A 57671-nucleotide genomic window follows, 5' to 3' on the forward strand; every position below is an offset into this window, starting at 1 on the left:
GAAAGAAATTCAACGAGGAACCAAACCCCATGGAAGTAGAAGTATTTAAGTATCAGGAGGATTTGGATCATTACGTAGCCATTAATGAAAACAAGGTCGAGCAAGATGAGGATCGTTGAAGCTATTATTGGGCTTGCATCAGGATTTGCTGTTGGTACAGGTTTCGTGGCCTTTTTGACCGTTTTAGGTGTAGTGCCGCGTTTAATGCAGCTTAGCCATTCAAAATCGAAAATCAGATGGTATGAAGGTGCCATTTTTACAGGGGTCTTGTTTGGGATTTACTTATCGTTTGGAGATGTTCCTATCAGCCTCCCTGTTATCGGTTTAATCATCTGGGGACTATTTCACGGGATATTCATTGGGTTGCTTGCAGCAGCATTGACTGAAGTCTTGAATGTCTTCCCTTTATTGTTTAAACGGGTTGGAATTGAAAGTTACTTATTTCCATTACTTATGGCGCTCGCCATAGGAAAAGTTGCAGGTTCACTATTTCAATGGGTGTTGTTCGTACGTTAGAGGAGGATCAATTATGGAATCGTTTGATGCAAAAAATTATAAACAAAAAAGTAAGGATTACCAGCCGAAACCACCTTACTTTATCAATTGCTTAAAAGCTTTCATTGTAGGTGGGTTAATTTGTACATTTGGACAGCTTTTATCGGAAATGTATATATCATGGTTCGGTTTTAGTGAAAAAGATGCCAGCAACCCGACAGTAGCTACTTTAATACTGCTAGCAGCACTTGCAACAGGATTTGGGGTTTACGACCGTTTAGGTCAATTTGCCGGAGCTGGTTCGGCTGTACCTATTACAGGGTTCGCTAATTCAATCACATCTGCAGCTTTAGAACACAAAAGTGAAGGTATTGTTCTTGGGATAGCAACCAACCTATTTAAGCTGGCAGGATCTGTGATTGTGTTCGGAGTAGTCGCAGCCTACGTATTAGGGATTATACGCTATCTGTGGCATTGGTTATTTTAGGAGGAATGAGTTGTGGGACAAACAGGAAAACAAACATGGACATTCACAAAGCCCGTTTATATACAATCAACAGGAACAGTGGTCGGACCACTAGAAGGAGCGGGTCCACTTCACAACCTGTTCGATTATAGTTACGATGACTTGCATTGTGGTGAAGCAAACTGGGAACTCGCTGAACGAAGATTAATGTCTGATGCTGTTCATTATTGTTTGCAAAAAGCTGGTGTTGACCAAACAAGTATTGATCTATTGTTAACAGGAGATTTACTGAACCAAAATGTAACAGGGAATTACGTGGCAAGACAGCTCGGGATTCCGTTACTTGGCATGTTTGGAGCATGCTCTACATCAATGGAAACTCTCGCTACGGGAGCAGCGCTTATCGAAGCGGGTTACGCAAAACAGGCAATTGCAGCTGTCAGTTCACATAATGCCACAGCAGAGAGACAGTATAGATATCCAACCGAATACGGAGGACAAAAGCCGAAAACCGCTACTTTTACTGTAACTGGTAGTGGTGCAGCCTTATTATCCACACAGCCTTCAGCGATACGTATAGAGGCAGCAACAATTGGACGTGTTATGGATTATGGAACGAACGATCCATTTGATTTAGGATCGGCTATGGTACCTGCTGCTTGGAGCACCATTAAAGCCCACTTCGAAGATATGGGTAGAATGCCGTCTGATTATGATGTGATTGCAACGGGGGATTTATCAAGTGTTGGAACACCGATCCTGCGCGATATGCTAAAAAATGATGGGTACGATGTAAGTGAAGTCCACGATGATTGCGGTCTCATGGTCTTCCATAGTGATCAACCAGTATTCAGTGGAGGCAGCGGCTGTGCTTGTTCCGCAGTTGTTACCTATGGAAAATTAATCGATGATCTAAAACAAGGAAAATATAAACGTATCTTAGTCGTAGCAACGGGAGCGCTAATGAATCCTATGATGATACAACAAAAAGAAACGATTCCATGCATTGCCCACGGCGTTGTACTTACGAAGGAGGATAACTAATGGAATTTCTCTGGGCGTTTGTTGTAGGTGGTGGGATTTGTGTGATAGGGCAATTGTTACTTGATGTTGCCAAATTGACTCCTGCCCACGTTATGTCTACTTTTGTGGTAGCAGGGGCCGTGCTTGATGCCTTTGATTTATATGACAATTTAATTAGATTTGCAGGAGCAGGGGCGACCGTACCAATTACAAGCTTTGGACACTCGCTTTTGCATGGAGCAATGGATCAAGCAGAGGAGCACGGCTTTATCGGGGTTGCTATTGGTATTTTTGAGCTAACCTCAACGGGAATTGCTACAGCGATTTTATTTGGATTTATAGTTGCACTGATTTTCAAACCTAAGGGATAGAATCCAGGAAGGAGGTGGGACCGTGTCAACACAGAATGAAACACCAATTGTAATGAAACTTGAACAAAACAGGAAGCTGATGAATGAACGGATGGGAGTAAACACTTCTTTTGATGTGGGATTTCGAAGTGTAACGATTCTCGAGCATGAAATCAATCTGTACTATGTAACTGGGTTATGTGATTCGGCACTAATCGCTCAGCTGCTACGTCAGCTAAATGAACTAGATGATCAAAAAGAAGGAAAAGATGAAGCATCTAAATATATCCATGATGAGTTAGTACATCAACAAGTTGATGTTGTAGAATCGATAGATAAGTGTATCACCCAGGTTCTCTCAGGACTTATCGTTATTTTTGTAGAAGGGGATGCGAAAGCCTACGTTGTCGATGTACGGTCTTATCCAGGGCGTACGCCTAAGGAACCGGATACAGAAAAGGTCATTCGTGGGGCAAGAGATGGATACACAGAAAACATTGTCGAAAACACAGCTCTCACAAGAAGAAGAATTCGTGATGAACGTCTTCGTCTTGAAATTATGCAAATTGGAGAACGTTCAAAAACAGATATCTGTATATCCTATATCCAAGATATTGCCGATCCAGGGCTGATTGAATTGTTAAAAGAAGAAATAAAAAATATAAGTACGGATGGATTATCAATGGCTGATAAATCAGTGGAAGAATTTTTAGTTAAACAAGGCTATAATCCCTTTCCACTTGTACGCTATACCGAGAGGCCTGACGTGGCAGCAGCCCATTTATTTGAAGGACACGTACTTGTTATGGTGGACACCTCGCCAAGTATGATTATTACACCTACAACCTACTTCCACCACCTTCAACATGCAGAGGAATATCGGGAATCCCCAATGGTAGGTTCGTTTGTAAGGTGGGTCCGTTTTTTTGGGGTATTCGCATCGCTATTTTTACTTCCATTATGGATGTTATTTGTGCTCCAACCTGAGCTGTTGCCGGAAGGTTTAGCTTTTATAGGCCCAACGGAAGAATCAACTATCCCCATTGTTATTCAATTGTTACTTGCAGACCTAGGTTTGGAATTGTTAAGGATAGCAGCGATTCATACCCCTACTCCTTTAGCAACAGCCATGGGCTTAATAGCAGCGGTATTAATTGGACAGATAGCTATTGATGTCGGGATGTTTGTTCCTGAGGTCATTCTGTATATTGCTGTAAGTGCGATTGGATCGTACTCAACACCAAGTTATGAGCTTTCAGTAGCTAATAAACTCGTTCGAGTGTTTTTGGTCATTATTACAGCTATATTCGGATTGCCAGGTTTTGTAGTTGGTGTAACAGCCTATATCCTGCTTTTAGCAAGAACAAGGTCGTTAAATACACCTTACTTGTGGCCATTTCTTCCATTTAACGCGAAGGCATTGATGGCAATCCTTGTTCGCTTGTCTGTTCCGCTAGCGAAAATACGCCCAAGTATTGTGCATCCGCAAAATAACAGACGTAAGGGCGGGTAATATAAGAGGTCGTTCAAAAAGTCACCAAATGATAAACGGCGAATTTCTTCGTTGCTCAGCTTTTCCGGTCCTCACGTATTAAAAGCATACGCTGGGGGCCTCAAAACTTTCGCGCCTCGAACTTCTTGTTTCTAATTTGGCAACTTTTTGAACATGCACTATAATTGCCACTGCTCTAAAGTTATGATAAATTAAAAATAATTTGAAATGTTCCTTTTCCTCAAAAAAGGAACATTTTCTTTTTATTAAGGGAGGAAAGGCGGAGCGTAATGAATCGCACGATCAATGATAATGGACAACTATTAATCGGAGGTATCCCGGCTCAAGATATAGCGGAAGCCTATGGAACTCCTTTATACGTATATGATGTAGATCGGATTCGTACAAATGCAAGGGCATTTGTACAGACGTTCAAGCAGCATGAAATCCCCGCACAGGTTGCCTATGCGAGTAAAGCATTTTCTTCCATAGCTATGCTGCAAGTAGCTAAAGAAGAAGGCCTGAGTTTGGACGTTGTTTCGGAGGGCGAGTTGCATACAGCCCTTGAAGCTGAGTTTCCTGTTGAGAAGATTCACATGCACGGGAATAACAAAAGCTTGGATGAGCTCGACATGGCAGTGGATGCTGGAATTGGCTGTATCGTTGTTGATAATTTTTATGAAATCGCCTTGCTGTCTGATCTTGTAGAGAAGAAAAATACAAAAATGGACGTGTTGCTCCGTGTCACACCAGGGATTGAAGCACATACCCATGATTATATTTTAACTGGACAGGAGGATTCGAAATTTGGATTTGACCTTTCCAGTGGACAGGCAGAGCAAGCTTACAAGCTTCTTCATGACAGCGAGCGTATTCATGTAAAAGGGCTGCACTGCCACATTGGCTCACAAATCTTCGAAACAAGCGGCTTCACATTAGCAACACAAAAATTATTTGCAACGATGAATGATTGGCGTGAAAAGTTTCAGTTTACTGCTGAAGTTCTTAATCTTGGTGGAGGTTTTGGGATTCAATATACGGAAGAGGATGATCCTCTAGCACTTGACCAATATGCTTTCGCGTTGATTGAAGAAGTTAAGCGTCAGTCAACGAACATGGGTTATCCTATGCCTGAAATATGGATTGAACCCGGACGAGCGATTGTAGGTGATGCGGGTGTCACTCTATATACATTAGGTGCGATCAAAGACATTCCGGGTATTCGCACATACGTATCTGTTGATGGTGGTATGACTGATAATATTAGACCAGCTCTTTATCAAGCTAAATATGATGCTGTTCTGGCCAACCGCATGAATGAAAGCAGATCAAGGGAGTATGCTATTGCAGGCAAGTGCTGTGAATCTGGAGATATGCTATTATGGGATGTAGAGCTTCCAGAAGTAGAACACAATGATTTACTAGCCGTATTTAGCACAGGGGCATATGGTTACTCCATGGCTAATAATTACAACCGTTTCGGAAAGGCGGCAGTTGTATTCATTGAAAATGGAATGCATCAACTAGTCGTACGACGTGAGAATTTCCAAGAGGTCACGAGACTCGACTTAACTTATAACAAACAGGAGAATTGAAATGAAACAAGCAACAATCAACTTGAAAAACTCGCAGATGGACTAGAATAGCTAACCAACTCTTGGTAAACCTATAGAATCAATTTCATAATTTAGGTCCCATGTGCCCCAGGGGATTCAAAACGTAAAAAGAAAGCACCCCAAGTTTAGTCAAGTTTTTGAAATCATTTATATATAGTAGTATTTTAATTGTGAAATAGTATTAGTAAGGAAATTAGTAAGCTAGAAAAGCAGTTTTAATAAGTATGAAAAGTAGGGGAGGCATGTAGAGCCTTCCTTATTTTTTGTCTAAAAGGCCTGTAAGTGATATTATAAAAATTGAATGGCTGATAATTTTTTTACATATCAATTAAAGGAGATGTAGTTAATGAGTAAAAAAGGATATATTGTAATGGAAAATGGAGAAAAAATTGAGATGGATTTTTTCCCTAATGAAGCTCCTAATACAGTAGCTAATTTTGAAAAATTAGCAAACGAGGGTTTTTATGATGGAGTAATATTCCATAGGGTAATCCCAGGATTTGTAAGCCAGGGCGGTGATCCTACAGGTACTGGTACAGGTGGAAGTGGTACTACAATTAAATGTGAGACAGAGGGCAACCCTCACAAACATGAGGCAGGGAGCTTATCAATGGCACATGCAGGTAAAGACACAGGCTCTAGTCAATTCTTTTTAGTACATGAGCCGCAGCCTCACCTTAATGGGGTACACACAGTTTTTGGGAAAATCACGGAAGGTTTAGAAACTGCTAGAGCTATGGAGAATGGGGATACAATGAAAGAAGTAAGAGTATTTGATGCAGAATAATTAAACAGTAAGTAATGAGGGTAGGTGCTAAAGGCTTTAAAAGTCTAAGGCATCTGCTCTTTTTTCTGACTGTATCATGGATGCCCTATACCTAAAAGCGTCACAGATCATTCCATTGCTCTAACTATAGTCCTGACAGAGCTCAGCAGGTTGTATCATAAAAATTATGTATAGAGGCTGACTTTCATTTAGAGGATGCGAGGGGTAAATATTCGCTTATCTGTAAATAAAAAGAATTGCAAACATAAGAGACTAGAGTTTATTAAAGATCCTGGGGTAGTCTGAAGGCTATAGATGCTTTTGCTAAAACACATTAAGAGGTAGCTGAGGCTATCTCTTTTTATTGTTTATTGTATAATAGGGCTAGATCATAACATAGGAACAGAGTAAAAAACCCACCAAGGGAGAGCAGTAAATGACAGTAAGAGCATGGAATCTATACAGGGTATCAACGGACTGGCAAGGGGGAGAAGGTGCTAGGAATGGTACAGTTAGTCATTCACAACAACAACAATATGGGCCAGTAGGGATTGATAAAGCTGTAGAGGAGGAAGTAATAGAGGCTGTAAAGTCGATAAAATTAGACGCATTTAATCTGGAAAAAGGTGCTTTTGATTTTGATGAGTTGGACAGCAGAAAGGTACAGCTTACTGAATATGAAAAGCAGTATAATGAGGCTAGTATTAAAGCTCTAAGTAATACTAAGAAACTATTTGATGATATAATGTCAGGTAAGTCAGACATGTCTATGGAATTTGTTTCTAAAAAGCTAGAGGAGTATGGAAAAAGAAAACGTGACTTACTTACTAAAATTGAAAACTTGAAAAAAGAAATTGAGGAGGCTGAGGTCACAAGTAAAGATTTAGACAAGCTAAAGTATCAACTTGAAAACTGGGTGGAAACTTACAGCAACTCTACTGACATTGATGAGAAAAGAATGATGTTGTCTAAGGTGCTGAACGAGGTAGTTGTAGTCATAAATAAAGAAGCTAACAGGATCAGGTCTAATGTCACTGTTGAAAAGGCTTTGGATGGTCGTCACACTGTTTTTGGTAAAGTGATTGATGCCGTTGAAATCATTGACCGTGTACGTCCTGGGGATGTTATGCATAGTGTAAGAGTGAAGATGAGTAAACTCCATGTCTATGAAAGGCAGCGCACATGCTTGAACTTTTAAGTTGTTTACTCTTTGTCGTAGCCCCTTTAGGACTTTTCATTCACGAATTAGGCCATGCAGCTGTTGGCTTGTGGAATGGGGCAGAGCGTTCGCATCTGTCACTAGGTGTGGGGCCGCTCCTGTGTAAGTGCAAAATCAAAAGGCTGACGGTTCACCTCCATTATATCTTTATTATAGGCGGGCATTCTTTAAACGAGAAAGAAGCAGACTTTACCTCAAAGCAGCAAGCGATGATAAGTTTAGGAGGACCTCTTAGCAACGCAGTTTGTGCAGCAGTCTTATATATGAGTGATTTGCCACAGCAAAGTCATGTGTTGCAGCTGCTATATTTCTTTAACCTTTATTTGGCACTTGTAAATATGATCCCTTTTCGTTTAAAAGGCCGTGAATCCGATGGCTGTCGTTTCCTGAAAGGGTTGACGAAAACAATGGGTTGAATCTTGCGCTAAATTTATGTATGCTAGGTCCTAGGTCTTAACACAAGTGGTGGAGGAAACCTCATGAGAAAGAAAAACTGGATTCTATTTTCGATATTACTCACCTTCAGCCTGTTATGGGGATTCTATTATTGGTTTGTTATTGTTATGTAATTACAAAGAATCATAAGGCTTTATATTAAAAAAACGTTTTATTTACAATTTGGAAAAATGTGAAACGTTATTTTTATAATCGAGGGGTTATTATGTTCATTCGATATAAAAAATCATTTGAAAAGATTGCTATGGGTCTTCTTTCTTTTATGCCTGAATGCAAAGATGTGAAAAAGCTTCAGGAGATTATTAGTGAATATGAGACCAATTCAAGTTGGTATCTATTCTTGTGGAAGGAAGAAGATATTCTTGGCACCATTGGAGTGCGAATAGAGGAGGGGGAAGCAGTGATCCAGCACGTCTCTGTTAGTCCTTCTCATCGTAATCTTGGCATAGGTAAGAAGATGTACCATCACGTATGTAAACACTTTGAGAAGGAGTACCTAGTATGCTCAGATGAATATACGGAATCATTCCTTGAGAAGTGTGATACGGAAAGCTCATCATCAAGTGTATAAAAAGGGGGTGTCTGTTGACGCCCCCTTTAATTTATGTTCTGCCTGGGCCTTTTAATCCAAACAAATAGCACACCAAGTAAAATACTTACCATGGTTAAAATTACAGAAACCTTAAAAAAGGGAGGGTAATAGACTAATTCAATGCGATTAATCCCTTCTTTTATAGGGAATCCCAAAAACGAATAATTCACCTTTTTTAACGGCTGCCTGTTATTGTTTATTTTTACTTGCCACCCTTTTTCAAAAGGGATAGGCAGCATCATATAACGATTATTACTATGGTTATTATAGATGATCGTTAGTTTATTACCGACCCAGTGTATCCGGTTTGTACGAGAAGACTCTTCTTTTGCCGTTTCTAAGATTTGATAACTCTCCCTAAATAAAGCGAGCTCTTTTAGAATGTAATTTCCCTTAGGAACACGGATCGAAATTTTATCTGCTTTTGCCACACGAATGGTAAGATCATCGACATAGGTTTTATAGATGGATTGATTGTGCTTGCGTGTTGTTCTGTAGTCATTCACTTTTAATGCAAATCCATCACTTTTGGCTAAACTTTCAAGATGAAAGCTGACGTAATAATCTTTCGTATCCTGCTTCGGTTCGTTGATGATAAGGTCAAGGCCACCTGTCTTATCTGTCACTGTCAGCTTGTTGTCTTCAAATGCAGCACCCACCGTTTTGATCGTTGTCTGATTGATGATATTCGCTGCCTTAGGTGCTTCGGTGTTTGTTGGCTGTATATCGGCCACGATTACTCCTTCCAACATGGCTTGCTCTCTTGCTAGAGGCGGAGCGTTCTTCATTTCCTTTTCAGAAAAAACTTGATTAGTCGTACGAACGAATGGCAGTATATTTGTATTTTTATAAACCACATAATGTTCGGATTCTAATACTTTTTTGAAGCCATATGGAATCGTTGCGGTATTGTTCTTTTTTCTCATCATGTATTTCCCTTGAAACAGGCTGTATAAGTTTGACCGATTGCCAAGTGTTGCAAAGCGGCTGACACTTTCCCGGCCCATATCAATTTGTAAATCATATAAGTAGAGATACAGCAGGTTCTGATTGAGGATGCTAGAATAGGCACTCATTCCATTGAAGTTTTGAACAATAGGGGTGTTATTTAAGGAACGAACCTTCCAATCGATTCGATAAAAAGGATCAGATTCTCGCTCTTTCACTTTCTGCAGCAACGTACGCTGCTCATCCCCGTTGTATTGCTCACTTAACAAATAGCTTTTTGACACTTGGTCGACACCAGCTATTTCTGAAATCACAAATTGAGTAACATTAGCGAACGCGACATTGGTCAGTAAAATCCCTGTGTACAAAAGCAGATACCAAACTTTCTTTTGTTTCCAAATAAAACCCACTGTTAACATAATGGTTATAAACGTGAGGAGTAACACCCCGATAATTGCTGCAGAAAGAGGATCCAAGGACTTATCTGAAACAATGACGACAAGATAGGTAGTGATTACCAAAGCACTTGCAACTCCAATTTTTCTAATACTTATTTTATTTATATGTTGTAAACCTACAGAAATGGCTCCTCCCATCGTGAACGACAACAAGTATTCCCATCGGTACTGTGGCGCAGAAAAGCCATTAAAAGCACTGGCCACAAGTGGGCTAAAATGCATTAGAATAAAGATGGCGCTCAACAGAGCAAACAAGCGGAATATAGGGATTTTATATAGGGAAAATGTAAAAAGAAACAGTAAAAAAAACGCAGGTACAAGAACATAAGGACTTGTAAATAAAATATTATATGGGAAGTCAACGATCTTAATGGGTAATGGATAGGGGGGCGGTGATTATGAAAGTAGCCATAAACCGCGGGAATAAATGCGACCGCACTGATCCCAAAGCCGATCAGTCCGCTTCCGGTATATAACTTTAACTGATTCCACCTACTGGTTTCGTTCGTTTGTAAACGGATCATCCATCGGAACCCAATATAAATTCCAATAAAAATCAGATTAATATAGGCGAAATAAAAATTATTAAAAAGTGTGATGGCCACTGCAACAATAAACAATCCAGACCGTGCTTCACGGATGATTTTTTCCACACCAAAAACAAGCAAGGGAACCCAGAGCATCGCGTCTGCAAAAAACTCCCAATATGTCACATGGCGAAAATAAATAACCGATAAGCCATAAACACTAGCCCCCGCAAATGCAGGTAGCCAGTCACTTCTCATGTATCGAAACACGAGTGTTGTCGTCAAAATAATCACCGTTAGTCGACAAACACTTATGAAAACGGCAGCTTGGGCCCAAAAGATAATATCTGGTGTGCCAATTAAATGAAATGATTCAAGTAAGAATACTACAGCTGTAGTGATGATGAAAACGAATGCGGTCGAGAAATAAAAGGCTAATTGGCTGTATGTCCCTCCACCTAACCCATATTGATAGGAGTAAAAAAAATTCCCGGTTGTATATTGCTCATAAAGAAGTTTTTTAAATGTCACCATCTGTTGTAAGCCGTCATTTGGCCCAACCATGTATCTGTCGTGAGTCCACTCTTCCAGGAAGAATAAATGGGCAAGAATAGCAAGAACAAGGCTGCAAACAAATAGGATTAAAAAACTATGCTTTCTTTTCATATAAAATCCCCGTTATTCTTTAAAATTTTCCCCGTTATCATAAAAGTTAGGGGGATGGTAATGAAAATAGATAGAATCGGAGCAATTGTACTATGAATACGGAGGTTCTCGACAAAAAGATACACAAAGGAAGAGGAAACGGCTATATTAAAAAGTTGTGTTAAGGGAAATTGTAAAAACTTTGATAAAGTTGGCCTCACCCTAAACGTATAATAAGAATTCAAGAAAAACGAAATAACTAAACTGATTAGAGAACTCCCGATATGTGCCGTGATATAATTAATTTCTATCACCACATGCAACAATAAGTAGCCCATGTAATAGTTAAGGGTATTAATAATCCCCACTACGATGAATCTTATAAATTCTCGGTTGATTACCCGCATAGCTTTCTCCATTATTTTTTATATTTGTTTCTTGTATTAGATAATGAGGACGTTTTTTTGTTTCGTAGTAAATCCTCCCGATATATTCTCCAATCACACCAAGACCGAGCAGTTGAACGCCTCCAAGTAAAAGCACCGCAGAAATGGTTGTGAAATAACCGTGTTCGGTGATGCCATTATTCATAATCAGAATTAAATGGACAAAAATATAAACGAGGGAAAGGAACAAAATCAAGCCTCCCGTATAGAAACACATTCTGAGCGGCCTGTTATTAAAGGAAATAATACCGTCAATTCCGTAATTAAGTAATTTTGGCAACGACCACTTTGTTTTTCCGTTTTGCCTTAGAACATTGTCATAGTGGATAATCTTCTGATCCAAACCAATCCAAGAAAATAACCCTTTTGAGAAACGGTTTCCTTCATTTAACATTAATAGGGCATCAACAGCTTGACGGCTTAAAAGTCTAAAATCACCGACACCATCTTTTAAATCAACATCTACAACCTTATTGACAAGACGGTAGTAAAGTGAGGAAAGAAATGAACGCAGCGGTCTGTCCCCTTTTCGATTTCGCTTAGCAATGACTTGATGATATCCTTCTTCGTATCCTTTAATAAATTCTTTTACTAAATCACATGGATGTTGTAAGTCTGCATCCATGACAATAACCGCTTCCCCTTTGACATGTTGAAGACCTGCTAAAATCGCCACTTCTTTTCCAAAATTTCTGGTGAATGAGATATACTTGACTTTTGATGTGGTTAACACTAGTTTTTTAATATGAAATAATGTATCATCTGTGCTTCCATCATTAATAAAGATAACTTCATAATCATAATTGATGTCTGTACATTCCCTATCCAATGCTTTATATATAAGTTCAATATTGTTTTCTTCATTATAAGAAGGAATGATAATTGAAATAAGACGGGGTTTCATTATTGCACCTGCTTTTACTGTTTTGCTTTTTTGTAAATAGTGGAAGATGATTTCGGTTGATGCTTTTTGAACAATCTATCTAGGTATAGTCTGCGTTCGAATCACTTCGTTATACAAAAAAAACTCAACGGAAAAGGCTTATTTGCTATAACAGATCCATGTTTCTACTGTGCAATATTCAAAATTTTGACCCTGTGCACAAATGTGCACAGGGTCAAAAAATCATCTTACTATTAAAATAGGCATAGTCTTTAACAACCGCCTCCCCATGGCTTGGGTCTAACGATCATCTTCTGCGCCTTTTATGTTTATCAATAAGGTCAAGATTTGTTAAGTCACTAGAGGCTCCATAACCTACTCCCCAGATCAAGCAAAGCTGTTTCACCTCTTTTAATAATTCTGGATCAGAAAGAGGCAGATCAATACTTATATACCCCTTTTGCTCAACGATTCGGCTTTTTATATGTAAGGCTTCTTGAATGAGTAAATCTGACTGAATGCCGAGAGCAGTTATTTGCTGCTGACTCTCTTTCAGCTTTTCCAGTGTTCTATTAATTAGAGTGTAGGCCCCTGTCGAATTTCCTCTTCTAAAATGATACTGACTCACAGCCAGTTGTATGAGACATACCCAGACAGACCTTCTGTTTCCGGGTTCTGTCTTTTTCCAGTGGTCCTCTAAAACCTCATGACATTCAAAATAATCTCTAGTCCCATGGAAATGAGCTAAATACTTAACAAAAGCTTTTGGATACATGCAATCGCCCCTTGTGGCTTATTTTACTAGTAAAAATAGGGAATGAACAAGCAAAAAGCGAGGACAGCGAAAATCATGTTAACGGGTGTCGAATTTTCTGGTAACATTATGATAGAAAAGTTTAAATGACCGAGTGTCTGGACGATTAAGCTGGCCGTAGACAAGTGGAGAGAGGCGTAGTTGTAATCTATTCAAAAATAGGTGTCCAAACACTATAGCTTGCTCTTACGTATTTATAAAAAAGGACGAATGATATGACTGAAAGCTACCAAGTGAAGTTGGATGGTTTTGAAGGACCTCTTGACCTACTGCTTCACTTAATAAATCGGTACGAAATCGATATTTACGATATACCTGTCTCAAAAATAACAGAGCAGTATATGAATTATGTTCATGCCATGCAGGAGCTGGAATTAAATATGGCAAGCGAATATTTAGTGATGGCAGCAAGTTTGCTTGCTATTAAAAGCCAGATGCTTCTTCCCACCATTCCGGGAGATGAAGAATTAACTGAGAATGAGGAAGAAGACCCTCGTGATGAATTAATGAACCGGCTCATTGAATATAAACGTTATAAAGAGGCAGCAGAGGATCTGAAACAAAAAGAATTGGATGCGAATAGGATTTATACAAGGCCGGAGATGGACCTATTCGAATATGCAGAGAAACAAGGTGTAACGGAAGGGGAGGCCTCTGTGTATGACATGATCGCAGCAATGGGAAACATTCTGAAACGAAAAAAAACAGAAAAACCTAAAGATGCGACTATAAAAAGGGATGAAGTCTCCATTCGTGTGAGGATGGATGATATATTGAAACAAGTCGATATAAAAGAGGGACTGCGCTTTTCCGAATTATTTGCTGAGCACTCTAAACCACAGGTGGTTGTAACATTTATTGCAATCCTTGAGTTAATGAAGAACAAGGAAGTAACGTGTGTTCAAGAAAATCATTTAGAGGATTTAATTGTATTTAAGATGGAGGAAACACCATGAATGTGAACCAACAAAAAGCTCTGATAGAAGGATTGCTCTTTGCCTCGGGGAAGAGGGGATTACGAAAAGGAAATTAGCTGACTTGTTAGAACTAACGAACTCTTCTCTCGAGACATTGCTTGAGGACCTGTCGATGGACTATCAGCAGATAGACCGAGGTGTGACAATGATGGACTCAAATGGAACCCTTCATTTAACAACAAAGCCAGAACACGCAGCCTATTATAAAAAACTCTTAGATACGAATACGTCTACACGTTTATCTCAAGCTGCATTAGAAACGCTTGCCATTATTGCTTATCGTCAGCCTATCACTCGAATAGAGATTGATGATTTGCGCGGAGTGAAAAGTGATCGTGCCGTACAAACGTTAGGAAATAGAGGATTAATTGACGAAAAAGGAAGAAAAGATGCTATCGGTAGACCAGTTTTATTTGGAACAACAAAAGATTTCCTCACCTATTTTGGTTTGTCTTCCATTGAGGAGCTCCCACCGCTTAAGGAAATCGAACAAAACCCTGATGTTGAGGAAGAAGCGGATTTATTTTTTGAAAAATTTAATCAAGAAGGTTCAAATGAAACACTGTAAATGTGGTATGATACAGATTGTAATGAGACCAACTTTAGAAATGGGTACGAAGTAATATAAGTTACTTTTTGAAATCTAAATAGGAGGCGACCATGAGTCAGCAAATGATAAAGGCACGGACTAATGAAGTTCATGAATTTTTGAATAAAGTCGTGTTTGGTGTAGACCAGTATTTAAATACACATTCATTAAACGATCTCATTGAAGAGAACGGCAGCCATGAAGAGGACTATTATAAACAATTGTTAAAATCTTTAAGACGTTTAAACGTGTTTTGTGATGAAGCAAGAGATAAATTATCTGTATTATTACAGGCGCCATCCTTCTCAGAGTCCTCTGCTGAAAAAACATTGTATGGTATTTATCATCGATGTGTAGCTGAATTTTTTTCGCCAAAAGGAGATACTTGGTTTGAAAACAGTCGAGCGTCATATACAGGGAATCGCTCCATTAAATTCCTTTATGATCCGCCCGCTTCCCTAATGGAACTCTTTTCTTTTCTGGAAAATTTATTTCAGAATATCCGAGAGGAACTCGATTTTTATGCGACCTATGGCCATGTCTAGCTGGTAAGAGAATAGAAGAGTTAGTAAGAAACCTGGGGTGTGAAGTGGGCTCGCAGGTTTCTTTTTATCATTTTTGCACGTGAATCAATTTCATAATTTAGATCCAATGTGCCCAGGATTCAAACGTAAAAAAGAAAGCACCTGCCCAAGTTTGGTCAAGTATTTGAAATCATTTTTATTAGGTTAAGGGCAGTAATCTGGGAGACTCAATCTCGAGATATGTTTCCGTTGCCTCGGATGAAGAGGGAGGTCTTGGAAATCACCCGCTCCGTGGGTATGCGCTGAGCCTCGTCGGAAGCAGCGAGGCGAGACCCCGAAAGGCTTCACCTGAGGAGGCTTGCCAGTTTAGAGGATGTTCGGTTCTAAAACCGGGCCAAAGGAAGTTCGACTAAGACCGGCACGTCCTGTGCCAACGTCGAACTATCATCGGCCTTCTTCTAAAATAGGCACCTTACGCTTCTATTTCTTTCTCCATTTTTTCATAAGCTTGTATCTTGTTGCATAAAGTTAAGCAAATGAATAGGTTAGGAGGAAGACCTCTCTTGAGAAGGAATATTCGTTTGATCCTCATTGCTTTGTTTACTGCTTGCTTACTCTTACCACAGGTTGCGAATGCAAGTCCGTCTATATCTGTGTCGGCGGAACATGCCGTTCTTTTAGATGCGAATTCGGGACGAGTTCTTTTTGAAAAAGAAGCCTATGAATCTTCACTAATTGCAAGTACAACAAAGATCATGACAGCTATTATTGCGATTGAATCTGGGAAATTATCTGAAGAGGTGAAGGTAAGTGAGCGAGCTACTAGAACGGAAGGCTCGTCTATATACTTAACAGAAGGGGAGAAGATCCCACTAATTGACCTTGTTTATGGTCTACTGCTTCGCTCTGGAAACGACTCGGCCGTAGCGATCGCTGAACATGTGGGTGGAAGTGTGGAAGGGTTTACCTACTTAATGAACCAGAAGGCTCGATGGCTTGGAATGCAATCTTCCCATTTCGAAAATCCACACGGGCTCGATGGCGAATCCCATTATTCAAGTGCATATGATTTAGCGTTACTTATGGCCTATGCGATGAAAAATGAAACATTTCGTAAAGTAACAGGAAGTGAAAAATTCAAGTCTGACAATCGTTCCTATCCGTGGCAGAATAAGAACAAACTACTCACGAGTCTTTATGATCCCACCACTGGGGGAAAGACTGGTTTTACAAAAAAAGCTGGACGAACCCTCGTCAGCAGTGCTGAAAAGGATGGCATGGAACTGGTCGCGGTCACTCTGAACGCGCCGGATGATTGGAAAGATCATGAGCGAATGTACGAGTATGGGTTTGAAAATTATGAAACTTATCAACTTCAAGAGGAGGGGTTTGCTGTTTCTAACGGAAACGAATACTACCTTCCTACTGACATTTTTTATCCATTAACAGAACAGGAGAAGGAACAAATGGAATCAGTATTCCATCCGACCCCCTCTACGCAGGATCCCCAGTTGGCAGGTGTTCGTTATTTTCAGATCGCTGACCAATCGTTAGTTCAGACAGCTGTATGGAAGGATCGACCGTATCGTTCTTTTATAAGTGAATGGTCCGCTTATTTGAAACGCATTACGGGGGTGGTACCTTGGTCAACCTGATTTGGGTATTCCTAGCGGTAAGTGGGATTTGTTATGCTGCCTTTAACGGAACGATGGATAAAGTCAATGAAGCTATTTTTTTAACAATTGAAGAGAGTGTCATGATTACATTAAGTCTTGCTGGTGTCCTAGTGTTTTGGCTCGGGTTGATGAAAATTGCAGAGGAAGCAGGGTTATTATCGGGTCTGGCTAAATTATTTAAGCCGATAGTAAAGCGGATTTTCCCAGATATTCCTGAAAATGATCCTGCTTTAGGATACATTCTATCGAATATGACCGCAAATATGTTTGGTCTAGGGAATGCCGCTACTCCAATGGGGCTTAAGGCAATGAAGGAGATGAAACGGTTATCAGGTTCAGATAAGGCCAGCCGTTCAATGATCACCTTTTTAGCAATTAATACTTCCTCGCTCACACTCATTCCAACAACTGTGATCGCGATTCGGATGAAGTACGGGTCTGTTGATCCAACAAGTATTGTTGCGGCAACGATTTTCGCCACAACGATTTCAACAATTGCAGCGCTTATTATTGATCGTTATTTCTATTATTTGCGTAAAAAGGCTGGTCGAGCATTATGAGTATATGGCTCATTCCTGCAGTAATCCTTATCGTTCTTGTCACGGCGACGATTAAACGAGTACCTGCCTATGAAGTGTTTGTGGAAGGAAGTAAAGAAGGCATACAAATTGCTGTCTCATTGCTTCCTTTTTTGTTAGGAATGATGGTTTCAATAGCTATCTTCCAGGCGTCAGGCGCAATGGATGCTGTACTTAGCTTAGTTAAGCCATTAACCTCACTTTTTGCAGTCCCTGAGCAAATCTTGCCCCTGGCATTGATCCGGCCAATTTCTGGTACCGCGGCATTAAGTGTAACTACAGAGTTAATCCGCACGTTTGGACCAGATTCCATTATTGGACAACTTGCCTCAGTCATGCAAGGAAGTACCGATACGACACTTTATATAATTACCGTTTATTTCGGCGCCGTAGGAATAAGAAGGATGGGTGATGCATTAAAGGTTGGACTTCTAGCTGATTTAGTTGGTATAATAGCATCAATTATCATCGTAATCATCCTGTTTGGATAAAACAGGATGATTATTTTGTTATATTATGATGAATGCTTGTATAATAAAGCTGACAAGCCACGCTGTTATAAAGCGTGGCTTCAAGTTATGTGGTTAGTAAAATTAAGAAAATGAGGAGGACGGTCCAATGGCCAGTATGGAACGTCTGCAAAAAGTGATCGCACACTCGGGTGTTGCTTCACGAAGAAAAGCAGAGAAAATGATCACCGATGGGAAAGTACGAGTGAATGGAAAAGTTGTCAAAGAGCTTGGGACAAAAGTAAGTTCAAATGATGATGTTGAAGTGGAAGGAGTTCCTTTAACAAAAGAGGTGCCAGTCTACTATTTGCTTTATAAGCCCCGAGGAGTGATTTCAAGTGTGAAGGACGATAAGGGAAGGAAGGTAGTTACCGACTTTTTACCAGAAGTGAAGGAGCGTATCTTTCCGATTGGACGGCTTGATTATGATACCTCAGGAATTTTGTTATTAACGAATGATGGAGAACTTGCCAATCTACTGATGCACCCTAGTCATGAGGTAGATAAAGTATATATTGTCAAAACAAAGGGCATTCCTGATAGTGAGCAGCTTAAAAAGATGAAAAAAGGGATAACCATTGATGGAGAAACATTCAAAGCTGTCCATACAAAATTCCTTTCTTCAGATGTGAAGAAAAATAGTGCCATTATTCAAGTCATTTTACACGAGGGAAAGAACCGTCAAATTAGAAAAATGTTTGAGGGGTTAGGCTATCCTGTAGATAAATTAAAGCGCGAACGTTATGGATCATTAACATTACAAGGATTGAACGCTGGTGATTATCGTCCGCTTAAGCCGCATGAAGTAAAACAGCTTCGTCAAGTAGCTGAAGAAAATGTTAAATAATATTCAAGATTTGCTTTGTCGATCAATGTTATAATGGTCACAGGAGTGAGTGCTATGAAAGAAAAAACTTTGAAGAAGAAGAAAAAACGATTAATATTCAGGACGAGTATGTTGGCTGTGATGGCTGGACTAGTGGTTTTTGCATTGGTTTCCAGTTTTAATAAAGAGAAAGCTGTCGTAGCTGAAGGAGAGCCTGCTCCAGATTTTCAATTAGAAAAGTTTGGTTCAGATGGGGAGACGATTGCGCTTAGCGACTTAGAAGGAAAAGGCGTGATGATTAACTTTTGGGCTACTTATTGCGAACCGTGTAAGGATGAAATGCCGTACATGGAGAAACTTTACCCTGAATATAAGAAAAAGGGCGTAGAAATCCTTGCCGTTAACTTAGATTCTACTAACATTGTTGTTGAGCAATTTCTAGATAAATATGGGATCACTTTTCCTATTCTCCAAGATGAGAATGGACAAGTAATGAACCGGTATAACGTTGGGCCCATTCCATCTACCTTTTTCATCAGTCCAGAAGGAAATGTTGTGAAGCATGTCGTAGGACCGCTTACCCTAGATAAGTTGGAAGGATATTTGCAGCAAATCACTCCTGAGGCATAGAGTCTATTCGAAATTGTGAGGTTTTACTATGAATAACATTACATGCGAATGTGGGCATGTGAACCCAGAGGGAACGGTGCTATGTGAATCATGTGGCAAGCCCATAGAGAACAATCAGCACATTGATGGTAATAATGATAATGGGTTATTAAACATGAGGTACGATGGAAGTGCCAGACGATCGCAAACGTATAATCGTACGTCTATTGATAAAATATGGAACTTCTTTTCTTCCGTTAAGGTCGGCGTCTGGCTCATTGTAATTACAGTAATTGCTTCAGCAGTCGGGACGATATTTCCCCAGGAAATGTACATACCACCAAATATCGATGCTGCCACACACTACGCTGATCAATACGGTTTAGCAGGCCAAATTTATTATCAATTGGGCTTTCACAATTTATTTAGTTCTTGGTGGTACATGCTTTTGCTTGCGATGATTGGAATCTCAATTGTAATAGCAAGTATTGATCGGTTTATACCGCTATATAAAACACTTAAAACCCAAAAGCCAAGACGTCATGATTTATTTATGAAGAAACAGAGAATCTTTGGCGAGACGGAGTCAAGTTCAGTAAACTTGGAGCAAGTGAAAACGAATTTAAAAAAGAGCCGTTTCAAGGTCACAGAACAAGATGGTCATATTTTAGCAGAGAAAAACCGTTTCGCAAGGTGGGGGCCTTACGTCAACCATATCGGATTAATCATCTTTTTACTTGGTACACTATTACGGTTTATTCCTGCTCTTTACGTAGATGATTTTGTTTGGGTGAGAGAGGGAGAAACGGCCGTTATTAACGGAACGGAAGGCCAGTATTATATTAAAAACAAAGAGTTTATTCTGGAAACGTATGATGAGGATGATGAACGATTTCAGGAAGCCCTTCAAAACAATGGCAGTCCAGTGCCGAAAACTTATCAAACCAATGCGGTTATTTATGAGAGAGCGGATCCAATCGTAGTCGGTGGGGATCCAGAGCTTGAAAAAATTAAAGAAGATCAGTTGAAAGTGAACCATCCGCTTAAATTTGGCAGCTTTGCACTTTACCAAGCGAGTTACCAGTTAAATGAATTTAAAGAAATGACATTTAAGATACATGATAAGAACAATGAGGACAGTTCTTATGGTCAGTTCACCATTGATTTGTCTGAACCAAAATCAGAGTATAAACTAGAAAGCGGCTATCGTGTTGTCCTCGATTCCTATTTCCCAGAATATGAACTTAAAGACGGAGCTCCTGTTTCCGTGTCTAGGTATCCCAAGAATCCGGCTTTTGTTTTTAAAGTCTTTCCACCTGGTGAGTCAGAGCCAGAAATAAGCTTTGCCGGAATTGGTGCCAATGTTGATGCTACAGGCGAAAATGATTATAAAGTAGGCTTGGTCGATTTTGATGTTCGTGATGTAACCGGTTTGACTGTTCGTAAAGATTATACACTTCCATTTATTGCATTAGGCGGAGCTATTTTCATGATCGGTGTCATTCAAGGGATGTATTGGAACCATAGAAGAATCTGGATTAAGCCGAAGGAAAATGGAGCATGGATTGCTGGACATACGAATAAGAACTGGTTCGCATTAAGACGGGAGATCGATAAAGTCATTGTTGACACAGGAATTGAACCACCTAAGGATCAACAAGAAATGGAAAGTTAGCCTCATAAGCAGGCGATTAAGGAGGGTGTACAATGGATCTAAGTACAATAAGCAGTAATTTGCTTTATGCCGCTTTTGTTATCTATTTAATTGCTACGTTTTTCTTCGGAGGAACAATACGTGATAAGAAAAGCAAGAGGGCGGGAGTTGCAGGTAAAATTGGTATAACATTGACCATTATAGGGTTCCTTACTCAAATTGGTTATTTCTTTACAAGGTGGGGAGCAAGCGGACATGCCCCTGTTAGTAATTTGTTTGAGTTTACAACATTCTTTGGCATGATGCTTGTACTGGCGTTTATCGTTATGTATTTTATTTATCGCATCAATGTTCTCGGATTATTTGCATTGCCTATAGCCCTGTTGATTATAGCTTTTGCAAGTATGTTTCCCAGCGAAATATCACCACTTGTGCCATCACTCCAGTCACATTGGCTTTACATCCATGTGACAACAGCATCACTTGGCCAAGCAATATTATCTGTTAGTTTTGTTGCTGGATTAATCCTCTTAATCCGACAAATTGATCAAAGTAAAAATTCCAAACAAACCTTTTGGCTGGAGTTTGTGATCTATATGCTTGCTACGGCTTTAGCCTTTATTATCATCTCTTCGACCTTTAATGCGATGAATTATGAGGCAACTTTCGAAGCACCCATAGAAGGACAGCCAACTGAGATCACGTATCAAATGCCGGCTATAGCAGGACCAACAGATGGTGAGCTGCTTACAGATAATATGTCACCGCTATTTAATGTGCCAGAGTGGATGCGCGGACAAGATGCCGCTGTTAAATTTAATACAATGATTTGGTCATTCCTTGGCGGTCTAGCTCTTTATTGGCTTGCACGTTTAATTTTAAGAAAGCGGATTGGTGCAGCTATTCAGCCATTGCTTAAAAAAGCGAATCCAGAGCTTGTTGATGAGGTGTCTTACCGTGCAGTTGCAATCGGCTTCCCTATTTTCACACTGGGAGCACTCATTTTTGCTATGATCTGGGCTCAACAGGCTTGGGATCGCTTCTGGGGATGGGATCCTAAAGAAGTATGGGCATTAATAACTTTCTTCTTCTATGCTGCGTTTTTACACCTTAGACTTTCTAGAGGCTGGCATGGAACGAGGTCAGCCTGGCTTGCAGTAGGTGGGTTTGCCATTATTATGTTCAATTTACTTGCGGTAAACTTAATCATATCTGGGCTGCACTCCTACGCATAAGGCAATCGTGAGGCAGGAAGGGTTTGTACACCCATCCTGCCTTTTACTATAATGGTAGACAGAGAATTCGTAGTTAGGGAAAATGGAGGGAACAAGCAAATGGACCATGAAGCAAAAATATTAGTTGTTGATGATGAGGAGCGTATTCGAAGGCTTATCCGCATGTATCTAGAACGTGAAGACTATGCTATAGAAGAAGCTGAAGATGGAGAGGAAGCTATAAAGAAAGCTTTACAGGAAGATTATGATGTGATTTTACTAGACCTCATGATGCCAGGTAAAGATGGCATTGAAGTATGTAAAGAATTACGTGAGAAAAAGGCGACTCCTGTGATTATGTTGACGGCTAAAGGTGAGGAAGCCAATCGTGTACAAGGCTTTGAAGTAGGGACAGATGACTACATTGTAAAGCCATTTAGTCCGAGGGAAGTAGTTCTGCGTGTGAAAGCGCTTCTAAGGCGAGCTTCAACTACAAAATTTTTAGAAACCAATACGTCAGCGAGAAATGTGCTGGTATTTCCGCATATGACCATTGATAATGATGCCCATCGTATCACAGCTGATGGCAAAGAGGTTGCGTTGACACCTAAAGAGTACGAGTTGCTTAATTATATGGCCCAAACCCCTGATAAAGTGTTTGATCGAGAACAATTGCTGAAAGAGGTATGGCAATATGAGTTCTTTGGTGATTTGCGCACTGTGGATACACATGTGAAGCGCCTACGTGAAAAATTAAGTAAGGTGTCAGCAGATGCGGCTGGTATGATTGTTACAGTATGGGGTGTCGGTTATAAATTTGAGGTTAGTGGCGAGTAATGTTTTGGCGCAGCGTTGTTGGAAAACTATGGTTTACGATTCTTCTGCTCGTTTGTTTTGTTTTAGTCATACTCACCTTTCTCCTTTTAAAATTTTTTGAAAACTACCATGTATTAGAAGCAGAACGGGAGTTGTTGCAAACAGCTTCGAAAGTATCTGAGGTTGTAGAAGAGTACGAGGATCGTGACTTAATATTATCTATGACTAATTTAATTAAAGATCCTGCTAGTCAAATCCTTGTGGCCTATGATTCGACTGACTTTTTAACATCTTCCAGTGACTCAAATACATTGCCGTCTATAGGTTATACGTGGTTTATGAATGACAATGATCTTTCCTCAGTTATAGAAAATGGCGAGGATGTTATGAAAGTTGCAGGATTTGAACAGTCAGAACTTGAGATTATGGTAGTCGGTACACCACTTACCAATGATCAAGGAGCTGTATTTGTATATCAATCCTTAGATACTATTCAAAAAACCTCGAATCAAACTACGAAAATAGTTTTTTTAGGGGCAGGAATCGCTATTATACTAACGACAATCTTTGCCTTCTTCCTATCGACTCGAATAACCGCGCCCTTGATAAAAATGCGGGAAGGGGCATTAGAACTTGCTAAGGGAGAATTCAATACGAAAATCCCGATTTTAACTCATGATGAGATTGGTGAATTAGCAATGGCTTTTAATCGTATGGGACGAGAGCTTAAGTTTCACATTAATGCCGTAAATCAAGAAAAAGAACAACTTTCTGGTATTTTAAGATCTATGGCAGATGGAGTCCTGACGATTAATCGCAAAGGAGAAATCTTAGTATCAAATCCGCCAGCCGATCAGTTTTATCAATCATGGAGTTATGAAAATTATTCTGTTCAGGCATCAGAGGAAAAACGGCAAGTTCCACAGCCCATGCGAAAATTGTTTGATGAGGTGATTGAAAGCGAACAGGAAGTCATAACCGAAATCACAGTTCAAGGTCGTACATGGGTGATGCTTATGACCCCCCTTTATGATCGAACATATATTAGAGGTGCGGTCGCCGTGCTTCGTGACATGACGGAAGAACGGAGATTAGATAAGTTAAGGAAAGATTTTATCGCTAACGTTTCACACGAACTTCGAACACCGATCTCCATGCTGCAAGGATATAGTGAAGCCATTGTAGATGATATCGCAGAATCAAAAGAAGATAAAAATGAACTGGCGAAAATTATACACGATGAATCATTGCGTATTGGCAGGCTAGTGAATGAACTACTTGATCTGGCACGAATGGAAGCAGGTCACATTACTCTTTATATTGATTCGGTAGAGGTGAAGCCGCTTCTAGAAAAGATCATTCGCAAATTTCAAGGGTTGGCAAATGAGCGAGGGATTGAATTACAACTTCACTTTAGCGATAACTCCAGCATGATGAATGTAGATGCTGACCGTATTGAACAAGTCTTAACTAACTTAATTGATAATGCGATCCGCCATTCTGATGACCAAGGGTCAGTTGATGTAAAGATCGAACGAACTTCTACTGAATGGGTGTTTGAAGTCATTGATTCTGGTCCGGGAATTCCAGAAGAAGATCTTCCATTTGTTTTTGAGAGATTTTATAAAGCAGATAAATCAAGGAAAAGAGAGACAAGTAAAAAAGGAACAGGCCTAGGGCTCTCGATAGCCAAAAATATTGTAGAAGCACATAAAGGTTCCATACATGTCCATAGTAAACTGAATGAGGGAACCACCTTTACTTTTAGACTGCCGGTTGATCTCGAGATTAATAACAAATAGCTTGATAATTGGCTGCCCTTCATGTACGATAAACAGGAATAAAATAAATAGAGTTAGGTACCTTTTCGGGTGAAATAGGGAATCTGGTGAAAGGCTAGAACTGTCCTCGCAACTGTATGTGTAGACGAAAAAGGGAGACCACTGCGAGTAAGTCGCGGGAAGGCCCTTGACTAGAACGACACACAAGTCAGTAGACCTGCCTAATCTTACACTGTTTCAAAGCTTCGGGGATTGAGCGTTTGAGGCAACCGGTCTGATTCGTGTAATGTACTTACATAGCCTTACTGGTATGTCTTAAGCCTGTTCTTCTATTGAAGGACAGGCTTTTATAGTTGGTTAGATCTGTGTTGTCCAGTCATCTCCTTCCTTCGACTAGCTTTGAAAGTAAATTCAAATAGGGATAGGAGTTTTTTTATGGGAAAGATGTATACATTATTATCTGCACTTATGCTGACGATGGTCGTGCTGGCAGGTTGTCAAACGGAAAGTGGCAGCGAGGAAGAAACTGCTTCCAATCAAGAGGAGAAACAAGAGGTAACCCTCCAAATTGAGCTTTCTAAGAATAAAGGCGAGGAAGTCATTTCGACTAAAGAAGTGACCGTTGAAGAAGGAACCATGCTTATGGATGTGATGAAGAACAACTTTGAAGTGGAAGAAAGTGAAGGGTTTATCAATAGCATAGAAGGAATCTCTGCTACTGAACAAAAGGCATGGTTGTTTACAATTAATGGTGAATCTTCAATGGTTGGAGCTAATGAATATGAAGTGAAACAGGGAGACGAAATCGTTTTTGACTTTCACGCTTGGGAATGATGAGAAATGAACACCTATAAACTTACGTTGATTGCTATGCTCGCCTCTATAGCAATTGCAGGAAGGCTTGTCATGGCAAACATTCCTAATGTCCAGCCTGTAACAGCGATCATTATCATTACAGGGTTTTGGTTAGGGCCGTTTTCAGCAATAATTATGGCTTTTTTAACCACTTTTCTGTCGAATGTATTTTTAGGGATGGGGTACTGGACAATATGGCAAGTCGTTTCATGGTCTATAATTGGAATGGCTGCAGGACTGATCGGAAAGTATTGGTCCGCGATACCAGTGTGGCTTCTCTCGATATATGGGTTTATAAGTGGAATCTTATATGGTTTTATCATTTCATTAACGATGAGGGCAGCCGGTCAGCCATTTTGGGCTTATTATTTAGCTGGACTGCCACTAGATTTAAACCATGCCGCTAGTAACGTTATCTTTATACTTGTGCTTTCGCCTGTGCTAGGTACATTATTTTCCAGGTATCAAAAAAGGCATGCGATTTCAAATGTATAGTAAGTGGCTATTTCGATGGAAAAACCACTTAGAAAGGAAGCTGCTAAACTGGGCAGTTTCCTTTTTTTATTGTTTGAAAAGTTATAAATTTTTGCGCTCTTCTTAATGCCCTGTTATTGTTTTTCATTTTTAATTATCCGTATTATGATAAGGAAGTGTAACTTTTTTATCTACATAACCGACAATATGAATGAACGGGGAGGTTCAAAGTGTGAAACCGTTCTTTGATGAATTTTATGATAAGTATCATCGAGATCTATTTCAATTTATTTATTATATGGTTAAAAACCGTCAAGCAGCTGAAGATTTAACACAGGAGGTTTATATAAAAGTGCTTCAATCGTACCAATCTTTTGATGGCAGAAGCAGTGAAAAAACGTGGTTGTTCTCCATTGCACGTCATGTGGCAATTGACTATTTTCGCAAGCAAGGAAGAAAACGTAAGAAAATCATGGACTTTTTTAACTGGCAAGAAAAAGGAGAATCATTGAAGGATGACGAGGCTTTACCTGAGGAAATCGTTGAGTTGAATGATCAAATGAGGGAAGTTTATGAAGCACTTGATCAATGTACGTTAGATCAAAAAAGTGTCATCATATTGAGGTATATTCAAGGAATGTCTATACAGGAAACCGCTGCTATCCTCCAGTTCAGTGAAAGTAAGGTGAAGACTACACAACATAGAGGGATGCAGGCTTTGAAAAAACGATTACAGGCAAGGGAGGAGGGCGACGACCATGAAGCATAATGATGAACAGAATGAACGTTTAGAAAAGATGCTGCATGAGTTCCCGGACATTAAAGATAAAAAAAAGAAGGCAGAGTATTACCGTCAGCTTCCTGAGGAGAGTCCTCAACAGAGGAACTCGCGCCCGAGATGGCTTGTGCCTGGTCTCGCCTCTATCATGGTCTTGCTAATTTTAGCGATTGTTGTACCTTTTTCACTTTATTCCATGCAAGATGGAGCTTTGAATACACCTGAGTCTTTTACTGAAAATCAGACTTTGACTCAAGACAATCATGAAAGTTCAAGTAGTCCAGAAAATTTTCCTGCTGATATCAGGCAAGGGGATGTGGGTCAAACGAGTGAACAATTGACTAGCATGCTTGTAGAAGAAATTACAAATGAGATGAAGCCTTTAGCTGTAGCTGATAAAAATGCTCAACATATCGTCCCTCTGACGATGATAGCAACTGAAGAAGGTGAAGAAAATCAAACAATAAATGCGGAACAGCTTGGATTATCGAAAAGCTTTCTAGAAAATATTGATATTTCGATTAACAAAGAAGCGAGGGAAGCAAGAGTCACATTTCCGAATGACTTTACAGTAAGCGGCGGGAATGCGATGACTACAACAATTGTAAATAGCATTAAGTGGGCTGTTGAACCTTACGATATTGATAACATTTTACTACAGACGGAAGAGGGAGCACCAGTTTCGTTAGGCAGTTATGGAAACGTCACGTCATTGTCAACGATAAAAGAAGAAAGCTTTATTTTTAAAGTGCTCGAATCAGCCTCTAAAGATACCTTCTTTTTCGTACCTATCTCTATAACCCAAGGTCTTTCAATAAGCGATGCTTTAGAAGAATTAAAAAAGGACGAGGAAAATCCGCAGGTGAAATCACCTATTCCATCTGAAGTCAAGATTCAGTCCTCACATGAAGAAGGAAGAAGGCTCGTAATTGAACTTAATAATCCTAAGCATTTTGACAAACAAGAGATGCTGACAGGTATAGAATCGATTCTGATTACCGCTCGTCATTTTGGTTATGATCAAGTCGTATTTGAAAATACATCGATCGGAAAGCTTGGTCCTTACCAGCTGAATGAATCCATTGAAACACCTAAAGGACTAAACCCTATACCAGCTGACCAATAATAGGAACCCTTGCCATAAGCAGGGGTTCTTTCGCGTTTTTAAGATGGATACGTTTATTAACCCAGTCCTTCCTCGTTTCTAACGTAGTGCCCCCACGCTTTTGTGCTGTTCTCAAGGTATTTTCGATAGAATAATGGAGGCGCCCATGATAAAATAAGGACATGCTAATGAGGAGACGATGGTATGGACAGAGAGGTTTTGATGGAACAAGTGTCAAAAAAAATCAAATTAATCCGCGTCGAGTATGGATATACCCAGAATCGTATGGCTACTATCCTCGGGGTGTCGAAGAAGACACTTGTTCAAATAGAGAAAGAGAGAACACATGCAAACTGGACAACCATAGTAGCGGCGGTTTGTGCTCTATTTCAAGAAAGTGAAGTTATAGGAAGTATGTTAGGAGACTCCCCTCTTGAAATTATAGAAACAATTGCTCACGAACAAATTGACCTGCCAAAAGGAAAGACAATAGGCGGGAAAATGTGGTGGACAACTGCAGAAGAAATAGGTCAGTATAAATTGCAACAGAATGCATTTTCGAATTATTGATGAGCATGGTTACCGCTGGTACTCAAGTTTTAATAAGGAAGAGGCACTGTTTCGGTATCGTCAGCTTACAACGAATGATTAAAAAATTCCCTTCTGCTCGGGAGAAGGGAATGATTTTATTCATATTTAAGGGGGTCTCCCTCAAAAGATTGCTCAGCTATCTTAATAGAATCTGTTGGGCAGCCATCATATGCATCTTCCATATCCTCTTCATAAATTTCAGGAACTTCTTTAATCCCCTCATTATCATCAAGTAGCGCGTAGGCGAGCCCTTCATCATCATAATCAAATATATCTGGAGCGGCAGCACCGCATGCCCCGCAAGCAATGCATGTATCTTGATCAACAATTGTAAACTTTGCCAAGAAATGAACCTCCTTCGAATGTCACCTCATGAAGAATTTTCGTAGAGGGTCAAATGGTTAAGAGAAAAACTCGTACATAGTTATTGTAAGATGTGTGTGTTAACTTTTCAATAGATAAGAAGGGGAGTGAGAGTCTCACTTGTTTTTATATATTATTTTAGAGTGTGTGCTGCAAATGAATGGGGAGCGGACGATATCAGGGATCTTTCATTTGCTAAAGGGGAAACGATCTTCCCAAACATTGCAGGATGCACGTTCCTATAAATTAGATCAGTACTTTGGCATTTATCCTAGTCTTTCAAGGCAAGTCTTAGAGGCATCTACTAAACGTGCAGCTAATGAGCAACTTATTAGTATAGAAAATAAACAGTTTGCTGTCCTTATAAAGAAAGGCCGCGATTATATGGCCAACTACGAGGGACCACCCCCAAAGTATTTTTCAGGTATGGCCGAACAGGGGAATGTAAGAGAATTTCAAGATCGTTTGCAATTGTTTGTTCAAACGGTTACTCATATGTCCATGGAGAACCCATCGTTTTTACCCATTGTGGAGCAGCTTAAGGTTCAGCAATGGGTAAAAAAACAATATGTGGTGAATAAAGGAAGAATAAAAGACGTTGAGGCACAGTTATATCTGGAGTTGGCCACATTACTTAACCAGTTGACACGTTTAGAGGCAGAATTATTTACAAGTCGATTAACTGGGGAAAGCATTGTTGGGGAGACAAGGGGTCAATTGGCACTCGATCACAATATTAGTGTAGAGGACGTCGACATTCTATTGTCACATGTCTCCTACTTCTTATACCATCAAACCAAGGATAGTCCCTCCTGCTATCCAGAGTTAGCCCGTTGTCTTGAGGGCTTGTCATCTTCAAATCTTATCACGCAATCAGCGAAAAGAACCTATCAATATTTGGAGCGTGGATTTTGCGTAGAAGACATTGCAGCGAAAAGGCAATTAAAAATGAGTACGATTCAGGATCACGTCGTCGAAGCAGCATTAGTTGTACCCAACTTCTCAATTCGTCCTTTTATTAGCGAAGGGGACGAAAAGAGAATTATCGATTCAGCTGAAACCCTTCAGACGAAGCGTTTGAAAAAGATCTACGAATCATTAGAGGGACACTTTAGCTATTTCGAGTTACGGTTAGTATTAGCAAAGGAACAGCACGCACAAAAGGAGCCAACGCCATATGCAACATCCTGATTTAAAGCAGAAGCTTTATGAACACTTTGGTTATCGCCAGTTTAGGGAAGGGCAACAGGAGATTATTGAAGAGGTTATGAAGGGGGTGGATGTATTAGGAATACTGCCTACAGGAACAGGAAAGTCCATTTGTTTTCAGTTGCCTGCATTGCTTTCTTCCGGAACGACAATAGTTGTATCCCCCTTAATTTCTTTAATGGTGGATCAAGTGAAGCAACTGAAAGCAACTGGATTTAAGTCTGTTATTTCGCTGAATAGTTTTATGGATCAAAGAGAAAGGCGAACAATGATGGGCAATCTTCAGCAGTATTCACTCATCTATCTCTCACCGGAAATGCTGCAAAATGAGTGGGTTCAGCAACAGTTGAAGAAACAGAAGGTTGATCTTTTCGTTATCGATGAGGCGCACTGTATCTCCCAGTGGGGCCATGAATTTAGAACAGACTACTTAAAATTGAAGGAAACAATCGAGCTGCTTAATCACCCCACCGTGTTAGCCCTAAGTGCAACGGCAACACCAGAAGTTCAAGCAGATATAAAACAACAGCTGGATCGTCCTGATATGACTGCACATATTTACCCAATGGACAAAGTAAACATGAGCTTCGCTGTAGAAGAATATGATCATCCTGATGATAAGTTGCAACGGATCATCGAGCTATTGGCTAACAGAAAAGCCCCAACCATGATCTATTTTTCCAGTCGCCAATCAGCAGAACGAATTTCGCAAGAATTAAAAGGTAAGTTAGATCAAAGAGTAGCCTTTTATCACGGTGGAATGGAGCAGATGGACCGGCTTCTCGTTCAACAACAGTTTATGAATGATCAGGTAGATGTGATTTGTTGTACAAGTGCTTTCGGGATGGGCGTGGATAAGCCGAACATTCGAAGAGTCATCCATTATCATTTTCCTTCTCAACTAGAATCGTTTATACAGGAAGTTGGTCGGGCAGGTCGTGATGGAAAGCCTTGTGCTAGCCTTATGTTATACACACCAGCTGATCATTATTTACCGCAGTTGTTCATACAAAGTGAATTGCCTGAACTTGAGGATGTCTCAAGAGTGCTTCGATCCATTTATTCATTTGTGGGTAAGGGAGAAGTGCTTTTGAGTAATGATGACATGGCAGAGCAGCTTCAGCTTTCTGAATCACAGTGGAACTTTTTTAAATACCAGCTTGAGCAGGAGAATTTATTATCTCCAGATTCAGTCACTGGCACTAAAAAGATGTGGAAACAAGCAGAGGAAAGAATCCGGTTGATTGTACAACAGCGCTGGACGTATAAAAAACAAAAGCTCCAGGAGATGCTGAATTGGCTTCACCATCCAGGCTGTAAACGGAAGATGCTTTATGCTTCTTTTCAAAAGTTATGCAGAACTCCTGACGTTCCCTGCTGCAGTTATTGTGGTTTCATTATCTCTGAGATGCTCCTTGAAATAGATACTAGACGTCCCGTATATTCCGGCTGGAAGGAACGCTTGGAAAAGATATTTCACCAAGGGGCAGCCTCATGCGATTAACTGATCAAGCACAACTGATTAAACAAATGTCAGATCGGGAAGTGACGAAACACCTTGTTTATACACAGCTTTTTATTTTTCTATTCGCCATTGCCTTAAGTGTCTTTCTATTTGATGCGTTTTTTTCGGACTGGCAGCAATTATTCACTTTGACTTTTAATGAATGGTTGTTCTATGGTATTTTGCCTGCCGTGGTCGTACTGGCTATTGATTTTGTACTAATGGCTAGTTTGCCTAAACGTTTCTATGATGATGGAGGCATTAATGAAAAGGTATTCAAAAATCAACCGCTTACTAAAATTTTTTTCTTAACCTTGATTATTGCATTTTCCGAAGAAATGCTTTTTCGTGGAGCTATCCAGACGGAATTCGGATATATTATTGCAAGTTTGGTGTTTGCGGTCATACATTTTAGGTATTTAACAAAGGTTGTCCTATTCGTGTCTGTATTATGTGTGAGTTTTTTAATTGGCTATATGTACGAGCTGACACATAGTTTATCTGTTACAATTACGTCGCATTTTTTAATTGACTTTATATTAGCACTCTCAATACGTGTAAGGAAGTGAGGACATTGTTATGACTCAAGAAGACCATCGGAAAGATCAAGCATTACAGTTAAGAAAGTATGCTGATCGTCAAAAGTTTCCCGAAGAGAAAGAAGTGAATGTTTTACAACTTCCACCGAGAAATGAGGTGCACAAAAAGGAGCAGGCTCAAAACAAGTGGAAACTCAGCAGGATCTGGTTGCGATTTTTAGTCCTGTTATTTGTTCTAATAATCCTTTTTTTCTTCTCTTATCAATACTGGGATGTCTGGTTTGATGAAACCCGCAATTTGGACGGATCGGATGCACCGCATTATCATGAAGAAATAACAATTCAAAGGAAAGCATCAACTCCTTGATTAAGAAAAACAAGCGCGTCATTCTTAGACGCGCTTGTTTAGAAAATCTGCTTTTTATCACGTTTATCTTTTAATATTTCTACCGCTTCCATAAACCTTTGTGAATGAACGATCTCTCTCTCCCGCAAGAATTTAAGACTGTCGTTTAAAAAAGGATCGTCAGACATATTTATGATCCATTGATAGGTAGCACGGGCTTTTTCCTCTGCTGCAATATCTTCATATAGATCAGCGATCGGATCGCCTTTTGCTTGAATGTACGTAGCTGTCCAGGGAGCACCTGCTGCATTATGGTAAAATAGTGCCTTGTCATGATTGGCATAATGAGCACCGAGCCCTGCTTCCTTCATTTGTTCCGGAGTTGCATCTTTCGTTAACTTATAAATCATAGCTGCTATCATTTCGAGGTGAGCAAATTCTTCTGTACCGATATCGGTCAGCAAACCGATAACATGATCTGGAATGGTGTATCGTTGATTTAAGTAACGAAGGGCAGCGGAAAGTTCTCCATCCGCTCCTCCATATTGTTCAATCAAAAATTTAGCTAATCTTGGATTACATTCACTAACTTTTACAGGGTACTGCAATTTTTTCTCATAATACCACATAATTTTCCCCCTTCAAATGAATTAAAGCTGCCATGGCCAAGGACCTTCCCCCCAATTCCATGGGTAGCCAGAGTAACTTTCTCCATATTGCCTTAAGGGTCCGAAGTACTGTTCATACTGTTGCTTTAACAGTTTACTTTCATAAGCCAAATGATTGAATTGTTGGATCTGATTCATATCATCAGGGTGGGTATCTAAATACAAGGTCAATTCAACAAGGGCGAAATCCACTTTTTGAATTTGCTCCATCAACTGATAACGGTTTGGACTTTCGGGTGCTTTTTCGCTCATCCTTTTTCTCCTTTCTCATTACTAGGGTAGGAGTCGTACAGGCATGGCCAAAGGGTGCCGCGATATAATGCTTCATTAAGTGGATATTGCTGAAGCCCTGGTGGTTGATAGTTCAAGTAGAGGTTTGGTGGTGTTTGGTAACATTTTTGTTTAGTTGGCGGGCAAGGGTCATATGGACTATGATAAGGTTTGTAACATTTTACAGGTGTGTACATTCTTATCACCTTACTTTCTTCAATTATCAATCTACACACCATATGTACAAAGAAAGTGTATTATTCAACTGGACAAGCAGGAAAATGAGGCCTTTTAACCGAAATATTATAGAAGTGATAAAGATCTACGAGGAGGGAGTTTATGTTTGTAAAAAGTATTATGAAACCTGTGCATAAATCGTTCACAGCCAAGAAGGATGAAGGATTGGGAGAAGTCTTAGATCGTTTGAACACCAAGAACTTACATGCTATGCCTGTACTGGACGGTCAAAAATTTATCGGGATGATCTCAAAGGAGATTATATACCATGCCTTTTTTGAAAGTGACCAAGAAAAAAATTTATTTTTAAATGAAAATACAGCAGGTGATGTTGCCCTGTATAGAGATCTTTCTATCCATGACGAAGAGGTTTTTGAACATACCTTGCCATCATTTAAAGGATTTCCGGTGCTAGCCGTTGTTGACGAAGCCCAGCATTTTAAAGGCCTAATTACTCGTTACGATGTAATTGAACAGTTTGAAAGTGCCTTCGGTGTGAAGAAAAAAGGTATTAGGATTGCCTTTACGTCAGAAGAGTCAGAAGGGCGAATTGAACGCTTAGGTGACATCATTAAGAGTTATCACGAGAATGTCATTTCTTTGGCTACTTTTGATGAGACAGACAAGTTGGCAAGGCGCATTGTTTTAAAGATTGAAAAGAAAGATAATATTGATCAATTCACGAAAAAATTGGAGAAAATGGGCTTTCGTATACTAAGTGTTAAGGAAGTTTAAAAAAGCCACTATGTGTTTGACACATAGTGGCTTTTTGTTGTGGTATGATAAAGTTTACTTCAGAAAGAGGTGTGGATGAACGTGCGCATGATTGCAAGTGCTATTGTAGTTGTTGTATGGTTGTTGGTAAAAATGTTCCGTACAGCTGTTTCTGATAAGATCAGTACACATTCCCTTACAGTTCCCATAGAAAAATCCCATACGATCTTTTTTATTTCGGACATTCATAACCGCTTGATCAATCAACAAACAATTGCTAACATCAGTGACGAGGTCGATACTGTTATAATAGGCGGGGATTTGGCAGACCGTCGTGTTTCTTCAAGTAGGCTTTCAGCTAATATTAAGCTGTTACATAGTTGGAATGTGCCGATTTATTTTGTTGCTGGGAACAATGATCACGAATTTAAACCACAGCCTATATTATCGCTTCTCAAACATGAAGGGATTAAAGTTCTTTCAAATCAATGGATAAATCTTAATGGTAAAGGACTCACTCTTAGCGGGATCGACCCTTATTTTAATGAGCCATCTATCCCTGCATGTATTCCTGAAAACAGTGTAAACATATTAGTTATTCACGAGCCATCCCTCTTAAAGGAGTTCTCAGTGGACACATACAATCCATATGATTTAATCTTAACCGGGCATACCCATGGTGGCCAAATCAGGATTTTTGGCCAGGGGCCTTATTCTCGCGGTTTTTGGGGGAAGTACCATAAGGCTGCTTTCTTAAATAGCGAAGGATATGGAACGTCTTTAATTCCCATGAGATTAGGGACGACACCAGAGGTTCATTTGATTAAGCTCTTGCCCTGCTAATCTTTGAATAGGTGATTATCTATTGCCCTAGAGCTAAATCATGGATATAATGCTAAAAAAAGTGCCATAATTAAAGCAGGTATCATAAGATATAGATAAAAGGTATCCATAAACAAGGGGGGGCGATCACATGCGAGTAGAAAGAATGTCCAATGAAAAGTTCAAAATATTTTTGACCTTTGATGATTTAATGGACAGAGGTTTAACCCGTGATGAATTATGGGAAGACCTTCCAAGAGTACATCGCGTGTTTAGCGATATGATGTACGATGCTGGCATCGAGCTGGGTGTTGAGCTTAACGGAGTTCTCCTCGTCCAAGTATATTTACTTCAAGCTCAAGGGATGTTAGTGGTCGTTACAAGAGCAGAAAATGAAGATATTGAGGAAGATGAAGATTATATCGAAATGAAAGTAACATTAGATGAAAGTAACGAAATGATATTTTCCTTTGATGATTTCGAGGATATCATACAAGCAGGATTGCATTTGTATCGTCTGGGTGTATTTGGTGGGGATGTTTACTCTTATAACACCAATTACTATATGGTGTTGGATGATGAAGTGATCGTTCATCTTGACACGGAACAAGTGATTGCATTATTGTCTGAATTTGCGTCCGCTTCAGCTGTAACTTCTCACAGGCTAATTGAGTATGGCAAGGTGATTATGAAAAATGATGCCATGCAAAATATATATACCTATTTTTCTAATTGATCTGGTTTAATACGAACGAATGCTATTCATGGCTTCGTTCTTTTTATTTGATTTTAAATAGAAGCAGACAAGTGAACATGTTAAGATATTAAAGGAATAGTTGATGATTATAGTCATTTTTCAGAAATGGAGTGTACATGAATGAAGATTGCGGTTCTATATGGTGGTACATCAGGAGAACGTGAGGTGTCACTTTCTACGGGGAAAGGGATTATTCAAGCATTAAAAAATAAAGGTCATGATGTCGTTGATATAGACTTCACACCAGAAAAGCTTGATGAGATTTTATCATTAAAGGTGGATCTTGTTTTCCTTGGATTACACGGAAAACATGGGGAAGATGGCAAAGTACAAGGATTACTGGATATGCTTGAGATTCCTTATGTGGGTTCTGGAGTCCTAGCTTCGGCATTGGCTATGGATAAAGCGAAATCAAAACAAATATTTGCAAACAATGGTATTTTAACAGCTAAGAGTAAAACCTATCATAGAACTCATCATAACGATCACGAGGAAATCGCCTCAGATATACGTTCTTCTTTTACACTTCCTTTTGTCATTAAACCGAACCAAGAAGGGTCAACACTTGGTTTGACAATTGTAAAAGAGGATAAACAAATAGTGCCAGCAATCCAAATGGCTTTAAATTCTGATTCAGTCATTTTAGTTGAAGACTATGTTGGTGGAAGAGAGGTAACTGTTCCTGTTGTAGGAAGTCAGGGAGATGAAAGGGCGCTTCCTGTCATTGAAATCATTCCTAAAAATGATTACTATGATTTTGACTCCAAATATCAACCGGGTGGAAGTGAGCATATTGTACCAGCTGAAATTGGGAAGGCCTTAACAGAAAAACTGAGTGCTGAAGCTGTGCAAGCACATCGATTGTTAGGCTGTGATGTGTACTCCCGCGTTGATTTCATTATAAACGACAAGCAAGAGACGATCATTCTTGAAGTAAACACTCTCCCAGGCATGACACCTACGAGTCTATTTCCTGATTCAGCCCAGGTGATTGGCTGGAGTTATGATGATCTAATTGAACAGTTCGTTATGCTTTCTTTTGAAAATAAAAGAAAATGAATGAAATCGCTTACAAATAGCGGAGAATTCCGCATGATATGACCTTATTTTGCTTTGCATAATAGTATCTAACGTGTATACTATTGACTGAAAGACGACCCGAAGTGAATGGTTTGATATAGGAGGTAAATGCATGGTAGCCGATAATGGTGCAAATGAAACGAACGAACAATTTGATGTATTAAAGTCTACACAGACGGTAATCAAAAAAGCACTTGATAAACTAGGGTATCCAAATGAAGTTTATGATCTTTTAAAAGAACCTGTTCGCATGATGACGGTAAGAATCCCCGTGCGAATGGATGATGACTCAATAGAAATTTTCACAGGCTACAGAGCGCAGCACAATGATGCTGTAGGACCGACCAAAGGCGGCGTTCGTTTTCATCCAAATGTTTCTGAAAAGGAAGTTAAAGCGCTGTCGATTTGGATGAGCTTAAAGGCAGGAATCGTCGATTTGCCATATGGAGGCGGAAAAGGTGGAATTGTCTGTGATCCGCGCGAGATGTCCTTTAGGGAGCTTGAGGGAATCAGCCGAGGCTATGTTCGAGCAATCAGCCAAATAGTTGGCCCTACAAAAGATATTCCAGCACCGGACGTATTTACGAATTCTCAAATCATGGCTTGGATGATGGATGAATACAGCCGGATTGACGAATTTAATAACCCTGGTTTTATTACAGGGAAGCCGATTGTATTAGGTGGTTCACACGGTAGGGAAACAGCTACTGCAAAAGGGGTTACCATCTGTATTGACGAAGCGGCTAAGCAGAAAGGGATTGACATTGAAGGGGCGCGTGTAGTTGTGCAAGGATTCGGTAATGCCGGCAGTTTTCTTGCTAAATTTATGCACGATAAAGGCGCTAAGGTAATCGGTATTTCTGATGCGTATGGTGGCCTGCATGATCCCGACGGGCTAGATATTGAATACTTACTTGATCGTCGTGATAGTTTTGGCACGGTGACCAACCTGTTTAAAAACACGATTACAAATGAAGAATTACTTGAACTTGATTGTGATATATTAGTTCCTGCAGCCATTGAGAATCAAATTACGGAGAAAAACGCAAACAGTATTAAAGCATCGATCATAGTAGAAGCGGCAAATGGGCCAACAACGCTAGAAGCGACACGTATTCTCTCAGACAGGGGGATTCTGCTTGTTCCCGATGTACTAGCTTCAGCAGGCGGTGTGACTGTTTCGTACTTTGAATGGGTTCAAAATAATCAAGGGTATTATTGGACGGAAGACGAAGTGGAAGAGAAGCTTCATAAAGTTATTGTTAAGGGCTTTGCAAACGTCTATCGAACAGCTGAGAATCGGAAAGTTGACATGAGACTTGCCGCCTATATGGTTGGTGTTCGCAAAATGGCTGAAGCTTCAAGGTTTCGCGGATGGATATAAGTTGATTCCACTTATTAAATCTCCTATCATTCATATGGTAGGAGATTTTCGTTTGTAAGTGAGCAAAGAGGAGTGACAAGAGTGCAACAAGAAAAGGTGATTATCATTGGAGCGGGCCCTTGTGGGATGAGTGCTGCCATTGAGCTTAAAAAGCACGGCATTGATTCATTACTAATTGAAAAGGGAAGCGTAGTAAATTCAATCTATCATTACCCTACACATCAAACTTTTTTCAGTTCGAGCGAGAAGCTTGAAATCGGCCAGATTCCTTTTATTACGGAGCGGCAAAAACCGGTACGAAATGAGGCGCTTGCCTATTATCGGGCGGTAGCTGGACGAGAGCAATTAAGAATTCAAGCTTTTGAAAAAGTAGATGCTGTTGAAAAGCAGGAAAAAGGATATGTGTTAACCACAACGAAGAATACAGGGGAAGAATGCGAATATTTCACAGAATATGTGATTGCAGCCACAGGATATTACGATCAGCCGAACTACATGAATGTAAAGGGTGAAGAGCTGGACAAGGTTATGCATTACTTTAAAGAAGCACATCCTTATTATGATAAAGAGATTGCGATTATTGGCGGTAAGAACTCCGCAGCAGATGCTGCTCTTGAATTAGTGAAAGCAGGAGCAAAGGTGACGGTCCTTTATCGAGGAGAAGATTATTCGAAGAGTATTAAACCATGGATCCTTCCACAGTTTGAAGCACTAGTTAGAAAAGGAATTGTTCACATGGATTTCTGTGCGAGTGTAAGGGAAATAACACGCCACGAAGTAGTGTATGAGTGTAAAGGAGAAGAAATACGAATCAAAAATGACTTCGTTTTTGCAATGACTGGCTATCGCCCCGATCACCACTTCTTAACGGAGATGGGTGTAACAATGGATGAAGAGACTGGGCGTCCATCATTTAATGAACAAACGATGGAGACGAATGTGCCTGGTATTTATATTGCCGGCGTAATCGCAGCAGGGTACAATAATAATGAAATTTTCATCGAAAATGGTCGTTTTCATGGTGAGCAAATTGCAAAAGATATTTCTCAAAAGTAAAAACAGGCTCATGGAGTTGTTCCATGAGCCTGTTTTATTGATTAGCACGAGCGTAGGTGGCCTCAGGTAACCAACTGGTGGATCCATCAAGTTTTCCTGTTAGTAACTGAACATCGGTGAGAGCTCAATTGGATTACTAGTCATTTCAAGGGCGATCATCAACTTGATACGTGCTTTAGGTCCAGTAAGGCCATTAGCAAAAATGACACCCAGTTCTCTAAGCTGACGACCTCCGCCTTCGTAACTATATGTGTCCTGTACAATGCCTTGATAACACCTTGAGACTAATACAATAGGAATACCCGCTTGAATGGTTGTTTTAATCGATTGGACGGTCTCTGGGGCAGGTTCCCTTGTCCGAGTGCCTCAATCACTATGCCATCCACCCCGCTATTTCGTACAGCATCAATAAGCATTCCATCCATACCGGCGTAGGCCTTAATCAAGGAGACGTTCTTACTAATCTGTTGAATGGGGTAGGAATCATGACTTGTTGTTTTATGATGGAAAAAGACATCCCTTTTTGTCGTAATCCCTATAGGACCATATTGTGGGCTTTGAAAGGTCGCTACATTACTCGTTGATGTTTTAGTAACGTTACGTGCTGTATGGATTTCGTCATTCATAACGACCAGCACACCTTTGTCCTGTGCCTCATCACAACTGGCTACACGAATGGCGCTCAATAAATTATATAATCCGTCTGAACCTATTTCATTACTTGACCGCATGGCCCCTGTTACAATGACCGGTTTTCTTGTTTGTAGAAACAGGTCAAGGAAGAATGCTGTTTCTTCCAAAGTATCTGTCCCATGTGTAATGACTATCCCGTCGAATAGAGCCTTTGCAAGTTTTTCATGGATGAACCGTCCTAGCTTCAGCATGTGGTCGGGGCGGATGTGTGGTGAGGGAAGGTGAAATAGAAATTCATCTTCAATTACAGTCGTTCCTGACAAAAAGGAAGAGATTTCTTCCAACGGATGATCTTCGTCCGTATTTACCTCTCCTGTTTGTTTGTTTTCCTTCATAGAAATAGTTCCACCTGTATGTATGATCAAAATACGTTTCATGCCAGTCACCTGCCTATCGTTACATATTCCTTTTCTTTCTTCTTCATGATACGATGAATTGAGGTGGAAAGAAAGAGAGAGGGCTGATTAAATATGGCCATTTTAACAGTGGCGATAGCTCCTGCTATTGCAATTATGACATTCATTTATCTTAGTAAAAGAATAGAACTTGAGCCCTTACCTTTAATTTTCCGGATGTTTATTTTAGGAGCTCTTCTAGTTTTTCCGCTGATGTTTATTCAATACGCTTTTGAAAGTGAAGGCTTCTTTCAAACTCCATTATTAAAATCAGTATTTTTAGCTGGATTATTAGAAGAGTTTTTTAAGTGGTTCGTATTTATGTTCATGATTTTTCGACATACATCTTTTGATCATCACTATGATGGAATTATATACGGTGTGGCGATTAGCCTAGGGTTTGCTACCTTAGAGAATATTATCTACTTATTTGCAAACGGCATCGAATTTGCTTTTTTTCGAGCGATCTTCCCCGTCTCTTCACATGGTCTTTTTGGCGTGTTGATGGGCTTTTACATGGGAAAGGCGAAGTTTTCTTCCGATCATAGGAAAACCCATATCTTTCTAGCCTTCATGATTCCATTCATGCTGCATAGTTTTTACGGGTATTTCGTCGTTACAAATGAATGGCTATACTATGTCATTCCATTTATGATCATTTTGTGGATGGTCGGTGTAAGAAAAATTAACGTAGCCAATCGACACCACGAACAACTGATGAAAAAGGTTAGGAATGAATAGGTCTCCTGCATATAAAAGGGAGGCTTTTTTATTTGCCAGTAGATAATGGAATCCTATGATTGAATTGACAACAAATACTATTCTAAGTTTGACATGTATAATGTAGCAACTTTGATAAAAACTAACGCTACAAATATATGTAATGGTCAGGGGTGGAAGTAAGATGATTTGGAAAAAAACGGCTATATTTTGCCTGGCGTTTGTATTATTCATTCAACCTTTTTCAGTGTTGAATGATCCTAAACCAGTTCAAGCTTTCTCGAACCAAGTCATTCAGCATGGGGCTGTTGGTGATGATGTAATTGAACTGCAATCCCGTCTCCAATATATAGGTTACTATAACGGAGAAATAGATGGGGTTTTTGGATGGGGAACCTACTGGGCTTTACGTAATTTTCAATATGAATTTGGCATGAAAGTTGACGGATTGGCTGGTCCCAAAGTGAAAGAGAAGTTGGTTGAAGCTAGTGATTATGACAAAGGATATGTAAAAAAGCAAATAAGACAAGGCAATGATTTTACTCATTATGGAGGTACGCCGACAGAGCAACAGACAGAGCAGCAACAACCTCAGCAACAACAGCAACAACAGCAATCTTCTCCTCCACAGGAACCTACTGCTGTTAATGTACCTGGCGGTTATTCACAAAATGATATCCAGCTCATGGCTAACGCCGTTAACGGAGAAGCACGCGGCGAACCGTATATCGGCAAAGTGGCCGTGGCAGCCGTTATTTTAAATCGTGTCGAAAGTGCCTCATTCCCGAACTCGGTTTCTGGAGTTATATTTGAGCCTCGTGCCTTTACTGCCGTTAGTGATGGTCAAATATGGTTAACTCCGGATGAGTCAGCTAAACGTGCTGTAATTGATGCGATTAACGGGTGGGATCCTTCGGGTCAAGCTTTGTACTATTTTAATCCCAATACCGCTACATCGGATTGGATTTGGACACGTCCGCAAATTAAAAAAATTGGAAAACATATATTCTGTAAATAGGAGGTGGGCAACATGTTTCGCTGGATTACAATTACAGTTCTAGCTCTAGCTATTATTGGTCTTGGAGTATTTGGTTATAAAGAGAATCAGGAAAAAAACGCCATTCTTTTACAGGCAGAGAATAACTATCAACGTGCGTTCCACGAACTTACCTATGATATGGATTTACTGCATGATAAAATTGGCGCTACCTTAGCTATGAATACGAGACAGCAGATATCTCCACAGTTAGCTGAGATTTGGAGACTTACATCAGAAGCCAAATCCAATGTGGGGCAGCTGCCATTAACATTGCTTCCATTTAATAAGACGGAAGAATTTTTATATAACATTGGTGAGTTCTCCTACAATACTGCTGTTAGGAACTTGGAAGATAAACCGTTAACAGAAGAGGAGATTAAAGGTCTTGAAGCTCTCTATAAGCAATCAGGGGAAATTAAAGACGAACTTCGTCAAGTTCAAAGCATGGTATTAAGTGAAAACTTGCGCTGGATGGATGTTCAACTCGCTTTAGCTACAAGTGATGAGAATGGTGATAACACGATCATTAATGGATTTAAAACGGTTGAGAAATCGATGGAAGATTATCACGAAACGAATATGGAAACAGGAATTGCAACGTCAGGGTCAGAAGAAGAATTAAATAAAATTCAAGGAGAAGAGATTAACAAAGAGCAAGCAAAAGAAATAGCCACTCAGTGGTTAAAAGGTGCAAAGAAATCCGATTTAACAATGACCACATCAGGAGAGGGAGCAAACATTGAAACGATCACCGCTTCTTATCAAAAAGGTGATACAAATGGCTATATTGATTTGTCCAAAAAAGGTGGTCATCCATTAACAGTCATGGTCAGCAGAGCTGTTAAAGAGCCTAAGATTAGTTTGTATGAAGGGTCTAATAAGGCGAAATCTTATTTAGAAGGCATCGATTTAACTGACGTTGAACTTGTCGAAAGCAGTCAGTATGAACATGTCGGTGTATATCGGTTTGTCTATAGTAAAGATGGAATCAGACACTATCCTGACTCTGTACAAATGAAAATCGCACTGGACAATGGAGACTTGTTAGGTATGACCTCGATTGATTATTTCAGTCACCATGATGATGAAGCTATTAAAGAGCCGACCATTTCAGAAGAGGAAGCACGTGAAATGGTTAATCCGAATTTAGAGATTCAGGAGCAGCATTTGTCTGTTATTGAAAATGAATCAGAAGAACAAGTTCTGTGCTATGAGTTTTTAACAACAATGGATGATGAAACGTATCGCATATTTATAAATGCCTGGGACGGAACAGAAGAAAAAGTAGAAATTCTTCATTCCGTAGAAACTAAATATGAGCCTACAATTTAATTATAAAAAGCCGCTTTTTAATGAGCGGCTTTTTATAATTTTGTGTCTTTAGTAATTAGTATTTGTAATTCAAAATGCCGGCCGCCTTCCTTTTTGAAGCAAAATTTGTAATAATATATAATACTATAGCCATAAAGAGAGGCGGCGATGGGTTTGATAAAAGTTGGGGCTCCCATCACATTAGAATTGTATAAGCATAGCCAAGATGAACCAGAACGGTATAAATGTAAACTTGTGGATGATACAGAAGATTATATTTACATTGATTACCCTATCAAGATGGATACGGGGAAAACAGCATTTTTCTTTGAAGGTACTGAATTTTACGCAAGTTTTGTTGGGGAAGATGAATCCGTTTACCGATTTGAGACGGAAGTGGTAGCAAGAAAGAAAATGAATATCCCAGTGCTTGTTCTAACATTCCCGAGACGTAAGAAACTTGTACGTATTCAAAGAAGAAAGTATGTGCGTGTAGAGTCGTCATTGGATGTGGCGGTATGTGGAATAGATCGGTCAATGATGGGTTTTACAAGCGTAACCAAGGATCTCAGCGGGGGAGGTGTGGCTATCCTGCTTCCGCAAAGTCATGAATTAACACAGAACCAGGAAGTTGAAATCACCTTAGTTTTACCGATGAATTCTGGAGAATATCGTTATGTTGAAACAAATGCAAAAATCATCAGGATTGGTACATTGGGAAATAATATCCGTGTGGGTGCGTCAGCCGAATTTGTCGAGATCACTGAAAAGCATCGCCAGTCCATTATTCAATACTGTTTTGAACAGCAAATGTATATGAGGAAACGTAAACTGAATTAATTATATTATTATGGAATTAGCATCAGAAATTTGTTATTCTTTATAGGAATAATTAAAGTGATTACGTAGGTAGCACTCGTATTCAAATACGTATGATATAAGCGCGCTTACTCTTTAGCAGGTGCGCTTTCGTATGTTGAACTGGGAAATTGGAGGAACTTTTATGAAACGAACAAAAGCTTTGGCAATAGCCATTGACGGCCCGGCGGCAGCTGGCAAAAGTACGGTAGCTAAACGTGTTGCACACCAGTTGTCTTATATTTACATAGATACAGGAGCCATGTATCGCTCTCTAACTCTAAAAGCAATAACAAAGGAAATTGACCTTGACAATGGGGGCCAACTGGGTGATTTATTGCGAGAAACTGATATTGAGCTAACACAAAGAGAGGATGGTCAGCACGTCTTCTTAGATGGGGAAGATGTATCCCTTGATATCCGTACAAATGAAGTGACAAGCCATGTGTCTTTCGTTGCTAAGCATCGTAAAGTGCGGGAAGAAATGGTTAAAAGACAGCAGGAACTTGTAAAAGAACGTGGTGTGGTCATGGATGGTAGAGATATTGGTACACATGTTATCCCAGATGCAGAAGTGAAGATTTTTATGATTGCTTCTGTTGAGGAAAGAGCAGAACGCCGTCATAAAGAAAACACCGAAAAGGGTTTTGATTCTGATCTTGAGCAGCTTAAAATGGAAATTAGAAAACGTGATGAAATTGATTCAAAACGTGAAACAGCTCCTTTAGTGAAAGCAAAGGATGCGATAGAAGTGGATACTACCTCTCTTTCTATAGAAGAGGTCGTCAACAAGATCGTTACGATCGTTCACCAGAAAGAAATGAGGGAGGGATAAGTGTGAACTTATACAAATTGGGGAAACTGGTCTGTAGTCTTATTTTTTATCCGTTATACCGGATCAAAGTGACCGGAAAAGAAAATATACCAAAAGATGGTCCAGTCATTATTTGTGCTAATCATATTTCTAATGTTGACCCTCCTGTTGTTGGAATTACCAATCAGCGGGATGTCTATTTCTTAGCAAAAGAGGAGCTTTTTAAAAATCGTTTTTTAGAGAAATTAATGAAGAGCATTAACGCTTTTCCAATTAAACGGGGCATGCGCGATCGTAACGCGCTGAGAAAAGGGCTTGGTATCCTTAAGGAAAACCATGTATTAGGATTGTTCCCTGAAGGATCACGCCAAAAAAACGGAGAGATCGGAAAAGGATTAGCCGGAGCCGGTTTCTTTGCACTAAGATCCGAAGCAGCAATTGTACCCTGCGCGATTATTGGACCTTATGAAAAGTTTAAGCCGCTTAAAGTTGTTTATGGGAAGCCGATTGATATGACTGGCTATCGAGAGCAAAAAGCATCTGCCCAGGTGGTTACAGACCGGATTATGGAAGAAATCAGACAATTGCAAGAATTTCATAGTGAAAAAAGCGTAATCACTTGACAAACGACTCCAAATATTAGAAGTTAGACAAAAGGGCATATCTGTATTTTGGTTGTGTCGGAAATTGAAGGAGGTAGCTTTGTATGGATGAAATGAACCATGAAGTATCAGGAATGAAAGAATTTTCTGCAGGGGATACCGTGACTGGTAAAGTCGTAAAGATTGAAGAAAAACAAGTCCTTGTAGATGTTGGATATAAAGTGGAAGGGATCGTACCCATTAGTGAATTATCCAGTCTGCACGTAGAAAAAGCTTCCGATGTCGTACACGAAGGAGACGAATTAACTCTGCAGGTTAAAAAAGTAGAAGATGATGAAATCGTACTATCCAAGCGAGCAGTAGATGCAGATCAAGCATGGCAGGATCTTGAAGCTAAGTTTGATAGCGGGGAAATCTTTGAAGCAGAAGTAAAAGACGTCGTTAAAGGTGGACTAGTCGTTGATATTGGTCTCCGTGGCTTCATCCCTGCTTCCTTAGTAGAAACCTATTACGTCGAGGATTTTGAGGAATATAAAGGAAAAAGCCTCAGCTTGAAGGTTGTTGAGCTTGACCGTGAACAAAACCGGGTGATTCTTTCACACCGTGCTGTTGTGGAAGCAGAGGAGTCTACTAAGAAACAAGAAGTGCTCCAGTCTCTTGAGGAAGGGCAAGTTATCGAAGGTACTGTGCAAAGATTGACTGATTTTGGTGCTTTTGTCAATTTAGGCGGTATTGATGGTCTTGTCCATATCTCACAACTTTCTCACGAACACGTGGAGAAATCTTCTGATGTAGTAGAGGAAGGACAAACCGTTAATGTAAAAGTTCTTTCAGTCGACCGCGATAATGAAAGAATTTCACTATCCCTTAAAGCAACACAGCCTGGTCCATGGCATGATGTCGCAAATCGTGTCAATCAAGGTGAAGTTCTTGAAGGTACAGTAAGAAGGCTTGTTAGCTTTGGTGCCTTCGTTGAGGTGTTTCCAGGGGTAGAGGGGCTTGTTCACATTTCTCAGATTTCCAATCGTCACATTGGGACACCAGGTGAGGTTCTTGAAGAAGGACAAACCGTCAGCGTGAAGGTCCTTGATGTCGATGAAGAGGCAAAGCGTCTTTCATTAAGCATGAAGGAGCTTGAACGTGACCAAAGTCGTGAAGACATGAAACAGTACCAAAAGGAAGAAGATAACTCCGGTTTTTCTCTTAGCGATATGATTGGTGATCAACTAGATAAATACAAAAAATAGGAAGACAGCAGGTTTGGAAAAAGCTCTGAACCTGTACATTACATGCTCGAATTATCATCATCCCAACTCAGTGCGAAAGGAGGGGAACTCTTGAATAGAGTTCCCCTCCTTATATCGTTCTCTGGAAGAGAAGCTTATGACAAAAGTGTCATAAGCTTTTTTAATAGTAAGTTTAAGCTCTTCTTCAAACAGCCATAATAGAATTTGAGGAGGAGAGGCAACAATGGCAGTCACCTACTATTGGTATGCATGGGTCATGATGATTCTCGTGTGCTTTTTTATAGAAAAAAATGTGTACAAAAGAGATGTCTTCGTTTTGTACATTATTTTTCAAATGGTCATTTTCTCTTATTTAATGAACAAACATGATTTATTTACCTACATAGTACTGGGGCTGGTCTCTATGTTTGGGCTATATTTTTGGTTGGAGCAGAAACGTTTTTGGTTTCACGTTTTGCCATTTGCGTTTAGTTTATTAACTGCAGGAGTACAGTTGTTTCTCATCGTAAATCCTGTGTGGTCTTTATTTCCGGCTATTGAGTGGACGATCATCGGCATCATTTTCATTGTTCAAAAAATGGGGCTTTCATTCTTTAGTCAAATCGGTCTATGGATTTTAGTTAACACTCTAGGCACAGTCTGGTCTACTATAGCGCTTACGTATTATCAAACATCAGAATATATAAGTCTTGTTGAAATGAACATTTGGATAAGTAAAGGGATCATTCTTTTGTTTCTCTTTCAAGGGATTTATCGTGTCAATCGTTCCTTATTAAAAATGAAACGGCAGCAACGCAATAAACGAGGGATCTATGCATGATCGTAAGAAAGCGATTGTATATTCAAAAAGAATTTGCTACTATAGTAAAGTTAGGTGATTTATGCTGTTCTTATGGATCGAAGCTCAGTGCTCCTCCATTCAAGAGCAGTATTTTTTTGTAAAGAATAAATGATATTATACTAAAATTAGAATAAAAGAAAGGATGACCCTTTCATGAGAAAATCAGTCATCGCAATTGTCGGACGACCTAATGTAGGAAAGTCAACCATTTTTAACCGGTTAGTGGGGGATAGGATCTCAATTGTTGAAGATACTCCTGGTGTAACGCGTGATCGAATCTATGCAGAAGCTGAATGGCTAACAACTCGCTTTAATGTGGTTGATACAGGGGGCATTGAACTGGGGGACGAACCCCTGCTTGTACAAATGCGTGCCCAAGCTCAGGTAGCGATCGATGAAGCGGATGTCATTATTTTTATGGTCAACGGCCGTGATGGGATTACAGGGGCAGATGAAGAAGTGGCTAAACTTTTATTTAAATCAAATAAACCGGTTGTGCTTGCGGTGAATAAGGTTGACAACCCTGAAATGAGGGAAAATATTTATGAATTCTATTCTTTAGGATTTGGTGAACCTTACCCAATATCGGGCACACATGGTTTAGGACTTGGAGATTTGCTAGACGCTGCCGTTAAGCATTTTCCAGAGTTGGTTCAGGAAGAGGAAGATGATGAGACGATTCGCTTTAGTCTGATCGGGCGTCCTAATGTAGGGAAATCCTCCCTTGTTAATGCCCTGTTAGGACAAGAACGAGTCATCGTTAGTGAGATTGCTGGGACGACTCGTGACGCTACTGACACACCTTTTACGAAGGATGATCAGGACTTTGTTATTATTGATACAGCAGGAATGCGTAAACGCGGGAAAGTTTATGAAGCTACGGAAAAATACAGCATTATGCGAGCGTTAAAAGCGATTGAGAGATCTGATGTGGTGTTGTCCCTTATTGATGCAGAAGCAGGTATTCAGGAGCAGGATAAGAAAATCGCTGGTTACGCGCATGAGGCGGGCAAGGCGGTCGTTATTGTTGTGAATAAATGGGATACCGTCGAGACGGATGAGAAAACGATGAAGGAGTTTGAGGATGATATTCGCTCAAATTTCCGTTTTTTAGACTATGCTCCGATTGTTTTCTTATCGGCTAAGACTAAGAAGCGGACACACACGCTGTTCCCTAAGGTGCTTGAAGCAAGTGAAAACCACGCCAAACGAGTCCAATCAAGTATATTGAATGAAGTTATTATGGATGCATTAGCTATGAATCCAGCTCCTTCAATCAAGGGACAAAAGCTCAAAATATTTTACGCTACTCAAGTAGCTGTTAAACCGCCAAGTTTTGTTGTATTTGTTAATGAACCGGAATTAATGCATTTCACTTATGAACGCTTTTTAGAAAACCGTATTCGTGAAGCATTCGGCTTTGAAGGAACTCCAATTAAGATCTTTGCTAGGAAAAGAAGTTAATTCGAGAGGAGAATTTGATCATGGAGAAAGTTGCTGTTTTAGGGGCAGGGAGCTGGGGGACAGCGCTTGCTATCGTCTTAGGAGATAATGGTCATGATGTTCACCTTTGGACACATCGTGCCTCTCATGCAGAGGAAATGAACCGCACACATAAAAATGAAAAATATTTAAAGGATATTATGATTCCAAACAATGTAACAGCCCATTCTGAGTTATCGACTGTTTTGGCTGATACAGAACACATTATCCTTGTGGTGCCAACGAAAGCCATCCGTGAGGTGTGTCAAGAGCTTATCCCGCATTTGAACAACAAGGTAACAATTACACATGCTTCAAAAGGAATCGAGCCTGAGACATATAAGCGTGTATCTGAAATCATTGCAGAAGAAATACCTGAAAAATTGTATACAGATATTGTCGTTCTTTCCGGCCCAAGCCATGCTGAAGAAGTTAGTCTTAAACACCCAACAACAGTTACTGTGTCGGCTAAGGACTTGAGTGTTGCTTCAACCGTGCAAGACTTGTTTATTAATGAACAGTTTAGAGTCTACACCTCACCAGATCTAGTAGGTGTAGAGCTTGGAGGTGCGTTGAAAAATATTATCGCCCTTGGTGCGGGGATTTCTGATGGTTTAGGGTTCGGTGACAACGCGAAGGCTGCGCTCATCACAAGAGGACTCGCGGAAATCGCAAGGCTCGGGACGTCAATGGGTGCGAATCCACTGACATTCTCAGGACTTACGGGAATTGGCGACTTGATTGTAACATGTACGAGTTCTCATAGCCGAAACTGGCGCGCTGGTTATAAACTGGGACAAGGTACCAAATTAGATGAGGTGCTTGAGGATATGGGGATGGTTGTGGAAGGTGTACGAACAGCAAAAGCAGCCTACCAGCTTTCAAAGACACAAGAAGTGGATATGCCGATTACGGCTGGTATTTATCAAATCCTATTTGAAGAAGCTAATCCAAAAGATGTTGTTACACAACTCATGACGAGAATTCGTCGTCATGAAATGGAAGACTTAACGAACATTTTAGATGACCAAATGAATAACTAACACATCACTGCCCTCGTGCATATACTACCAAGAAACAATTGCACGAGGAGGTCAATACAATGAGCGGTTTTCAGAAGAATATTTTCGATCATTTACAAAAGGCAAACATTAATCCAGATGAGGTTTATAAAGTGGCGGATTCCGTACAACATGCCGATTTTACAGATGAAAAAACAGTTCGTCAATTAGTCAAGCAGTTAGCAACGATTGCAGGGAAACCTGTATCAAAGCAAAAGGAAGATAAAATCGTAGAGGCAATTGTCAAGCAAAACATGCCTCTCGATATGAATACGCTAAGTAAATTTTTAAAAGGATAGTAATATGTAGGCGCTTTTAGGAGGCGGTCCCTTGCTAAGACGCATACAATAACCCGTAGTATTTATTATGTAAGAGCTGATAGGGAATTATTTAGTCAACCGGGGCTTATCAAGCTCCGGAATTTTTTTTATCACCCGCTAATTGGACAACCTGTGATATAATACCACCGAGTGCCAACGTGTTTAGGAGGAAGAATCATGTCTTTGTCTATGTTAAAGATGTACATATCTTTTGCAGGAATCCTTTCGTTATTTGTTGCAATAGGATTAATTTACTTAAGCAGGTATAAGTTAAAAGGGTTATTCTCTATTATAGTAGGTATTTTCGCTTATTTATTTATGATCTTCGGTGGTATTGTGATTATGTACATTGTATTTAGCGGTCCGACGTCCTAACAGGTGGAAGGAGGAAAACAACATGAAGTTTCTAAAGCTGCTTACCTTACCTCTGGTCGCTCTGGTATTAACAGGATGTTTATACCCGGAAGCCCAGTTAGAAAAGAATAAGATGCCAAACCAAGCCCAGTTAGACGCCATACAAAAGGCTGTTGACCAATACAAACAACAGGAATCGGGGTTATTACCAATTAAAACGAAGGATCAAGATACGCCTATTTTCTTAAAGTATCCGATTGATTTTAGTAAACTTAAGCAAAAAGGGCTTATTGGTGAACCCCCAGGAACGGCGTTTATAAATGGAGGTCATTACGAATATACGATTATAACACCTGAAGATAATCCTACGGTGAAGCTTGTTGACTTACGTACAGCAGAAGCACTTCGCTCTTTGCAGCTTAAGGTAGAATTTTATCAACAGGAAAATAAGTATCCGCCTTTTAATGAACAAATTGCAAAAGGGGTTTACAGTATTGATTATGGAGCTGTTGGCTTAGAAGAGGCACCGACGGTAGACAGCCCATATTCTCAACAGATGCTGCCTATCTATATTAATGACCAAGGGAAGCTGTTGATTGACTACAGAAAAGACTTGTATGAATATATACGTACAAAAGAACATAGTTATCAGACAGGGGATGACATTCGTTATTTACTAACAGATTACACGCCATTTTCCCCTGCTTATTCTGTACCTTATACAATATTGGACGGTGAGCCTATCTTTATGTCTGAGCTCCCTTCATAACTAAACGACCACTGCTGGGATAGTAGTGGTCGTTTAAGTTCATCGCTTTATTGCTTTTTTAAGATGCCCCACAGTTAACGGCAGGCTTTCTAGCTTCTAATATCCCTGCATTAGTGTACATGCTTCTTCTCTAATTTTTTAATAAATGAAGATAACTTCTAAATATCTGGCATAATCCACTAGGAACCAGTCATAGAATGAGAGTGTCCAGGCTTGTATGACGATGAAATTTTATCTGGGAGGGGATCCTTTGGAGAAAGTAGATATCTTTAGCGATATTTCCAAACGGACGAATGGAGATATTTATTTAGGGGTAGTGGGCGCAGTACGGACAGGAAAATCGACGTTTATTAAAAAATTCATGGAACTTGTTGTCATCCCGAATATGAAGGAAGAGTCGGAAAGAGAGCGTGCTCTTGACGAACTGCCACAGAGTGCAGCAGGGAAAACAATTATGACGACGGAGCCAAAATTTGTACCCAATCAAGCAGCCAGTATAAGTATTGATGAGCATTTAGACATCCGAGTAAGAATGGTAGACTGTGTCGGTTATGCTGTAGATGGCGCAATTGGCTATGAAGATGAACACGGGCCGCGAATGGTTCATACACCATGGTATGAAGAGGCGATTCCTTTTCATGAAGCCGCAGAGATCGGTACACATAAAGTCATTCAGGAACATTCAACGATCGGAGTTGTCGTGACAACGGATGGTACGATCGGCGAAATCGCCCGTGAAGATTACGTCGCATCTGAAGAAAAAATCGTCACTGAACTTCGAGAAGTTGGAAAACCATTTATCATGGTCATAAACTCTGCACAACCTCACAATGAAAGCACGGAGAGGCTCAGACAAGAACTTGCGGAGAAATATGACATCCCTGTTCTTGCTTTATCTGTAGAAAGTATGCGTGAACAGGATGTGCAAAACGTATTGCGTGAGGCATTGTTTGAATTCCCAGTGTTAGAAGTCAATGTTAATCTTCCTAGCTGGGTAATGGTTCTTGACTCTAGACACTGGCTGCGTAATAATTTGCAAAACGCAATTGAAGAAACGGTGCAGGACATTAAACGATTGCGGGATGTAGATGACGTGATTGGGAATTTTGATCAATATGAACATATTACCGGAGCACACATTTCCGGCATGGATCTTGGTGAAGGGGTCGCTGAGATTGATCTGCAGGCGCCAGAATATCTGTATGATCATGTGTTAAAGGAAATTGTGGGTGAAGAAATTAGAGGAAAAGATCATCTCCTTGAAATTATGCAAGACTTTGCCCATGCAAAAAGGGAGTATGATCAAGTTGCTGATGCCCTGCAAATGGTTAAACAAACCGGTTATGGCATTGCAGCGCCTACTTTAGAGGATATGGAACTTGATGAACCGGAAATCATTAGACAAGGCTCAAGGTTTGGTGTAAGGCTGAAAGCGGTAGCCCCATCGATCCATATGGTGAAAGTCGATGTTCAATCAGAGTTTTCTCCAATTATTGGCACAGAGAAGCAAAGTGAAGAGCTTGTACGCTATCTAATGCAGGACTTTGAAGAGGACCCACTCTCCATATGGAACTCGGATATCTTCGGCAGATCGTTAAGCTCAATCGTAAGAGAAGGTATTCAAGCTAAGCTATCTCTAATGCCGGAGAATGCCAGGTATAAACTAAAAGATACGTTGGAGAGAATCATTAATGAAGGCTCTGGCGGAATGATTGCAATCATTTTATAACGGCTCCTAACAGGGCCGTTTTAATTTTTTTGCTAAAAAATTATCCTGTATGAAGTATTTGTGACTCAAACCTTTATTAATAGATGATAATCTAAGGATAAACCTTCTAAAACCTTGATATAATAAGGTTTAGAAGGTTTTTATTGTAACGAGAGATTTAATGAAAATGTCTATAAAATCTTGATAAAAAATCAGGAAAATCGCTTCGCTAAGCGATTTATCGACGATTCTCTATTGAATTATACGGCAAACTCGTTTAATATAAGGCTTGTCATCAAAGATGACTGTTAAATAAGCATTTTAAGTGAAAGTTGTTTCACTTGAAAGAGACCAACCTTCTTGGGAGGAGGTGAATGTCATGAACAAAACTGATCTAATTAATGCTGTATCAGAAAAGGCAGAGCTTTCTAAAAAAGATGCAACTCAAGCAGTTGACTCTGTATTCGAATCTATCATGGGATCACTACAAGATGGTGAGAAAGTACAGCTTATCGGATTCGGTAACTTCGAAGTACGTGAACGTGCGGCACGTAAAGGCCGTAACCCACAGACTGGTGAGGAGATCGAAATCTCTGCAAGTAAAGTTCCAGCTTTCAAACCAGGTAAAGCCCTAAAAGACGCTGTTAAATAAATAGCTACATAGGGCCGAAAGGGTGCTAATTTTAGCACCCTTTTTTAATAGCGAAAAGCGATAAGATCCAGCTTTGATATTTAGCGTCGGCGCCCAAACACTTGATCATCAGCAGTGCGCTCCTCAGGCTGGCAGGAAGCGAGTCAGTTCAGCATTGGAGAACTTAGCTGGAATCCCTTTAAACGTGTTTACAATACGTCTCTGCTAGTAAAAAGCTTCGATTTTTGGCATAATATAAGGGGTAAAAGAGAGTAAGACTAGAAAGGGGATAGACTGATGGCAACATCCGAAAATGATTTTTTTGTAATCAAAGCACAAGAAGACGGTGTGAACGTGATAGGTTTGACCAGAGGAACAGACACACGCTTTCATCATTCTGAAAAACTTGATCGGGGAGAAGTGATGATTGCCCAGTTCACTGAGCATACATCTGCAGTTAAAGTTCGTGGCAAGGCTGTCATTCAAACACGGCACGGAGAAATGACGACAGAAGCAGAGTAATTTGCTCTGCTTATGACTTTATAATACATATAAAAGGCTTCGGACATAGATATATGCTATAATGGGTATGACTTTATTCGTGTTTATGAAAGGGACTAGGTGATAAAAGGTGAACACATCAGAAATGAATATACAACAACTCAAACAAAAGATAGCCTCCCAAGTTCGCCACCCTTTTTTGGCGAAGTTTATCCCCGAGCCAATTATTGATGAAGACAAGCTTGTTATCTTGTCTTCAATAATGGATCATACCACACTATCTCCTGTTAAAAGGGAACAGTATGTGATCACAACGATGCTCGTTCAAATAGCCCTTGATACTCACGACCTGGTCACATTAACTGATGAAGACGATGAGAAAGAAACCATTCGAACACGCCAGCTTACTGTACTCGCAGGGGATTATTATAGCGGTTTGTATTATTATTTGCTTTCAAAGCTCGACGATATTCCTATGATACGGACACTTGCCGGAGCAATTAAGGAAATCAACGAGTTGAAAATGGAGTTATATTATAAAGATGTGGATTCCTTTCAAGAATTTTTAGCTTCACTTAAAAAAATTGAGTCATTGCTCATTCAACGTGTGGCTACCTACGTCCAGAAGACGACCATCAATGATATGGCTGGCGAATGGCTGCTCGCGAAAAGACTAATTGATGAAAAAACGAGTTATCAAGAGGGTAAATTTTCACCTGTTATTGACCTTCTAGTGAGAAAACCGGGTTCGCTTGAAACTAGCACCCAGGTTATGTTGAGCTTAGAGCAAATGTTGCAGAAACATATTACTCGTTTAGAGGCTACTGTTTCTCAATTACCGATTCATTTCAAATGGCTAAAGTCTTATATCCATATGGCTATCCATGACAAGTTTTATGAGAAACCTATCGTAGAGGAAGGGTAAAACGATGCAGCAACAATCGAAAGAAGAACGTGTTCATCACGTATTTGAGAAAATATATAGCCGCTATGACCGGATGAATTCTATTATTTCATTTCAACAGCATAGGTTGTGGCGGAAAGATGTTATGAGGCGCATGAATGTTTCAAAAGGTGATCATACTCTCGATGTGTGTTGCGGTACGGGAGATTGGACGATGGCTTTGGCAGAAGAAGTCGGACCTACTGGCAAGGTTGTAGGGCTTGATTTTAGTGTCAATATGCTTTCAGTCGGAATTAAAAAGAAAATCGCCTCACGAAAAAAGCAAGTGGAATTTGAGCACGGCAACGCGATGGAACTTCCATTTGAAGATAATCAGTTCGATCATGTAACGATTGGATTCGGTTTAAGAAATGTTCCAGATTACCTACAGGTTCTTAAAGAAATGCATCGGGTAGTTAAACCGGGAGGAAAGGTTGTTTGCTTAGAAACTTCTCAGCCTACAAACCCCATTTTTAAACGTCTTTACTATTTTTATTTCAGAAACATTATGCCATTGTTTGGAAAACTGTTTGCTAAAAGTTATCAGGAGTATAGCTGGCTTCATGAATCGGCAAAGGATTTCCCTGGTAAAAATGAATTAGCAGCAATGTTTTATCGAGTAGGACTAAAAAATGTTGAAGTAAAACCCTATACCGGTGGAGTGGCAGCCATGCATATCGGGAAGAAGCAATTGTAATGACCGGGGATGAGGATTAATGAAATTAGCAATGATTTATTCATTTTTAAAACAGGATTTAGCTAAAATTGAAGACGCAGTAAACGAAACGATACAGTCAGAAAACCCTGTCCTTCGTGAAGCTTCAGGTCAACTGCTGCATGCGGGCGGAAAACGGATCCGTCCTGTTTTTGTTTTGCTGGCGGGAAAATTCGGCGACTATAACTTGGAGCGAATGAAAGCTGTCGCTGTGTCCCTTGAACTAATACATACTGCCTCACTTGTTCATGATGATGTGATTGATGAAGCAGAACTTCGAAGGGGCCAGCCCACGATTAAGTCAAAATGGGACAACCGAATTGCCATGTACACAGGCGATTACATTTTTGCCCGCTCATTAGAAAATTTATCAACACTCGATAACCCAAGAGCACATCAAATTTTGGCAAAGACAATGGTTGAGCTCTGTTTAGGTGAAATTGACCAAATACAAGACAAATATACTGTTGAGCAGAACTTCCGGAATTATCTGCGCCGAATCAAAAGAAAGACGGCTATTCTTATTGCTGCAAGCTGTCGCTTAGGTGCCATCGCTGCAAATGCTACTAAAGAAACAGAGCTTGCTTTATATCGCTATGGTTACTTTGTAGGAATGTCCTATCAAATCATCGATGACGTGTTAGATTTCACGGCATCTGAGAAAGATTTAGGCAAACCGGCAGGAAGTGACTTACTTCATGGAAATATTACCTTACCTGTTCTGTTTTCTATGGAGGATAAGGAATTCAAACAACAACTGGTAGATATGTTTAAGAGTGAGGAGGAGCTTACATCCGCTGACATAGAACCATTACTTGAAAAGATCCAGTCCAATGGTTCGATTGAACGCTCCTTAGAGGTGAGCGATCAATATTTAAGCAAAGCCTATCAATCATTAAGCGAGCTGCCTAACTTACGGGCAAAGCAAACACTAAAAGGGATTGCTAAATATATCGGAAAAAGAAG

Annotated in this window: 62 protein-coding genes, 5 pseudogenes and 1 riboswitch (2 of these 68 running past the window's edge); of the genes and pseudogenes, 57 read left to right on the plus strand and 10 right to left on the minus strand. The window is 39.9% G+C overall.

Going from position 1 to position 57671, the window contains the following annotated elements; genetic code table 11:
* From MUO15_RS02455 to MUO15_RS02505, 11 genes are all read left to right on the plus strand, one after another.
* Positions 1 to 119: the 3' end of a stage V sporulation protein AA gene (locus tag MUO15_RS02455; RefSeq protein ID WP_245033204.1), read on the plus strand. 499 nt of this gene lie to the left of the window's left edge; only the last 119 of its 618 coding nucleotides appear in the window; the start codon falls outside the window, past its left edge; it ends in the stop codon at positions 117 to 119.
* A complete protein-coding gene (locus MUO15_RS02460) occupies positions 106 to 516 on the plus strand; it encodes a stage V sporulation protein AB (RefSeq protein ID WP_245033205.1) in 411 nt (136 codons plus the stop codon). The genes MUO15_RS02455 and MUO15_RS02460 overlap by 14 nt, the downstream gene beginning before the upstream one ends.
* Before the next feature lie 13 nt (positions 517 to 529).
* Positions 530 to 982 carry a stage V sporulation protein AC gene (gene spoVAC / locus MUO15_RS02465; RefSeq protein ID WP_245033206.1) on the plus strand — a complete coding sequence of 151 codons (453 nt, stop codon included), beginning with the start codon at positions 530 to 532 and terminating at the stop codon, positions 980 to 982.
* A gap of 12 nt (positions 983 to 994) precedes the next feature.
* Positions 995 to 2005: a stage V sporulation protein AD gene (gene spoVAD, locus MUO15_RS02470; protein WP_245033207.1), complete on the plus strand. Its 1011-nt coding sequence runs from the start codon at positions 995 to 997 to the stop codon at positions 2003 to 2005.
* Positions 2005 to 2355 (plus strand): stage V sporulation protein AE, encoded by a 351-nt coding sequence (gene spoVAE / locus MUO15_RS02475; protein ID WP_245033208.1) that lies wholly within the window; start codon positions 2005 to 2007, stop codon positions 2353 to 2355. The genes spoVAD and spoVAE overlap by 1 nt, the downstream gene beginning before the upstream one ends.
* Positions 2356 to 2377: 22 nt before the next feature.
* Positions 2378 to 3847, plus strand: a complete 1470-nt coding sequence (locus tag MUO15_RS02480) for a spore germination protein (RefSeq protein WP_305853264.1) — start codon at positions 2378 to 2380, stop codon at positions 3845 to 3847.
* A gap of 269 nt (positions 3848 to 4116) precedes the next feature.
* Positions 4117 to 5421: a diaminopimelate decarboxylase gene (lysA, locus tag MUO15_RS02485; protein ID WP_245033209.1), complete on the plus strand. Its 1305-nt coding sequence runs from the start codon at positions 4117 to 4119 to the stop codon at positions 5419 to 5421.
* A gap of 367 nt (positions 5422 to 5788) precedes the next feature.
* Entirely contained in the window at positions 5789 to 6229 is a 441-nt protein-coding gene (locus tag MUO15_RS02490; RefSeq protein ID WP_245033210.1) for a peptidylprolyl isomerase, read from the plus strand.
* A gap of 415 nt (positions 6230 to 6644) precedes the next feature.
* On the plus strand, positions 6645 to 7406 hold the full coding sequence (locus tag MUO15_RS02495; RefSeq protein ID WP_245033211.1) for a hypothetical protein: 762 nt from the start codon (positions 6645 to 6647) through the stop codon (positions 7404 to 7406).
* On the plus strand, positions 7391 to 7843 hold the full coding sequence (locus MUO15_RS02500; RefSeq protein ID WP_245033212.1) for a site-2 protease family protein: 453 nt from the start codon (positions 7391 to 7393) through the stop codon (positions 7841 to 7843). The genes MUO15_RS02495 and MUO15_RS02500 overlap by 16 nt, the downstream gene beginning before the upstream one ends.
* 245 nt (positions 7844 to 8088) lie before the next feature.
* Entirely contained in the window at positions 8089 to 8454 is a 366-nt protein-coding gene (locus MUO15_RS02505; RefSeq protein WP_245033213.1) for a GNAT family N-acetyltransferase, read from the plus strand.
* Positions 8455 to 8480: 26 nt separating this feature from the next.
* Here MUO15_RS02505 and MUO15_RS02510 read toward each other — a convergent pair.
* From MUO15_RS02510 to MUO15_RS02525, 4 genes and pseudogenes are all read right to left on the minus strand, one after another.
* A pseudogene (locus MUO15_RS02510) lies at positions 8481 to 11074 on the minus strand (YfhO family protein).
* Positions 11071 to 11472, minus strand: coding sequence for a GtrA family protein (locus MUO15_RS02515; protein WP_245033214.1), 402 nt, complete (start codon positions 11470 to 11472; stop codon positions 11071 to 11073). Before MUO15_RS02515 ends, MUO15_RS02510 begins: the two are co-directional and overlap by 4 nt.
* Positions 11408 to 12403 carry a glycosyltransferase family 2 protein gene (locus MUO15_RS02520; RefSeq protein WP_245033215.1) on the minus strand — a complete coding sequence of 332 codons (996 nt, stop codon included), beginning with the start codon at positions 12401 to 12403 and terminating at the stop codon, positions 11408 to 11410. Before MUO15_RS02520 ends, MUO15_RS02515 begins: the two co-directional genes overlap by 65 nt.
* A gap of 286 nt (positions 12404 to 12689) precedes the next feature.
* Complete coding sequence (locus MUO15_RS02525) at positions 12690 to 13157, minus strand: DUF309 domain-containing protein (RefSeq protein ID WP_245033216.1); 468 nt, start codon at positions 13155 to 13157, stop codon at positions 12690 to 12692.
* Between the two features lie 254 nt (positions 13158 to 13411).
* Here MUO15_RS02525 and MUO15_RS02530 point away from each other — a divergent pair, with 254 nt between their 5' ends.
* From MUO15_RS02530 to MUO15_RS02610, 17 genes and pseudogenes are all read left to right on the plus strand, one after another.
* Positions 13412 to 14152 carry a segregation/condensation protein A gene (locus tag MUO15_RS02530; protein ID WP_245033217.1) on the plus strand — a complete coding sequence of 247 codons (741 nt, stop codon included), beginning with the start codon at positions 13412 to 13414 and terminating at the stop codon, positions 14150 to 14152.
* Positions 14149 to 14741: pseudogene (scpB, locus tag MUO15_RS02535) on the plus strand (SMC-Scp complex subunit ScpB). Before MUO15_RS02530 ends, scpB begins: the two are co-directional and overlap by 4 nt.
* Positions 14742 to 14833: 92 nt before the next feature.
* Positions 14834 to 15307: a DUF3907 family protein gene (locus tag MUO15_RS02540; RefSeq protein ID WP_245033218.1), complete on the plus strand. Its 474-nt coding sequence runs from the start codon at positions 14834 to 14836 to the stop codon at positions 15305 to 15307.
* 542 nt (positions 15308 to 15849) lie between these two features.
* Positions 15850 to 16941 carry a D-alanyl-D-alanine carboxypeptidase family protein gene (locus tag MUO15_RS02545; protein ID WP_396266309.1) on the plus strand — a complete coding sequence of 364 codons (1092 nt, stop codon included), beginning with the start codon at positions 15850 to 15852 and terminating at the stop codon, positions 16939 to 16941.
* The gene (locus MUO15_RS02550; RefSeq protein ID WP_245033219.1) at positions 16929 to 17522 is read left to right on the plus strand and encodes a nucleoside recognition domain-containing protein; all 594 of its coding nucleotides are present in this window, start codon (positions 16929 to 16931) and stop codon (positions 17520 to 17522) included. The genes MUO15_RS02545 and MUO15_RS02550 overlap by 13 nt, the downstream gene beginning before the upstream one ends.
* The gene (locus MUO15_RS02555) at positions 17519 to 18031 is read left to right on the plus strand and encodes a spore maturation protein (protein WP_245033220.1); all 513 of its coding nucleotides are present in this window, start codon (positions 17519 to 17521) and stop codon (positions 18029 to 18031) included. The genes MUO15_RS02550 and MUO15_RS02555 overlap by 4 nt, the downstream gene beginning before the upstream one ends.
* 136 nt (positions 18032 to 18167) lie before the next feature.
* The gene (locus tag MUO15_RS02560) at positions 18168 to 18896 is read left to right on the plus strand and encodes a pseudouridine synthase (RefSeq protein ID WP_245035823.1); all 729 of its coding nucleotides are present in this window, start codon (positions 18168 to 18170) and stop codon (positions 18894 to 18896) included.
* Positions 18897 to 18950: 54 nt separating this feature from the next.
* Positions 18951 to 19505 carry a thiol-disulfide oxidoreductase ResA gene (gene resA, locus MUO15_RS02565; protein ID WP_245033221.1) on the plus strand — a complete coding sequence of 185 codons (555 nt, stop codon included), beginning with the start codon at positions 18951 to 18953 and terminating at the stop codon, positions 19503 to 19505.
* Between the two features lie 28 nt (positions 19506 to 19533).
* Positions 19534 to 21159: a cytochrome c biogenesis protein ResB gene (gene resB, locus MUO15_RS02570; protein WP_245033222.1), complete on the plus strand. Its 1626-nt coding sequence runs from the start codon at positions 19534 to 19536 to the stop codon at positions 21157 to 21159.
* Between the two features lie 32 nt (positions 21160 to 21191).
* On the plus strand, positions 21192 to 22373 hold the full coding sequence (ccsB, locus tag MUO15_RS02575; protein ID WP_245033223.1) for a c-type cytochrome biogenesis protein CcsB: 1182 nt from the start codon (positions 21192 to 21194) through the stop codon (positions 22371 to 22373).
* A 99-nt stretch (positions 22374 to 22472) separates the two neighbouring features.
* Positions 22473 to 23189 (plus strand): response regulator transcription factor, encoded by a 717-nt coding sequence (locus MUO15_RS02580; protein ID WP_245033224.1) that lies wholly within the window; start codon positions 22473 to 22475, stop codon positions 23187 to 23189.
* A complete protein-coding gene (locus MUO15_RS02585) occupies positions 23189 to 24970 on the plus strand; it encodes an ATP-binding protein (protein ID WP_245033225.1) in 1782 nt (593 codons plus the stop codon). Before MUO15_RS02580 ends, MUO15_RS02585 begins: the two co-directional genes overlap by 1 nt.
* A 38-nt stretch (positions 24971 to 25008) precedes the next feature.
* Positions 25009 to 25188: riboswitch (cobalamin riboswitch) on the plus strand.
* 196 nt (positions 25189 to 25384) lie between these two features.
* A complete protein-coding gene (locus tag MUO15_RS02590; protein ID WP_245033226.1) occupies positions 25385 to 25783 on the plus strand; it encodes a DUF4430 domain-containing protein in 399 nt (132 codons plus the stop codon).
* A gap of 6 nt (positions 25784 to 25789) precedes the next feature.
* On the plus strand, positions 25790 to 26299 hold the full coding sequence (locus MUO15_RS02595; RefSeq protein WP_245033227.1) for an ECF transporter S component: 510 nt from the start codon (positions 25790 to 25792) through the stop codon (positions 26297 to 26299).
* A 211-nt stretch (positions 26300 to 26510) separates the two neighbouring features.
* Positions 26511 to 27047, plus strand: coding sequence for an RNA polymerase sigma factor SigX (gene sigX, locus MUO15_RS02600; protein WP_245033228.1), 537 nt, complete (start codon positions 26511 to 26513; stop codon positions 27045 to 27047).
* A complete protein-coding gene (locus tag MUO15_RS02605) occupies positions 27037 to 28182 on the plus strand; it encodes a hypothetical protein (RefSeq protein WP_245033229.1) in 1146 nt (381 codons plus the stop codon). The genes sigX and MUO15_RS02605 overlap by 11 nt, the downstream gene beginning before the upstream one ends.
* Positions 28183 to 28365: 183 nt before the next feature.
* Positions 28366 to 28813, plus strand: a pseudogene (locus tag MUO15_RS02610) (helix-turn-helix transcriptional regulator).
* A gap of 34 nt (positions 28814 to 28847) precedes the next feature.
* Here MUO15_RS02610 and MUO15_RS02615 read toward each other — a convergent pair.
* Positions 28848 to 29096, minus strand: a complete 249-nt coding sequence (locus MUO15_RS02615; protein WP_245033230.1) for a ferredoxin — start codon at positions 29094 to 29096, stop codon at positions 28848 to 28850.
* A gap of 139 nt (positions 29097 to 29235) precedes the next feature.
* Here MUO15_RS02615 and MUO15_RS02620 point away from each other — a divergent pair, with 139 nt between their 5' ends.
* From MUO15_RS02620 to MUO15_RS02635, 4 genes are read left to right on the plus strand one after another with little or no spacing between them, the layout of a single operon-like run.
* Entirely contained in the window at positions 29236 to 30306 is a 1071-nt protein-coding gene (locus MUO15_RS02620; RefSeq protein ID WP_245033231.1) for a YpbB family protein, read from the plus strand.
* Positions 30293 to 31828 (plus strand): RecQ family ATP-dependent DNA helicase, encoded by a 1536-nt coding sequence (locus tag MUO15_RS02625; RefSeq protein ID WP_245033232.1) that lies wholly within the window; start codon positions 30293 to 30295, stop codon positions 31826 to 31828. The genes MUO15_RS02620 and MUO15_RS02625 overlap by 14 nt, the downstream gene beginning before the upstream one ends.
* Positions 31819 to 32397, plus strand: coding sequence for a CPBP family intramembrane glutamic endopeptidase (locus tag MUO15_RS02630; protein WP_245033233.1), 579 nt, complete (start codon positions 31819 to 31821; stop codon positions 32395 to 32397). Before MUO15_RS02625 ends, MUO15_RS02630 begins: the two co-directional genes overlap by 10 nt.
* Before the next feature lie 10 nt (positions 32398 to 32407).
* Complete coding sequence (locus MUO15_RS02635; protein ID WP_245033234.1) at positions 32408 to 32734, plus strand: hypothetical protein; 327 nt, start codon at positions 32408 to 32410, stop codon at positions 32732 to 32734.
* Positions 32735 to 32772: 38 nt separating this feature from the next.
* On the opposite strand, the gene MUO15_RS02640 is transcribed toward MUO15_RS02635, so the two are convergent.
* The 3 genes from MUO15_RS02640 to MUO15_RS02650 are packed head-to-tail and all read right to left on the minus strand — an operon-like array spanning position 32773 to position 33890.
* Positions 32773 to 33342, minus strand: coding sequence for a manganese catalase family protein (locus tag MUO15_RS02640; RefSeq protein WP_245033235.1), 570 nt, complete (start codon positions 33340 to 33342; stop codon positions 32773 to 32775).
* 21 nt (positions 33343 to 33363) lie between these two features.
* On the minus strand, positions 33364 to 33633 hold the full coding sequence (locus MUO15_RS02645; RefSeq protein WP_245033236.1) for a spore coat protein CotJB: 270 nt from the start codon (positions 33631 to 33633) through the stop codon (positions 33364 to 33366).
* Positions 33630 to 33890: a spore coat associated protein CotJA gene (locus MUO15_RS02650; RefSeq protein ID WP_396266310.1), complete on the minus strand. Its 261-nt coding sequence runs from the start codon at positions 33888 to 33890 to the stop codon at positions 33630 to 33632. Before MUO15_RS02650 ends, MUO15_RS02645 begins: the two co-directional genes overlap by 4 nt.
* Before the next feature lie 100 nt (positions 33891 to 33990).
* Here MUO15_RS02650 and MUO15_RS02655 point away from each other — a divergent pair, with 100 nt between their 5' ends.
* The 6 genes from MUO15_RS02655 (at position 33991) to MUO15_RS02680 (ending at position 39701) form a co-directional block, all read left to right on the plus strand.
* Positions 33991 to 34623, plus strand: coding sequence for a CBS domain-containing protein (locus MUO15_RS02655; RefSeq protein ID WP_245033238.1), 633 nt, complete (start codon positions 33991 to 33993; stop codon positions 34621 to 34623).
* 75 nt (positions 34624 to 34698) lie between these two features.
* On the plus strand, positions 34699 to 35445 hold the full coding sequence (locus MUO15_RS02660) for a metallophosphoesterase (protein WP_245033239.1): 747 nt from the start codon (positions 34699 to 34701) through the stop codon (positions 35443 to 35445).
* Positions 35446 to 35575: 130 nt separating this feature from the next.
* The gene (locus MUO15_RS02665) at positions 35576 to 36160 is read left to right on the plus strand and encodes a genetic competence negative regulator (protein WP_245033240.1); all 585 of its coding nucleotides are present in this window, start codon (positions 35576 to 35578) and stop codon (positions 36158 to 36160) included.
* 141 nt (positions 36161 to 36301) lie between these two features.
* Positions 36302 to 37240: a D-alanine--D-alanine ligase gene (locus MUO15_RS02670; protein WP_245033241.1), complete on the plus strand. Its 939-nt coding sequence runs from the start codon at positions 36302 to 36304 to the stop codon at positions 37238 to 37240.
* Between the two features lie 133 nt (positions 37241 to 37373).
* Positions 37374 to 38645, plus strand: coding sequence for a Glu/Leu/Phe/Val family dehydrogenase (locus MUO15_RS02675; RefSeq protein WP_245033242.1), 1272 nt, complete (start codon positions 37374 to 37376; stop codon positions 38643 to 38645).
* Between the two features lie 81 nt (positions 38646 to 38726).
* A complete protein-coding gene (locus tag MUO15_RS02680) occupies positions 38727 to 39701 on the plus strand; it encodes a YpdA family putative bacillithiol disulfide reductase (protein WP_245033243.1) in 975 nt (324 codons plus the stop codon).
* Between the two features lie 99 nt (positions 39702 to 39800).
* On the opposite strand, the pseudogene MUO15_RS22060 reads toward MUO15_RS02680, so the two are convergent.
* Together MUO15_RS22060 and MUO15_RS22065 are read right to left on the minus strand one after the other, a co-directional pair.
* Positions 39801 to 40126, minus strand: a pseudogene (locus MUO15_RS22060) (hypothetical protein).
* A gap of 132 nt (positions 40127 to 40258) precedes the next feature.
* Positions 40259 to 40771 (minus strand): annotated as a pseudogene (locus MUO15_RS22065) (asparaginase); the annotation flags it as partial.
* A gap of 93 nt (positions 40772 to 40864) precedes the next feature.
* On the opposite strand from MUO15_RS22065, the gene prsW reads away from it, so the two are divergent.
* From prsW to hepT, 19 genes are all read left to right on the plus strand, one after another.
* Positions 40865 to 41530: a glutamic-type intramembrane protease PrsW gene (gene prsW, locus MUO15_RS02690; protein ID WP_245033244.1), complete on the plus strand. Its 666-nt coding sequence runs from the start codon at positions 40865 to 40867 to the stop codon at positions 41528 to 41530.
* Between the two features lie 163 nt (positions 41531 to 41693).
* The gene (gene sleB, locus MUO15_RS02695; RefSeq protein WP_245033245.1) at positions 41694 to 42527 is read left to right on the plus strand and encodes a spore cortex-lytic enzyme; all 834 of its coding nucleotides are present in this window, start codon (positions 41694 to 41696) and stop codon (positions 42525 to 42527) included.
* A 12-nt stretch (positions 42528 to 42539) separates the two neighbouring features.
* Positions 42540 to 43880 (plus strand): germination protein YpeB, encoded by a 1341-nt coding sequence (gene ypeB, locus MUO15_RS02700; protein ID WP_245033246.1) that lies wholly within the window; start codon positions 42540 to 42542, stop codon positions 43878 to 43880.
* Positions 43881 to 44027: 147 nt separating this feature from the next.
* Positions 44028 to 44699, plus strand: coding sequence for a flagellar brake protein (locus MUO15_RS02705; RefSeq protein ID WP_245033247.1), 672 nt, complete (start codon positions 44028 to 44030; stop codon positions 44697 to 44699).
* Between the two features lie 163 nt (positions 44700 to 44862).
* On the plus strand, positions 44863 to 45552 hold the full coding sequence (gene cmk, locus MUO15_RS02710; protein WP_245033248.1) for a (d)CMP kinase: 690 nt from the start codon (positions 44863 to 44865) through the stop codon (positions 45550 to 45552).
* Positions 45553 to 45554: 2 nt separating this feature from the next.
* Positions 45555 to 46154 (plus strand): lysophospholipid acyltransferase family protein, encoded by a 600-nt coding sequence (locus MUO15_RS02715; RefSeq protein ID WP_245033249.1) that lies wholly within the window; start codon positions 45555 to 45557, stop codon positions 46152 to 46154.
* Positions 46155 to 46237: 83 nt separating this feature from the next.
* A complete protein-coding gene (gene rpsA, locus MUO15_RS02720) occupies positions 46238 to 47380 on the plus strand; it encodes a 30S ribosomal protein S1 (protein ID WP_245033250.1) in 1143 nt (380 codons plus the stop codon).
* A gap of 223 nt (positions 47381 to 47603) precedes the next feature.
* On the plus strand, positions 47604 to 48200 hold the full coding sequence (locus MUO15_RS02725; RefSeq protein WP_245033251.1) for a YphA family membrane protein: 597 nt from the start codon (positions 47604 to 47606) through the stop codon (positions 48198 to 48200).
* Positions 48201 to 48374: 174 nt separating this feature from the next.
* Positions 48375 to 49685 carry a ribosome biogenesis GTPase Der gene (gene der, locus MUO15_RS02730; RefSeq protein WP_245033252.1) on the plus strand — a complete coding sequence of 437 codons (1311 nt, stop codon included), beginning with the start codon at positions 48375 to 48377 and terminating at the stop codon, positions 49683 to 49685.
* Between the two features lie 20 nt (positions 49686 to 49705).
* Entirely contained in the window at positions 49706 to 50746 is a 1041-nt protein-coding gene (locus MUO15_RS02735; RefSeq protein WP_245033253.1) for an NAD(P)H-dependent glycerol-3-phosphate dehydrogenase, read from the plus strand.
* Between the two features lie 59 nt (positions 50747 to 50805).
* Positions 50806 to 51063: a stage VI sporulation protein F gene (locus MUO15_RS02740; protein WP_245033254.1), complete on the plus strand. Its 258-nt coding sequence runs from the start codon at positions 50806 to 50808 to the stop codon at positions 51061 to 51063.
* Between the two features lie 198 nt (positions 51064 to 51261).
* Positions 51262 to 51459, plus strand: a complete 198-nt coding sequence (locus MUO15_RS02745; RefSeq protein ID WP_245033255.1) for a DUF2768 domain-containing protein — start codon at positions 51262 to 51264, stop codon at positions 51457 to 51459.
* 22 nt (positions 51460 to 51481) lie between these two features.
* Complete coding sequence (locus tag MUO15_RS02750) at positions 51482 to 52207, plus strand: hypothetical protein (RefSeq protein WP_245033256.1); 726 nt, start codon at positions 51482 to 51484, stop codon at positions 52205 to 52207.
* A gap of 250 nt (positions 52208 to 52457) precedes the next feature.
* The gene (spoIVA, locus tag MUO15_RS02755) at positions 52458 to 53936 is read left to right on the plus strand and encodes a stage IV sporulation protein A (RefSeq protein WP_245033257.1); all 1479 of its coding nucleotides are present in this window, start codon (positions 52458 to 52460) and stop codon (positions 53934 to 53936) included.
* Positions 53937 to 54294: 358 nt separating this feature from the next.
* On the plus strand, positions 54295 to 54567 hold the full coding sequence (locus tag MUO15_RS02760) for an HU family DNA-binding protein (RefSeq protein WP_244753201.1): 273 nt from the start codon (positions 54295 to 54297) through the stop codon (positions 54565 to 54567).
* Between the two features lie 276 nt (positions 54568 to 54843).
* Positions 54844 to 55068, plus strand: a complete 225-nt coding sequence (gene mtrB, locus MUO15_RS02765; RefSeq protein WP_245033258.1) for a trp RNA-binding attenuation protein MtrB — start codon at positions 54844 to 54846, stop codon at positions 55066 to 55068.
* Between the two features lie 109 nt (positions 55069 to 55177).
* A complete protein-coding gene (locus tag MUO15_RS02770) occupies positions 55178 to 55972 on the plus strand; it encodes a heptaprenyl diphosphate synthase component 1 (RefSeq protein WP_245033259.1) in 795 nt (264 codons plus the stop codon).
* A 4-nt stretch (positions 55973 to 55976) separates the two neighbouring features.
* Complete coding sequence (locus MUO15_RS02775) at positions 55977 to 56687, plus strand: demethylmenaquinone methyltransferase (RefSeq protein WP_245033260.1); 711 nt, start codon at positions 55977 to 55979, stop codon at positions 56685 to 56687.
* Between the two features lie 19 nt (positions 56688 to 56706).
* Positions 56707 to 57671, plus strand: partial view of a heptaprenyl diphosphate synthase component II gene (gene hepT / locus MUO15_RS02780; protein WP_245033261.1) — the 5' portion only. 7 nt of this gene lie beyond the right edge of the window; 965 of the gene's 972 nt are visible here — the first part of the coding sequence; the start codon lies at positions 56707 to 56709; its stop codon lies beyond the right edge, outside the window.

It is taken from the genome of Halobacillus amylolyticus (genome assembly GCF_022921115.1).
GTDB classification, from domain to species: domain Bacteria; phylum Bacillota; class Bacilli; order Bacillales; family Halobacillaceae; genus Halobacillus_A; species Halobacillus_A amylolyticus.

Coding starts and splice junctions, on each gene's coding strand:
- MUO15_RS02670 (WP_245033241.1), top strand. CDS start 36,302: ATGAAGATTGCGGTTCTATATGGTGGTACATCAGGAGAACGTGAGGTG.
- MUO15_RS02590 (WP_245033226.1), top strand. CDS start 25,385: ATGGGAAAGATGTATACATTATTATCTGCACTTATGCTGACGATGGTC.
- MUO15_RS02640 (WP_245033235.1), bottom strand. CDS start 33,342: ATGTGGTATTATGAGAAAAAATTGCAGTACCCTGTAAAAGTTAGTGAA.
- MUO15_RS02520 (WP_245033215.1), bottom strand. CDS start 12,403: ATGAAACCCCGTCTTATTTCAATTATCATTCCTTCTTATAATGAAGAA.
- MUO15_RS02750 (WP_245033256.1), top strand. CDS start 51,482: ATGAAGTTTCTAAAGCTGCTTACCTTACCTCTGGTCGCTCTGGTATTA.
- MUO15_RS02705 (WP_245033247.1), top strand. CDS start 44,028: ATGGGTTTGATAAAAGTTGGGGCTCCCATCACATTAGAATTGTATAAG.
- MUO15_RS02740 (WP_245033254.1), top strand. CDS start 50,806: ATGAGCGGTTTTCAGAAGAATATTTTCGATCATTTACAAAAGGCAAAC.
- MUO15_RS02525 (WP_245033216.1), bottom strand. CDS start 13,157: ATGTATCCAAAAGCTTTTGTTAAGTATTTAGCTCATTTCCATGGGACT.
- MUO15_RS02655 (WP_245033238.1), top strand. CDS start 33,991: ATGTTTGTAAAAAGTATTATGAAACCTGTGCATAAATCGTTCACAGCC.
- MUO15_RS02585 (WP_245033225.1), top strand. CDS start 23,189: ATGTTTTGGCGCAGCGTTGTTGGAAAACTATGGTTTACGATTCTTCTG.
- sleB (WP_245033245.1), top strand. CDS start 41,694: ATGATTTGGAAAAAAACGGCTATATTTTGCCTGGCGTTTGTATTATTC.
- MUO15_RS02560 (WP_245035823.1), top strand. CDS start 18,168: ATGGAACGTCTGCAAAAAGTGATCGCACACTCGGGTGTTGCTTCACGA.
- mtrB (WP_245033258.1), top strand. CDS start 54,844: ATGGCAACATCCGAAAATGATTTTTTTGTAATCAAAGCACAAGAAGAC.
- resA (WP_245033221.1), top strand. CDS start 18,951: ATGAAAGAAAAAACTTTGAAGAAGAAGAAAAAACGATTAATATTCAGG.
- MUO15_RS02580 (WP_245033224.1), top strand. CDS start 22,473: ATGGACCATGAAGCAAAAATATTAGTTGTTGATGATGAGGAGCGTATT.
- MUO15_RS02665 (WP_245033240.1), top strand. CDS start 35,576: ATGCGAGTAGAAAGAATGTCCAATGAAAAGTTCAAAATATTTTTGACC.
- MUO15_RS02630 (WP_245033233.1), top strand. CDS start 31,819: ATGCGATTAACTGATCAAGCACAACTGATTAAACAAATGTCAGATCGG.
- rpsA (WP_245033250.1), top strand. CDS start 46,238: ATGGATGAAATGAACCATGAAGTATCAGGAATGAAAGAATTTTCTGCA.
- MUO15_RS02775 (WP_245033260.1), top strand. CDS start 55,977: ATGCAGCAACAATCGAAAGAAGAACGTGTTCATCACGTATTTGAGAAA.
- MUO15_RS02530 (WP_245033217.1), top strand. CDS start 13,412: ATGACTGAAAGCTACCAAGTGAAGTTGGATGGTTTTGAAGGACCTCTT.
- MUO15_RS02515 (WP_245033214.1), bottom strand. CDS start 11,472: ATGGAGAAAGCTATGCGGGTAATCAACCGAGAATTTATAAGATTCATC.
- MUO15_RS02635 (WP_245033234.1), top strand. CDS start 32,408: ATGACTCAAGAAGACCATCGGAAAGATCAAGCATTACAGTTAAGAAAG.
- der (WP_245033252.1), top strand. CDS start 48,375: ATGAGAAAATCAGTCATCGCAATTGTCGGACGACCTAATGTAGGAAAG.
- MUO15_RS02505 (WP_245033213.1), top strand. CDS start 8,089: ATGTTCATTCGATATAAAAAATCATTTGAAAAGATTGCTATGGGTCTT.
- MUO15_RS02500 (WP_245033212.1), top strand. CDS start 7,391: ATGCTTGAACTTTTAAGTTGTTTACTCTTTGTCGTAGCCCCTTTAGGA.
- MUO15_RS02725 (WP_245033251.1), top strand. CDS start 47,604: ATGGCAGTCACCTACTATTGGTATGCATGGGTCATGATGATTCTCGTG.
- MUO15_RS02460 (WP_245033205.1), top strand. CDS start 106: ATGAGGATCGTTGAAGCTATTATTGGGCTTGCATCAGGATTTGCTGTT.
- prsW (WP_245033244.1), top strand. CDS start 40,865: ATGGCCATTTTAACAGTGGCGATAGCTCCTGCTATTGCAATTATGACA.
- MUO15_RS02605 (WP_245033229.1), top strand. CDS start 27,037: ATGAAGCATAATGATGAACAGAATGAACGTTTAGAAAAGATGCTGCAT.
- ccsB (WP_245033223.1), top strand. CDS start 21,192: ATGGATCTAAGTACAATAAGCAGTAATTTGCTTTATGCCGCTTTTGTT.
- MUO15_RS02660 (WP_245033239.1), top strand. CDS start 34,699: ATGAACGTGCGCATGATTGCAAGTGCTATTGTAGTTGTTGTATGGTTG.
- resB (WP_245033222.1), top strand. CDS start 19,534: ATGAATAACATTACATGCGAATGTGGGCATGTGAACCCAGAGGGAACG.
- MUO15_RS02760 (WP_244753201.1), top strand. CDS start 54,295: ATGAACAAAACTGATCTAATTAATGCTGTATCAGAAAAGGCAGAGCTT.
- MUO15_RS02595 (WP_245033227.1), top strand. CDS start 25,790: ATGAACACCTATAAACTTACGTTGATTGCTATGCTCGCCTCTATAGCA.
- MUO15_RS02645 (WP_245033236.1), bottom strand. CDS start 33,633: ATGAGCGAAAAAGCACCCGAAAGTCCAAACCGTTATCAGTTGATGGAG.
- MUO15_RS02735 (WP_245033253.1), top strand. CDS start 49,706: ATGGAGAAAGTTGCTGTTTTAGGGGCAGGGAGCTGGGGGACAGCGCTT.
- ypeB (WP_245033246.1), top strand. CDS start 42,540: ATGTTTCGCTGGATTACAATTACAGTTCTAGCTCTAGCTATTATTGGT.
- MUO15_RS02490 (WP_245033210.1), top strand. CDS start 5,789: ATGAGTAAAAAAGGATATATTGTAATGGAAAATGGAGAAAAAATTGAG.
- spoVAE (WP_245033208.1), top strand. CDS start 2,005: ATGGAATTTCTCTGGGCGTTTGTTGTAGGTGGTGGGATTTGTGTGATA.
- MUO15_RS02495 (WP_245033211.1), top strand. CDS start 6,645: ATGACAGTAAGAGCATGGAATCTATACAGGGTATCAACGGACTGGCAA.
- MUO15_RS02555 (WP_245033220.1), top strand. CDS start 17,519: ATGAGTATATGGCTCATTCCTGCAGTAATCCTTATCGTTCTTGTCACG.
- MUO15_RS02650 (WP_396266310.1), bottom strand. CDS start 33,890: ATGGTGTGTAGATTGATAATTGAAGAAAGTAAGGTGATAAGAATGTAC.
- cmk (WP_245033248.1), top strand. CDS start 44,863: ATGAAACGAACAAAAGCTTTGGCAATAGCCATTGACGGCCCGGCGGCA.
- MUO15_RS02675 (WP_245033242.1), top strand. CDS start 37,374: ATGGTAGCCGATAATGGTGCAAATGAAACGAACGAACAATTTGATGTA.
- MUO15_RS02540 (WP_245033218.1), top strand. CDS start 14,834: ATGAGTCAGCAAATGATAAAGGCACGGACTAATGAAGTTCATGAATTT.
- MUO15_RS02625 (WP_245033232.1), top strand. CDS start 30,293: ATGCAACATCCTGATTTAAAGCAGAAGCTTTATGAACACTTTGGTTAT.
- lysA (WP_245033209.1), top strand. CDS start 4,117: ATGAATCGCACGATCAATGATAATGGACAACTATTAATCGGAGGTATC.
- spoVAC (WP_245033206.1), top strand. CDS start 530: ATGGAATCGTTTGATGCAAAAAATTATAAACAAAAAAGTAAGGATTAC.
- MUO15_RS02745 (WP_245033255.1), top strand. CDS start 51,262: ATGTCTTTGTCTATGTTAAAGATGTACATATCTTTTGCAGGAATCCTT.